55 protein-coding genes (2 of these 55 cut by a window edge) are annotated in these 55,125 nt (G+C 75.1%); 20 read left to right on the top strand and 35 right to left on the bottom strand.

Annotated elements, in window-relative coordinates; genetic code table 11:
* The 6 genes from NHH00_RS10765 to NHH00_RS10740 form a co-directional block, all read right to left on the bottom strand.
* A protein-coding gene (locus NHH00_RS10765; protein ID WP_253051944.1) for a copper resistance CopC/CopD family protein crosses the window boundary here: on the bottom strand, positions 1-1,593 show its 5' portion. 135 nt of this gene lie to the left of the window's left edge; 1,593 of the gene's 1,728 nt are visible here — the first part of the coding sequence; it begins with the start codon at positions 1,591-1,593; the stop codon falls past the left edge of the window.
* 3 nt (positions 1,594-1,596) lie between these two features.
* Entirely contained in the window at positions 1,597-2,334 is a 738-nt protein-coding gene (locus NHH00_RS10760; protein WP_253051942.1) for a YcnI family copper-binding membrane protein, read from the bottom strand.
* Between the two features lie 153 nt (positions 2,335-2,487).
* Positions 2,488-3,024 (bottom strand): hypothetical protein, encoded by a 537-nt coding sequence (locus NHH00_RS10755; protein ID WP_253051940.1) that lies wholly within the window; start codon positions 3,022-3,024, stop codon positions 2,488-2,490.
* An 88-nt stretch (positions 3,025-3,112) separates the two neighbouring features.
* Positions 3,113-3,811, bottom strand: coding sequence for a copper resistance CopC family protein (locus tag NHH00_RS10750; protein ID WP_253051938.1), 699 nt, complete (start codon positions 3,809-3,811; stop codon positions 3,113-3,115).
* Between the two features lie 88 nt (positions 3,812-3,899).
* Positions 3,900-4,595: a hypothetical protein gene (locus NHH00_RS10745; RefSeq protein WP_253051936.1), complete on the bottom strand. Its 696-nt coding sequence runs from the start codon at positions 4,593-4,595 to the stop codon at positions 3,900-3,902.
* Positions 4,596-4,605: 10 nt separating this feature from the next.
* Positions 4,606-5,301 carry a Pr6Pr family membrane protein gene (locus tag NHH00_RS10740; protein WP_253051934.1) on the bottom strand — a complete coding sequence of 232 codons (696 nt, stop codon included), beginning with the start codon at positions 5,299-5,301 and terminating at the stop codon, positions 4,606-4,608.
* Between the two features lie 104 nt (positions 5,302-5,405).
* Between NHH00_RS10740 and NHH00_RS10735 the strand changes: the two genes are divergently transcribed.
* The 4 genes from NHH00_RS10735 to NHH00_RS10720 all read left to right on the top strand — a co-directional run bounded on the left by NHH00_RS10735 (position 5,406) and on the right by NHH00_RS10720 (position 8,882).
* Complete coding sequence (locus NHH00_RS10735; RefSeq protein ID WP_253051932.1) at positions 5,406-6,692, top strand: amidohydrolase; 1,287 nt, start codon at positions 5,406-5,408, stop codon at positions 6,690-6,692.
* A gap of 133 nt (positions 6,693-6,825) precedes the next feature.
* A complete protein-coding gene (locus NHH00_RS10730) occupies positions 6,826-7,248 on the top strand; it encodes a hypothetical protein (protein WP_253051930.1) in 423 nt (140 codons plus the stop codon).
* 126 nt (positions 7,249-7,374) lie between these two features.
* A complete protein-coding gene (locus tag NHH00_RS10725; protein ID WP_253051928.1) occupies positions 7,375-7,992 on the top strand; it encodes a TetR/AcrR family transcriptional regulator in 618 nt (205 codons plus the stop codon).
* Between the two features lie 125 nt (positions 7,993-8,117).
* Positions 8,118-8,882 carry a glucose 1-dehydrogenase gene (locus NHH00_RS10720; protein WP_253051926.1) on the top strand — a complete coding sequence of 255 codons (765 nt, stop codon included), beginning with the start codon at positions 8,118-8,120 and terminating at the stop codon, positions 8,880-8,882.
* Positions 8,883-8,915: 33 nt separating this feature from the next.
* Here NHH00_RS10720 and NHH00_RS10715 read toward each other — a convergent pair whose 3' ends face one another.
* Positions 8,916-9,290 (bottom strand): TraR/DksA family transcriptional regulator, encoded by a 375-nt coding sequence (locus NHH00_RS10715; RefSeq protein WP_253051924.1) that lies wholly within the window; start codon positions 9,288-9,290, stop codon positions 8,916-8,918.
* Positions 9,291-9,478: 188 nt separating this feature from the next.
* Between NHH00_RS10715 and NHH00_RS10710 the strand changes: the two genes are divergently transcribed.
* From NHH00_RS10710 to NHH00_RS10700, 3 genes are all read left to right on the top strand, one after another.
* A complete protein-coding gene (locus NHH00_RS10710) occupies positions 9,479-10,408 on the top strand; it encodes a quinone oxidoreductase family protein (protein ID WP_253051922.1) in 930 nt (309 codons plus the stop codon).
* Positions 10,409-10,543: 135 nt separating this feature from the next.
* Complete coding sequence (locus NHH00_RS10705; protein ID WP_253051920.1) at positions 10,544-11,005, top strand: hypothetical protein; 462 nt, start codon at positions 10,544-10,546, stop codon at positions 11,003-11,005.
* Positions 11,006-11,139: 134 nt separating this feature from the next.
* Positions 11,140-11,622 (top strand): SRPBCC family protein, encoded by a 483-nt coding sequence (locus NHH00_RS10700; RefSeq protein WP_253051918.1) that lies wholly within the window; start codon positions 11,140-11,142, stop codon positions 11,620-11,622.
* Positions 11,623-11,635: 13 nt separating this feature from the next.
* On the opposite strand, the gene NHH00_RS10695 is transcribed toward NHH00_RS10700, so the two are convergent.
* Complete coding sequence (locus NHH00_RS10695) at positions 11,636-12,238, bottom strand: VanZ family protein (RefSeq protein WP_253051916.1); 603 nt, start codon at positions 12,236-12,238, stop codon at positions 11,636-11,638.
* 182 nt (positions 12,239-12,420) lie between these two features.
* Here NHH00_RS10695 and NHH00_RS10690 point away from each other — a divergent pair, with 182 nt between their 5' ends.
* The 3 genes from NHH00_RS10690 to NHH00_RS10680 all read left to right on the top strand — a co-directional run bounded on the left by NHH00_RS10690 (position 12,421) and on the right by NHH00_RS10680 (position 14,900).
* Entirely contained in the window at positions 12,421-13,770 is a 1,350-nt protein-coding gene (locus NHH00_RS10690; RefSeq protein ID WP_253051914.1) for a sensor histidine kinase, read from the top strand.
* Positions 13,767-14,432, top strand: coding sequence for a response regulator (locus tag NHH00_RS10685; RefSeq protein ID WP_253051912.1), 666 nt, complete (start codon positions 13,767-13,769; stop codon positions 14,430-14,432). Before NHH00_RS10690 ends, NHH00_RS10685 begins: the two co-directional genes overlap by 4 nt.
* Positions 14,433-14,591: 159 nt before the next feature.
* The gene (locus NHH00_RS10680) at positions 14,592-14,900 is read left to right on the top strand and encodes an SHOCT domain-containing protein (RefSeq protein ID WP_253051910.1); all 309 of its coding nucleotides are present in this window, start codon (positions 14,592-14,594) and stop codon (positions 14,898-14,900) included.
* Between the two features lie 74 nt (positions 14,901-14,974).
* On the opposite strand, the gene NHH00_RS10675 is transcribed toward NHH00_RS10680, so the two are convergent.
* The 11 genes from NHH00_RS10675 to NHH00_RS10630 form a co-directional block, all read right to left on the bottom strand.
* A complete protein-coding gene (locus NHH00_RS10675; protein ID WP_253052490.1) occupies positions 14,975-16,462 on the bottom strand; it encodes a dicarboxylate/amino acid:cation symporter in 1,488 nt (495 codons plus the stop codon).
* Between the two features lie 278 nt (positions 16,463-16,740).
* A complete protein-coding gene (locus NHH00_RS21225) occupies positions 16,741-16,893 on the bottom strand; it encodes a putative leader peptide (protein WP_353707135.1) in 153 nt (50 codons plus the stop codon).
* A 122-nt stretch (positions 16,894-17,015) separates the two neighbouring features.
* The gene (locus tag NHH00_RS10670; RefSeq protein WP_253051908.1) at positions 17,016-19,007 is read right to left on the bottom strand and encodes a penicillin-binding transpeptidase domain-containing protein; all 1,992 of its coding nucleotides are present in this window, start codon (positions 19,005-19,007) and stop codon (positions 17,016-17,018) included.
* A 141-nt stretch (positions 19,008-19,148) separates the two neighbouring features.
* On the bottom strand, positions 19,149-19,826 hold the full coding sequence (locus NHH00_RS10665; protein ID WP_253051906.1) for a hypothetical protein: 678 nt from the start codon (positions 19,824-19,826) through the stop codon (positions 19,149-19,151).
* Complete coding sequence (locus NHH00_RS10660) at positions 19,823-21,322, bottom strand: WXG100 family type VII secretion target (RefSeq protein WP_253051904.1); 1,500 nt, start codon at positions 21,320-21,322, stop codon at positions 19,823-19,825. The genes NHH00_RS10665 and NHH00_RS10660 overlap by 4 nt, the downstream gene beginning before the upstream one ends.
* Before the next feature lie 172 nt (positions 21,323-21,494).
* On the bottom strand, positions 21,495-21,785 hold the full coding sequence (locus tag NHH00_RS10655; RefSeq protein WP_253051902.1) for a DUF1905 domain-containing protein: 291 nt from the start codon (positions 21,783-21,785) through the stop codon (positions 21,495-21,497).
* A gap of 121 nt (positions 21,786-21,906) precedes the next feature.
* Complete coding sequence (locus NHH00_RS10650; protein WP_253051900.1) at positions 21,907-23,133, bottom strand: MalY/PatB family protein; 1,227 nt, start codon at positions 23,131-23,133, stop codon at positions 21,907-21,909.
* Between the two features lie 94 nt (positions 23,134-23,227).
* Positions 23,228-24,061 carry a hypothetical protein gene (locus tag NHH00_RS10645; protein WP_253051898.1) on the bottom strand — a complete coding sequence of 278 codons (834 nt, stop codon included), beginning with the start codon at positions 24,059-24,061 and terminating at the stop codon, positions 23,228-23,230.
* Positions 24,058-25,899 (bottom strand): bifunctional lysylphosphatidylglycerol flippase/synthetase MprF, encoded by a 1,842-nt coding sequence (locus NHH00_RS21045; protein ID WP_253051896.1) that lies wholly within the window; start codon positions 25,897-25,899, stop codon positions 24,058-24,060. The genes NHH00_RS10645 and NHH00_RS21045 overlap by 4 nt, the downstream gene beginning before the upstream one ends.
* 128 nt (positions 25,900-26,027) lie before the next feature.
* Entirely contained in the window at positions 26,028-26,762 is a 735-nt protein-coding gene (locus NHH00_RS10635; protein ID WP_253051894.1) for a DedA family protein, read from the bottom strand.
* Positions 26,763-26,867: 105 nt separating this feature from the next.
* Positions 26,868-28,031, bottom strand: a complete 1,164-nt coding sequence (locus NHH00_RS10630) for a serine hydrolase domain-containing protein (protein ID WP_253051892.1) — start codon at positions 28,029-28,031, stop codon at positions 26,868-26,870.
* Between the two features lie 99 nt (positions 28,032-28,130).
* On the opposite strand from NHH00_RS10630, the gene NHH00_RS10625 reads away from it, so the two are divergent.
* Positions 28,131-29,150, top strand: coding sequence for an LLM class flavin-dependent oxidoreductase (locus NHH00_RS10625; protein WP_253051890.1), 1,020 nt, complete (start codon positions 28,131-28,133; stop codon positions 29,148-29,150).
* Here the strand turns inward: NHH00_RS10625 and NHH00_RS10620 are convergent.
* The 4 genes from NHH00_RS10620 to NHH00_RS10605 form a co-directional block, all read right to left on the bottom strand.
* Positions 29,144-30,790, bottom strand: a complete 1,647-nt coding sequence (locus NHH00_RS10620) for a polyamine aminopropyltransferase (RefSeq protein WP_253051888.1) — start codon at positions 30,788-30,790, stop codon at positions 29,144-29,146. The genes NHH00_RS10625 and NHH00_RS10620 overlap by 7 nt on opposite strands.
* A gap of 2 nt (positions 30,791-30,792) precedes the next feature.
* Positions 30,793-31,026, bottom strand: a complete 234-nt coding sequence (locus NHH00_RS10615) for a DUF350 domain-containing protein (RefSeq protein WP_047231757.1) — start codon at positions 31,024-31,026, stop codon at positions 30,793-30,795.
* 109 nt (positions 31,027-31,135) lie between these two features.
* Positions 31,136-31,891: a DUF4178 domain-containing protein gene (locus tag NHH00_RS10610; RefSeq protein WP_253051886.1), complete on the bottom strand. Its 756-nt coding sequence runs from the start codon at positions 31,889-31,891 to the stop codon at positions 31,136-31,138.
* Positions 31,888-32,229 carry an S-adenosylmethionine decarboxylase family protein gene (locus NHH00_RS10605; protein WP_253051884.1) on the bottom strand — a complete coding sequence of 114 codons (342 nt, stop codon included), beginning with the start codon at positions 32,227-32,229 and terminating at the stop codon, positions 31,888-31,890. Before NHH00_RS10605 ends, NHH00_RS10610 begins: the two co-directional genes overlap by 4 nt.
* 186 nt (positions 32,230-32,415) lie before the next feature.
* Between NHH00_RS10605 and NHH00_RS10600 the strand changes: the two genes are divergently transcribed.
* Together NHH00_RS10600 and NHH00_RS10595 are read left to right on the top strand one after the other, a co-directional pair.
* On the top strand, positions 32,416-32,835 hold the full coding sequence (locus NHH00_RS10600) for a VOC family protein (RefSeq protein WP_253051882.1): 420 nt from the start codon (positions 32,416-32,418) through the stop codon (positions 32,833-32,835).
* 114 nt (positions 32,836-32,949) lie between these two features.
* Positions 32,950-33,219 carry a GlsB/YeaQ/YmgE family stress response membrane protein gene (locus NHH00_RS10595; protein WP_253051880.1) on the top strand — a complete coding sequence of 90 codons (270 nt, stop codon included), beginning with the start codon at positions 32,950-32,952 and terminating at the stop codon, positions 33,217-33,219.
* 137 nt (positions 33,220-33,356) lie between these two features.
* On the opposite strand, the gene NHH00_RS10590 is transcribed toward NHH00_RS10595, so the two are convergent.
* The 4 genes from NHH00_RS10590 to NHH00_RS10575 all read right to left on the bottom strand — a co-directional run bounded on the left by NHH00_RS10590 (position 33,357) and on the right by NHH00_RS10575 (position 39,694).
* A complete protein-coding gene (locus tag NHH00_RS10590) occupies positions 33,357-36,905 on the bottom strand; it encodes a LamG-like jellyroll fold domain-containing protein (RefSeq protein WP_253051878.1) in 3,549 nt (1,182 codons plus the stop codon).
* 330 nt (positions 36,906-37,235) lie between these two features.
* Positions 37,236-37,625, bottom strand: a complete 390-nt coding sequence (locus NHH00_RS10585) for a UBP-type zinc finger domain-containing protein (RefSeq protein ID WP_253051876.1) — start codon at positions 37,623-37,625, stop codon at positions 37,236-37,238.
* 7 nt (positions 37,626-37,632) lie between these two features.
* Positions 37,633-38,325 (bottom strand): hypothetical protein, encoded by a 693-nt coding sequence (locus NHH00_RS10580; protein ID WP_253051874.1) that lies wholly within the window; start codon positions 38,323-38,325, stop codon positions 37,633-37,635.
* 106 nt (positions 38,326-38,431) lie between these two features.
* Positions 38,432-39,694 carry a GNAT family N-acetyltransferase gene (locus tag NHH00_RS10575; RefSeq protein ID WP_253051872.1) on the bottom strand — a complete coding sequence of 421 codons (1,263 nt, stop codon included), beginning with the start codon at positions 39,692-39,694 and terminating at the stop codon, positions 38,432-38,434.
* Between the two features lie 132 nt (positions 39,695-39,826).
* Here NHH00_RS10575 and NHH00_RS10570 point away from each other — a divergent pair, with 132 nt between their 5' ends.
* A complete protein-coding gene (locus NHH00_RS10570) occupies positions 39,827-40,021 on the top strand; it encodes a hypothetical protein (RefSeq protein WP_253051870.1) in 195 nt (64 codons plus the stop codon).
* A gap of 17 nt (positions 40,022-40,038) precedes the next feature.
* Here the strand turns inward: NHH00_RS10570 and NHH00_RS10565 are convergent, their stop codons facing one another.
* A complete protein-coding gene (locus tag NHH00_RS10565) occupies positions 40,039-40,521 on the bottom strand; it encodes a hypothetical protein (protein WP_253051868.1) in 483 nt (160 codons plus the stop codon).
* Positions 40,518-42,986 (bottom strand): molybdopterin oxidoreductase family protein, encoded by a 2,469-nt coding sequence (locus NHH00_RS10560; protein ID WP_253051866.1) that lies wholly within the window; start codon positions 42,984-42,986, stop codon positions 40,518-40,520. The genes NHH00_RS10565 and NHH00_RS10560 overlap by 4 nt, the downstream gene beginning before the upstream one ends.
* 267 nt (positions 42,987-43,253) lie before the next feature.
* Between NHH00_RS10560 and NHH00_RS10555 the strand changes: the two genes are divergently transcribed.
* From NHH00_RS10555 to NHH00_RS10540, 3 genes are all read left to right on the top strand, one after another.
* Positions 43,254-43,397: a hypothetical protein gene (locus NHH00_RS10555; protein ID WP_253051864.1), complete on the top strand. Its 144-nt coding sequence runs from the start codon at positions 43,254-43,256 to the stop codon at positions 43,395-43,397.
* Positions 43,398-43,516: 119 nt separating this feature from the next.
* On the top strand, positions 43,517-46,453 hold the full coding sequence (locus NHH00_RS20655; protein ID WP_308202291.1) for a helix-turn-helix transcriptional regulator: 2,937 nt from the start codon (positions 43,517-43,519) through the stop codon (positions 46,451-46,453).
* An 82-nt stretch (positions 46,454-46,535) separates the two neighbouring features.
* Positions 46,536-47,297, top strand: coding sequence for a 2,3-bisphosphoglycerate-dependent phosphoglycerate mutase (locus NHH00_RS10540; RefSeq protein ID WP_253051862.1), 762 nt, complete (start codon positions 46,536-46,538; stop codon positions 47,295-47,297).
* Positions 47,298-47,345: 48 nt separating this feature from the next.
* Here NHH00_RS10540 and NHH00_RS10535 read toward each other — a convergent pair whose 3' ends face one another.
* Entirely contained in the window at positions 47,346-48,539 is a 1,194-nt protein-coding gene (locus tag NHH00_RS10535) for a hypothetical protein (protein WP_253051860.1), read from the bottom strand.
* Positions 48,536-49,279 (bottom strand): SigE family RNA polymerase sigma factor, encoded by a 744-nt coding sequence (locus NHH00_RS10530; protein ID WP_253051858.1) that lies wholly within the window; start codon positions 49,277-49,279, stop codon positions 48,536-48,538. Before NHH00_RS10530 ends, NHH00_RS10535 begins: the two co-directional genes overlap by 4 nt.
* A gap of 166 nt (positions 49,280-49,445) precedes the next feature.
* On the opposite strand from NHH00_RS10530, the gene NHH00_RS10525 reads away from it, so the two are divergent.
* Positions 49,446-51,593, top strand: a complete 2,148-nt coding sequence (locus NHH00_RS10525; RefSeq protein WP_253051856.1) for a SpoIIE family protein phosphatase — start codon at positions 49,446-49,448, stop codon at positions 51,591-51,593.
* Positions 51,594-51,804: 211 nt separating this feature from the next.
* A complete protein-coding gene (locus NHH00_RS10520; protein ID WP_253051854.1) occupies positions 51,805-52,881 on the top strand; it encodes a sigma-70 family RNA polymerase sigma factor in 1,077 nt (358 codons plus the stop codon).
* 20 nt (positions 52,882-52,901) lie between these two features.
* Here the strand turns inward: NHH00_RS10520 and NHH00_RS10515 are convergent, their stop codons facing one another.
* The 4 genes from NHH00_RS10515 to NHH00_RS10500 all read right to left on the bottom strand — a co-directional run bounded on the left by NHH00_RS10515 (position 52,902) and on the right by NHH00_RS10500 (position 54,725).
* The gene (locus tag NHH00_RS10515) at positions 52,902-53,384 is read right to left on the bottom strand and encodes a DUF1269 domain-containing protein (protein WP_253051852.1); all 483 of its coding nucleotides are present in this window, start codon (positions 53,382-53,384) and stop codon (positions 52,902-52,904) included.
* Positions 53,385-53,398: 14 nt separating this feature from the next.
* A complete protein-coding gene (locus NHH00_RS10510) occupies positions 53,399-53,749 on the bottom strand; it encodes an SHOCT domain-containing protein (RefSeq protein WP_115941646.1) in 351 nt (116 codons plus the stop codon).
* A gap of 57 nt (positions 53,750-53,806) precedes the next feature.
* Complete coding sequence (locus NHH00_RS10505) at positions 53,807-54,238, bottom strand: DUF6325 family protein (protein WP_253051850.1); 432 nt, start codon at positions 54,236-54,238, stop codon at positions 53,807-53,809.
* Positions 54,239-54,317: 79 nt separating this feature from the next.
* On the bottom strand, positions 54,318-54,725 hold the full coding sequence (locus NHH00_RS10500) for a DUF7144 family membrane protein (protein ID WP_253051848.1): 408 nt from the start codon (positions 54,723-54,725) through the stop codon (positions 54,318-54,320).
* 149 nt (positions 54,726-54,874) lie between these two features.
* Between NHH00_RS10500 and NHH00_RS10495 the strand changes: the two genes are divergently transcribed.
* Positions 54,875-55,125, top strand: the start of a protein-coding gene (locus tag NHH00_RS10495) for an AI-2E family transporter (RefSeq protein WP_253051844.1). Its footprint extends 1,015 nt past the window's final position; only the first 251 of its 1,266 coding nucleotides appear in the window; it begins with the start codon at positions 54,875-54,877; its stop codon lies off the right edge, out of view.

Raw genomic sequence — 55,125 nt, 5'->3', positions numbered from 1 at the left:
GAGGGGCCGGGTGAACGGGCCGAGCGCGGGGTCGGCGAGCGTCGTCGACAGCTCGGGCACGGCGACGGGCTCCAGGGGCTGCCCGTCGGCGTCGAGCAGCTCGATCTCGAGCGCGTTGACGCCGACCCGGCCGGGAGTGATCCGCGCGCGCAGCGTCCCGTCGCCGAGCTCCTCGACCACCTCGACGGCCGGGGTCGCGGCCTCCTCGGCGGACGGGTCGGCGGTGACGACCGGGCTGCGCGAGACGAGCACGCCCGTCACGACGAGCACGAGCACGAGCAGCAGGGCCTCGGCCGCGACCGTCCGGCCGAGCCGACGGCGCGTGGCCGCCCCGGCCGTCCCACCGACCTGCCGGGCACCTCGCCCGCCCGGACCGTCGTCGCCCGCGACCGCCGGGACGAGCCGGTACCGGTTCCAGGCCGCGATGCCGACGAGGCACAGCGCCACGCCGACCTTGACGAGCAGGGTCTGGCCGTACGTCGTCGACACGAGCGCGTCGAGGGTGCCAAGGATGCGCCACCCGAGGACGGTGCCGGTGACGGCGAGCGCGAGGACGACCCACGCACCGAGCGTCGAGAACCGCGCGACCGTCACGCCCGCACGACGCGTGTCGACGTGCGCGGACGGCGCGAGGACGAGCGCGAGGCCGACGACCCCGCCGAGCCACACGGCCCCGGCCACGACGTGGAGCGCGTCCGCCGTGACGACCAGCCAGGGCGGACCGAACGTGCGGGTGTGCCCCACGAGCACGAGCGACCCCAGAGCGAGAGCCGCCCCGCCGAGCACGACCCCGGCGGGCCACGCCGCCCGGGTCTCCCTGGCCGCGCGGGGTGCGAGCAGGGTCGTGACGACGAGCCCCGCGAGACCGAGCGCGCCCGCGAGCGTGGAGTCGGTCGTGACGCCCGCCGCCCAGGTCGCCGGGTCGACGAGCGCCCCCAGCCCGCCGCCGGCCTGCCAGGCCGGGGTGAGCGGGACCGCGAGCACGATCCCGACGGCCGCGACGGCCAGGGCTCCGCGCCGCACGCGCTGCAGGCGTCGACGCAGGACCGGCGCGGCCCCGGGCGACACGTGCAGCACGAGGAGCTCGAACCCCACGAGTCCCGCGACGAGGAACGTCCCCGCGTAGACCGCGGTCTGGTCGAGCGCGCGGACGGCGACGAGCGCCGCCGTCGGCTCGGCGACCCGGGCCTCGACGGACGTCGCGGTCGGCGCCCCCACGGAGAACGTGAAGGCCCCGGCGACGGGGTGCGTGTCGAGGGACACGACGCGCCAGCTCACGACGTACGTGCCGTCGTCGAGCGTCGTGGCCGGGGTGACGACGAGCGCGTCGTCGACCGCGGCGACGTCCACGTCGACGGGCGAGCCGTCGGCGGCGAGGACCGTCGTCCCGCCGGTCACGACCTGGACGGGCTCGTTGAAGGTGATGGTCAGCGCGTCGGGCGGCGCGTCGAGGACGGTGCCGTCCCGCGGGTCCGTGCCCACGAGGACGGCGTGGGCCGCGGCCGGGCCGCTCGCGAGGATCGCGAGCAGGACCGCGGCCGCGGCACCGACGACGACGGCCACCACCCGGCGCAGCACCGAGGGGCGGCCCACGGGTCAGGCCCTCGGGCGCGAGCGCACGAACCCGAGCGCCCCGAGCACCAGACCCGCCGCGGCGAGGACGAGGGCCGTCCACGTGAGCGCCGGGGCCGGCCCGTCGGACGCGCCCGCCGATGCGGCGTCGCCCGACGCGTCCGCGTCGGCGCTGTCACCCGCCGACCCGTCGGCGACGGTCTCGGCCGGGGCGTCGTGGCCCTCGTCCTCGGCCGCCGTCAGCTCGACCAGCGGCGCGGGCGCCTCGAGGTCGTGCCCGTCCTCGCCCTCGGCCGCGACCTGCACCCAGGCGGTCTCGCCCTCGGCGCACTCCTGGACGGTCGGGAAGACGAGCGTGTCCCCCGCGGCGTCGGGGAGCTGGAGCGAGAGCACGAGGGCGTCGCGGTAGCCGTCGGGCAGCGGGGTCTTCGCGGTGTAGACGACCTCGGCGACGCGCTCGGTGTACTGGCCGCCGTGCCCGTCGTCGACCGGCTCGTCGAGGGCCGCCATGACCTTCTCGACGTCCCAGCCGGGGTTGACGGTGGGCGTCACGGTGACGATCTGCTCGGGGACCTGGATGGAGACCTTCGTGGTCGGCGAGTCGCCGCAGCCGTGCGGGACGCCGAACGTGAGCAGCGCGTACGCGCCCGCGTCGGTCGTGTCCGGCGTGACGGTGACGTGGGCTGCCGCGGCGCCCGCGCCGACGACGACGATCCCGGTGGTGAGGGCGGCGGCGCCGACGGCGCGCAGGGTCTTTCGCATGATGGTGCCTTTCGGGGAGAGGAAGACGGGGGCTCCGGCGCGCGACGGCACGTCACGGGCACGCCCCGGCGCGGCCGGGCGGAACCGGCCGGGTGGGCGTGCAGGACGCGCGGGCGCGCGGAAGCAGGACGCCGCGGAGGCGTCCGGGAGAGGTCAGGCGACGGCGGGCGGACCGCGCCCGGGCGCGGCACCGCGCGCGAGCAGGTCGCGGACCGTCGGCAGCGCGCCGACGGCGGGAGGCGCCGCGCGGACCACGACGGCCCGCGGTCGGCCGGGGACCCGGCGCCCGGCGAGCCACGTCCACAGGCGCCACAGCACGGCGTCGCCGTAGCGCAGGACGAGCGCGACGGCGAGCGTCGCGACGGCGTGGGCGCCGAGCATCGTCAGGGGGGAGGCGGCGTGCGCGTGCGCGGACGCGTCGGCCGGGGACAGCGCGGCGCAGCGGTCGAAGACGACGTGCAGCACGAGCTGGCCCGCGCCGAGCAGGCCGAGCAGCCGCGGCAGCCCGACCTGGCGGCGCGTGAGGGGCCGCACGGCGACGGCGGTCAGGACGGCGAGCACGCCGAGGGGGACGGCTCCGGGGTCGGTCCCCCCGGCGAGGCCGTGCGCGACGACGGACAGGCCGACGACCGCGGCGGCGAGCAGCAGCGCCCGCACGCCGCGGAGCACCCCTGCTCCGGGCGACGTCACGGACGCACCCTAGCGGGTGACGGCGTGACCGCGGCAGGGTCGGCCGCCGTCCTCCCCGGGCCGGGGAGGACGGCGTGCGCCGGCACGGTCAGTCCTCGGGGTCGTGCGGCGCGTCGTCGCCCGTCGCGGCACCGCGGCGGCGCAGGACGATCACGACGACGACCACGGCGGCGACCACGAGCGCGCCGAGCCCCACGAGCACGGGGACGATCGACGAGCCGCCGTCCTCCGCGTCCGTCGCTGCGTCCGTCGCCTGGGTCGTCGCGGGCTCCGGCGTCGTCTCGTCGGCCGCGTCCGTGGTGGCCTCCTCGGAGGCGGGCTCCTCCGGCGTGGCCTCGTCCGCCGTGGGCTCCTCGGCGACCGGCGCCTCGGGCTGGGCCGCGACGGCGAACGCGAACGTTCCCTCGATGGGGTGGCCGTCGGACGAGACGACGCGCCACGCGACGGTGTACGTGTCGCCGCCGAGCGCGACCGCCGGGTCGAGCGCGAGCGTGGCGGTGCTGCCCTCGATCGTCGGCGCGCCCTGCGTCACGACCGTGCCGGCGGAGTCCGAGATCACGACCTGCGGCTCGACGGGGAGCGGCTCGGTGTTGAAGGTCAGCGTGATCGCGGTCGGGGGCGTCGCGAGCTGGGCGCCGTCGGCCGGGTCCGAGCTGAGGATGCGGTCGTGCGCGGATGCCGGGGCGGCCGTGAGGGTCGCGAGCCCGGCGGTGAGGCCCAGGGCCAGCGCGGCGGCGGCGAGGAGGGCGAGGAGGGCCGACACGGGTCGGCGCAGGGAGAGGATCATGAGGGTTCTTCCGTCCGAGGCGCGGCGGTCGCCGCACGGTGGTGCCCCGGGCCCGGTCGTCACCGGGTCGGCTTCGTCGGGTGCCGCGTCAGGACGCGGCGAGGGGGCGCAGCAGTGCTCCCGACGGGCCGTCCGCCGTCGGGGGCCCGCGCGTCGGCGCACGGCGCGCACGCCACAGGGACGCGACGCGCACGGTGCGCGCCCCCGGCACGCCAGGACGCGCACGCGGCACGACGGGGACGAGCGCAGGGAGGGCGGCGCGCGGCGTCACCCACGCGAGGAACCGCTCGAGGGCGCGCTCGCCGCGCGCGAGGACGAGCGCCAGCACGATGGTCGCCACCGCGTGGGCGACGACCATCCACAGGCCCGCCGTGCCCGACGTCGTGAGGTGCTCCGGGTGCACGAGGCCCGCCCCGCCAGCAGCCGGGACCGGCGTGCCGACGGGCGCCGCGCAGACGACGTCGCCCACCGAGGCGACGTGGCCGCCGTGCCCGGACGTGACCCCGACCGGGACGCACGACCCGACAGGAGCGAGCACGACGAGCGCCTGGTGCAGCGCGACCTGGGCGCCGCCCAGGAGCACGACGAGGCGGGTGGGCGTGAACCGCAACCGCGCGGCCGCCGTCGTGCCGGCGAGCGTGAAGGCGGCGAGCGCCGCGAGGACGAGCGGGTCCGGGAGGTTGCCTCCGGCGACGCGGTGCGCGAGCGCCGTCAGCGCGAGCACGAGGGTCGCCACGAGCGCGGCGCGGGCGACGCGCAGCGGACCGACGACCGAGGAGGACACGACGGCCACCCTAGCGCGACGCGGGCGCGTCGTCCGGGCTGCCCTCGGCCCCCGCCTCCTCCGGGGACGCCGGGGCGGGCGAGCGGTCCGCGTACCGGCCGATCGCCGGACCCGTGGGCAGGAGCCGGTCGATCCCGACGATGACGAGGCCGAGCACGAAGAAGCCCGCCCCGTAGAGCACGACGTTGACGAGCAGCCCGGTCCATCCGAGCGCGTCGAGGTCGACGAAGCCGTACGGGTACTCGCTGCCGGGGCTGACGAACCCGCGGATCGTCGTGAACGCGAAGTACGCGAGCGGGTACAGGAGCCAGCGCGCGGCGTCGAGGCCGCGCAGGCGCCGGTGGGCGTCGAGCAGGAGGAAGTCGACGAACACGGCGAGCGGCAGGAGCTCGTGCTCGATCTGGCCGTCGGTCAGCCCGAGGAACACGGCCGGGGCCTCGGGGTCCTCGGGGGCGAGCACGAGGTTCGCGACCAGCCCGGTGATCGCGGCGAAGAGCGTGACGCCCCCCTTGAGCCACCCCGGCGGCTGCCGGCGGCGCAGGAGCGACGCGACGCCCGCCCACGTGAACACGACGGCGATGAGGAAGCCGGTCTGGTTCGTGAAGTAGACGAGGCCCTCGATGTCGCCGTCGCGCCAGATGGCGCGCGTCCCGACGAGGGCGAGGACGACGAGGAACAGCCGGAACAGCCCGACGACGACGTGCATGCGAGCTCCTTCGCGCGCGGTACGGTGGTGCGTTCAGGAGCCTAGTGCGCCCCGCCCGCCCCCGCGCACACCCTCCGACGCTTGCCCGGGGCGATGATGGGACCATGACGACCTCATCCACCCCCGCCCCCGGCTCCTCCCGCCCCGTCCCGCGCACCGCGCGCCGCAGCGTCGCCGTCGTGCACGGCTACGTCGTGCCCGTCGCCTCGGACCCGATCGAGGGCGGCACCGTGCTCATCGAGGACGGCGTCATCACCGCGGTCGGCGCGGACGTCGTCGTGCCCGACGGCGTCCCGACCCTCGACGCGCGGGGCCGCTGGGTGCTGCCCGGCTTCGTCGAGGCGCACGCCCACATGGGCGTCATGGAGGAGGCCGAGGGCTGGGCCGGCAACGACACCAACGAGATGACCGACCCGAACGGCGCCGCCCTGCGCGCGATCGACGCGATCAACGTCGAGGACGAGGGCTTCCGCGACGCGCTGGTCGGCGGCGTGACGAGCGCCGTCGTGAAGCCGGGCTCGGGCAACCCGATCGGCGGCCAGACGGTCGCGATCAAGACGTGGGGCGGCCGCACCGTCGACGAGCAGGTGATCCGCGAGGCGGTCTCCGTGAAGTCGGCGCTGGGCGAGAACCCCAAGCGCGTGTACGGCGACCAGAAGAAGACGCCGTCGACGCGGCTCGGCGTCGCGAAGGTCATCCGCGCGGCGTTTGTCGACGCGCAGAACTACGCCGCGAAGCGCGACGCGGCCGCGGCGAAGGGCGAGCCGTTCGACCGCGACCTCGCGAAGGAGACCCTCGCGCGCGTCCTCGCGGGCGAGCTGTACTGGGACCAGCACACGCACCGCGCCGACGACATCGCGACGGCCCTGCGCCTCGCGGACGAGTTCGGCTACAAGCTCGTGGTGAACCACGGGACCGACGGCGCCGCCGTCGCCGACGTGCTCGCCGAGCGCGACGTGCCGGTGATCTTCGGCCCGCTGTTCACCTCGCGCTCCAAGATCGAGCTGCGCAACCGCGACATCGCGAACCTCGGCGCGCTGGCCCGCGCGGGCGTGCGCGTCGCGATCACGACCGACCACCCCGTCGTGCCGATCAACTTCCTCGTGCACCAGGCGTCGCTCGCGGTCAAGGAGGGCCTCGACCGCGACACCGCGCTGCGCGCCCTCACCGTCAACCCGGCGGCGTTCCTGGGCCTCGACGACCGGGTCGGCGCCCTCGCTCCGGGCCTCGACGGCGACGTCGTCGTGTGGTCGGGCGACCCGCTGGACGTGACGTCGCGCGCCGAGCACGTGCTCATCACGGGCACCGAGGCGTACACGTGGGACCCGACGGCGGCCGACGGCCGCGGCGCGGGCCGCGTCGTCGAGCGCGACGAGCGCTTCCGCGCCTGACCCGAGATCGACCCCCGCGGCCCGAGATCGACCTCCCGAAGGCCGATCTCGGCCGTACGGGTCGATCTCGCGCCGGACGGTCCGGCACGGGCTTCCCGTGGCGCGACCGGGCACGACGGCGGACCATCGAGACATGCGCACCCGACCCGGTCCCCCGTCCCGTCGGCCCGCCCGGGCACCCCTCGCCGGCCTCGTCGTGCTCGCCGGGCTCCTCGCCGCGTGCTCCGGCCCCGGCCCTGGCGAGAAGGACGTGGAGTACGACTCGCTCGACGCGCTCCACGAGGCCGCGACGACCGCGGGGCTGACGTGCCTGTCGTTCACGCCCGAGGACTCCGGTTCGCCCGACGTCGAGCTCGGCGAGTGCGACGACACCACGCTCCTGGCCGTCTTCGCGGACGACGTCGACGAGGGCGAGTTCCTCGGCCTCCTGCCGGTCGAGCCGCCCGTGGAGGGTCAGGCGGCGCTCGCCGGGCCGAACTGGGTGGTCCTCGGCGACACCGGCGACCTCCTGGAGACCCAGGCGGGGATCGGCGGCGACTTCCTCTCCGACCTCTGACCGGCGCCCTGTCGCGTCGCTCGGGTCACGTCTCGACCGGACGGGCCTAAGCGACACCTGTTGCCTAAGTCGTTGCCTCGGCGTATCGTCGATGACGACGGACGACGCGATCGGAGGTGGTGGACCGTGGACAAGCGCAGCGCGCGGACCGCCGCCCTCCTGCGGGACGCGATCCTCGAGCTCGCCGCGGAGCGGGACGTCGCCGACCTCACCGTCTCGGCCGTCGCCGCCCGCGCGGGCATCAACCGCGTGACGTTCTACGACCACGCCCCGAGCCCCGCGGACCTCCTCGTCCGCGCGCTGGCCGCCGAGCTCGACACGATCCGCGACCGGTTCTTCGAGGACGTCCGGGTGGCCGAGACGGCGGACGACGTCCCCGCCCGGTCGCGCGACGTCGTCGACCACTGGAGCCACGCGCTCGTCGAGCACGTCGAGGCGCACCTGCCCGTCTACGAGCGGGCGCTCGAGGGCGGGCTCAGCGCCCCGCTGTTCCGGCTGCTCGCGGGCCACGTCACCGAGACGCTCGTGGAGCACCTCGGCGCCCACCCCGGGCTCCTGCCCACGGGCGCCGGCACCGACGCGGAGGTCGCGACTACGGCTCGTGCCTTCGCCACGTACGTCGGCTTCGGCACGGTCGGCGCCCTCGAGGTCTGGCTCGCCACTCCTCCACCCCGCGACCCGGGGTTCTTCCCCCGGGTCGCCCGAGACGCCCTGCCCGCCTGGTGGACCACGCCGTCGACCTGACGAGCCGTCCCCTCCGCCGGTCGACCGTGCCGCCGGCGGGCAGGTGCACACCACACCGCGCGACGACGCCGGACCCGCTCACGAGGCGGGCCGACGCCGTCGCGCCCTCAGAAAGGAGCCCCACCATGGGCAGCACTCCCGGAAGGGTCCAGGACAAGGTCGCGATCATCACCGGCGGCACCGGCGGCATGGGCGTCACGCACGCCCGCGCCCTCGTCGCCGAGGGCGCGAAGGTCGTGATCGCCGACCTCGACGACGAGAAGGGCGAGGCGCTCGCCGCCGAGCTCGGCCCGGACGCGCGCTACGTCCACCTCGACGTCACGAGCGAGGACGACTGGGCCGCGGCCGTCGCCGCGACGATCTCGGCGTTCGCTCGCGTGGACGTGCTCGTCAACAACGCGGGCATCGCGAACGGCGGCCCGATCACCGAGTTCGACACCGCGGCGTGGCGCACGATCATCGACGTCAACCTCACGGGCACGTTCCTCGGGATCCGTGCGGTCTCGCCCGTCATGGCGAAGGCCGGCGCGGGGTCGATCATCAACGTCTCGTCCGTCGAGGGCATGCGCGGCAGCGCCGGGCTGCACGGCTACGTCGCGTCGAAGTTCGGCGTCCGCGGGCTCACCAAGTCGGTCGCGCTCGACCTCGGCCCGTACGGCGTCCGCGTCAACTCGGTGCACCCCGGGTTCATCTCGACGCCCATGACGGCCTCGCTCAACCCCGACGACCTGCTCATCCCCCTCGGCAGGCCGGCCGCGCCCGAGGAGGTCTCCCGGCTGATCCTCTTCCTCGCGAGCGACGAGTCGTCCTACTCCACGGGGTCGGAGTTCGTCGTGGACGGCGGCCTCATCGCGGGCGTGCCCTCGAAGAAGGGCCACGGCCAGCTCTGACCGGTCACGCGGGCCGGTTCAGGCGGTCAGGGTTCAGCGGACCGCGCACGCGACGCAGGTCCTCGCCGTCGGGCGCGCCTCCAGTCGCCCGGCGGCGATCTGCTGCCCGCAGGCCTCGCACACGCCGTAGGAGCCCGCGTCGAGCCGGGCCAGGGCGGCGTCGGCCTCCTCCACCCGCGCCGCCGCGTCGCGCGCGAGCGCGTCCACCTGGGCGCGCTCGAACGCGATGGTCGCGCCGTCCGGGTCGTGCTCGTCGTCCGCGTTCGAGTCGCGCGACGCCTCGACGATCCCTGCGACCTCGGCGCGCAGCGCGCGGAGCCGTGCCGCGGCGTCGGCCCGCACGGCGAGCAGGCGCACGCGCGCGGCGTCGCCCCGGGCGGGCGCTCGGCGGTCTCGTGGTGTCGTCATCTCGTCCCCTCAACGTCGCGGAGGGGGTGAAACCGTCCCGGACGGGGAGTCCTGCCCGTGGTGGGCGCATGACAGCGGCGGTCGACGGGTGGAAGAGTGGAACCGCCCGGCTCCCCCCGGGCCCGCCGCGCGGTCTCGCCCCCGCGGCGCGCGACCGACGTCCGACGGCGAGACCACAGGGGGTCTGCATGAGCACGGTCGTCGTCTTCGAGTCCTTCGGCGGGCCGGAGACGTTGCGGGTCGACGACGAGCACGTCGGCGAGCCCGGGCCCGGCCAGGTACGCGTCGCGAACCGCGTCGTCGGGGTCAACCCCGCGGACCTCAAGCGGCTCGCCGGCGCGTTCGGGGGCCGCGTGCCCGGCGTGCTCGGGTTCGAGGCCGCCGGCGTGGTCGACGCCGTGGGGCCCGACGTGCCCGACCTCGCTCCCGGCGACGAGGTCGTCTGGCACGGGACCGGCGCGCAGCGCGAGCTCTCGCTCGTCCGCGCCGACCACGTGCGCCGCACGCCCGCGTCCGTCCCCGTCGAGCAGGCGGCCGTGCTGCCCGTCGCGGCCGCGACCGCATTCTCCGCGCTCGTCCAGGCCGACGTCGGCGAGGGCGACGTGGTCCTGGTGCACGGCGCGAGCGGGGGCGTCGGATCGGCGGCGGTGCAGATCGCGACCGCGCTCGGCGCGCGCGTCGTCGGGACGGCGTCGCCCGCGAACCACGACTACCTGCGCGGTCTCGGCGCGGCCCCGGTCGCGTACGGGCCCGGTCTCGTCGACGCGGTGCGGGCGCTGCCGGACGGCTTGGACGCGGTGAGCGTCGTCGTCGACCTCGTCGGCACCGCGGACGCGCTCGCCGCGACCGTCGCGCTGCTGGGCGAGGACCTGGCGCCCGCCACCCCGGACGACCCGCCGAGCGCGGTGACGATCGTCGGGTCCGACGCGTCGCGCGCCGCGGGCGTCGTGGACAAGGTCGACGCGAAGGGCGCGCTCGACGAGGTACTCGCGCTCGCGGAGGACGGGCGGCTCCGGGCGGAGGTCTCGGCACGATTCCCGCTCACGGACGCGGCGGAGGCGCTGCGGCTCGTCGCCGACGGGCACGTCCGCGGCAAGGTCGTCCTCGACGTCCCGTGACCGGGACCTCGGTCCCGGACGGTTGTGACGCTGGGCACAAGGTTGCCCCGGGAACCGCAGGATTCCGCCGTTCCTGAGCGTGCGGCCCGCGAATCTTCTTGCGCCCCGCGTGCGCGAGAGTGTGAAATCGTTAGCATGCGTAAGTTTCTTGCCGCTACCGCGGCGCTCTCCTGTGCCCTCCTGCTGGCGTCCTGCGCCTCGCCGACCGACCCGGCGAGCGACGACACCGCGACCCCCGAGACCACGACCACGACCGAGGCGGCCTCCGAGGTCACGCCGGCCGTCGTGTCCGTGACCACGACGTGCAACATGTTCTACGGCGGCGAGTACTCCGCCGAGCGCCTCGTCACCGAGACGACGCCGCTGCTCGAGACGCCCGAGGACGAGGCCGCCGCCGCCGCGATCTACACCACGCGCGAGCGCCTCATCGCGGTCCAGAACTTCGCAGACCCCGACCTCCAGGAGAACCTCAACGGGATCAAGGCCCCGTTCGAGGCCGCCGTGCAGGAGGCCACGATCGACACGTCGTCGCTCCAGGAGTCTCTCGACGCCTTCCGCGCGCAGTGCACGGAGGCCGGGTACGCGTTCGCGTCCTGACCCTCGCACACCCCCGCGCCGCGGTCCGGGCGGCCCGTCCCTCGCCGGGGCGGGCCGTCCGCGCGTCCGGACCCGGACGCGGCGCGACCTCCGAGCGCGGGGCGTGACGGCGGCGCCCGTGGGAGCATCCGACCATGCCCGTGGTCGAGTCCTCCCTCGTGGTCCCCGTCGACCCCGCGACGGCGTTCGCCGTCTCCCAGACGACCGGTGACGTCCGCCTCCGCTGGGACCCGTTCGTCCGGCGACAGCACTTCCTCGACGGCGCCACGGCGCCCGCGAAGGGCGTGCGCACCTTCACCCGGCACCGCAGCGGACTGTCCATGGTGAGCGAGTACGTCTCCTACAACCCGCCGACGAACGTCGGGATGCGCATGGTCCGCGGGTCCTGGTTCTTCGAGAACCTCGCGGGCGGGTGGCGGTTCGCGCCCGACCCGTCCGGCGGCACGCGCGCCACCTGGCGCTACTCCTTCCGGTGCCGCCCCCGCTGGCTCGCCCCGCTCGCCGAACGCGTCGGCTCGTGGGTGCTCGGGCGCGACATCGACCGGCGCATCGCCGGGTTCGCGCGCGGCTGCGCCGACCCCGTCGTGCTCGCCGCGGTGCGCGAGCCGACCGGCTAGACGGACGGCGGCGCTACAGCCGGAACCGGACGCCCGTCACCCCGAGCCAGGTGAAGAACCCCGCCGCCAGCGCGACCAGCACGACGACGAGGGCGACGAGGACGCGGCGCCGGGCGTGGTCGCCGAACACGCGCAGGCCGAGCCAGGCGAGGCCCATGCCCACGAGCCCGCCGGCCGTGTTGGTGAGGACGTCGGTGACGTCGCTGGCCCCGATGCCGGCGACGTACTGGACGACCTCGAAGACGACGGACACCCCGACGACGAGGAGGAGCATCCTGGCGAAGCGCCGCTGCCGGGCCGCCAGGAGGACGAGCACGCCGAGCGGGACGAACACGAGGACGTTGACGGCCAGCTCTCGGGAGCCGAGGCCGCCGGTGGCCGTGCCGCCCATCGGGACCAGGTTGACCGACCGGCGGCCGACGAGGTCGCCGAGGTCGCCGAGGTCGCCGGTGTGGATCTTGAGCAGCACGACCCACACGAGCACCAGGACGTAGAGCCCGAGGACGACGCGCTCCGCGGTCCGGGCCGGGCGAGCCGGTGCTGGCCCGCCGCCGTCGGCCGCGCGGTCCTCGTCCTCGACGAGCCCGGGGTCCGCGTGCGGATCGTGCGCTGCCATGGGTCGCAGGCTACCGGCGCTCAGAGCGCGAAGCAGGATCGCCCTCACCGGCGGGGCTTCGGGTGTGACACCTCGGACAGGATCGCCGGGGGTGCAGGTTCGCCCGCACGGCACCCCGGGACGACGGCGCCCGGCACCCCGGTCGGACGCGGTCCGGCCGAGCGCGGCGTAGCGTGCGACGCATGGGCCCGCTCGACCGTCGCCGCCCCCGGGCGTTCCTCGCCGTGGTGCTCGCGGTGCTCTCGGTCGCCGGGTCGGTGGGTGCGACGCACGGGCAGCCGGGCGCGCGCCCGCTCGACCTCGCCGCCGTCGCCCTCCTCCTCGTCTCCCCGCTCGCACTCGTGCTCCTCGTGCCGCGTCCGGTCGCCGCGGTCGCGGTGTCGGTCGCGGCCGCCGGGGTCTTCCTCGTCGCCGGGTACGCGTGGGGTCCGGTCCTCGCGGGGCCCGTCGGCGTGCTGGTCGGGGTGCTCCTCAGCGGCCCCGCGGAGCGCGCGCGGCGCGTGGCGTGGGGCGGGGCCGTGCTGCTCGCAGGGGCCGTCGTCGCGGCGGCGGCCCTCCGCCCCGACGCCCCGCCGCGGGCGACGCTCCTCGGCGGGGCGGCGTGGACCGTCGTCGTGCTGCTCGTCGCGGGCGCGATCCGCGACCGGTCGGCCCGGATCGCCGCCGCACGGCAGGCCGAGCAGGTCGCGCGGGTCGAGCGGGAGCGCACGGCCGTCGCGGACGAGCGGCTGCGCATCGCGCGCGAGGTCCACGACGTGCTCGCGCACTCGCTCTCCGCGATCACCGTGCAGGCGGGCGTCGGGCTGCACCTGCTGGACCGCGACCCCGACCAGGCCCGCAGCGCGCTGACGGCGATCCGCACCACCAGCACGGAGGCCCTCGACGAGGTCCGTGCGGTGCTCGGCGTCGTCCGGGGGGAGCCGCTCGCGGAGGCGGCCGCGGCGCACGACCTGGCCGCAGCCGACGCCCCGCTCGCCCCGACGTGGGACCTCGCCGCGCTCCCCCGGCTCGTGCAGCGGGCGGAGGGAGGCGGGATCGCGGTCGCCCTCGCCGTGGATCCCGCTACCGCCGGGCTGCCCGACCGGCTCGCCGGGGTCGTCTACCGCGTGGTGCAGGAGGCCCTGACCAACGTGCGGCGGCACGCGCACGGCGCGACGCACGTCGACGTCCGCGTCGTCGTCGATGCGAGCGACGGGTCCGCGTCCGACCGGAGCGGCACCCGGGCGGACGGGGACAGCACCTCGCGCCGCGTGACGGTGACCGTCACCGACGACGGCGCGGGCGCACCCTCCGACGCCGAGCCGGGCTACGGCCTGCGGGGCATGCGCGAGCGCGTGGAGAGCGTCGGCGGGTCGCTCGCGGCGGGGTCGGTGCCCGGTCCGACACCGGGGCTGGGGTCGGAGCGGGAGGAAGGTACCGCTGGACGCGGCTTCCGGGTGCGGGCAGTCTTTCCCTGGCCGGGCACCACGCCCCGGTCGGGCAGCACCGGGCGGTCCGACGAGGGACCCCCGCGGCACGAGGAGGCACCATGATCGACGTCGTGCTGGCCGACGACCAGGCGCTCGTGCGCGGTGGCTTCCGTGCGCTCATCGACTCCGAGGACGACATGCGCGTCGTCGCCGAGGCCGCGACCGGGGACGACGCCGTCCGGCTCGCGCTGGAGCACCTGCCCGACGTCGTGCTCATGGACATCCGGATGCCCGGACTCGACGGGCTCGAGGCGACCCGGCGGATCGTCGCCGACCGTGCGGCGTCGCACGTGCACGTCGTGGTGGTCACCACGTTCGAGCTCGACGAGTACGTGACGGACGCGATCCGCGGCGGCGCGAGCGGGTTCCTCGTCAAGGACACCGAGCCCGTCGACCTCGTCCGCGCGGTGCGGGTCGCGGCGCGGGGCGACGCCCTGCTCTCGCCCACGGTGACCCGACGCCTGCTCTCCCGCGTCGCGGACGCGACGCGGACCGTCGGGCCGGTCCCCGGTGTCGAGGAGCTCACGCCGCGCGAGCGCGAGGTGCTCGTCGAGGTCGCGGGCGGGCTCTCGAACGACGAGATCGCGGGCACGCTCTACCTGTCGGAGTCGACCGTGAAGACGCACGTGTCGCGCGTCATGGCCAAGGTGGGTGCGCGCGACCGCGCGCAGCTCGTCGTCGCGGCCTACGAGTCCGGGCTCGTCCGGCCCGGCTGGGTGGGCTGACCGCCGGGCGCGAGGGGCCGCCCGGACCGGCACCGCGGGACGAGCGAGGTCGGCACGCACGGGGGACGACGCGGCGTCGGGCACCGGGAAGCCTGGAGGTGCGGCCGGATCACGGCCGCCCCCGCCGCCCGGCGGGGCGCACCGACACCGGAGGTCGTCATGCTCACCGCACTCACCGGGGCCGTGGTCCCCACGGAGGCCGTCGCGTCCGTGGCGCACGCCGGCTGGGGACCCGGACCGTGGTGGTTCGTCTTCCCGCTGCTGTGGTTCCTGCTGTTCGCGTCCGTGATCTTCCTGGTCGCCCGCCGCGCACGCCGCGGCTGGGGCCCGGGCGGCCCGAACGGCTGGCGCGCCACCGGCCCGGACCCCGTCGCGATCCTCGGCGAGCGCTACGCGCGCGGCGAGATCGACGAGCAGGAGTACCGCTCGCGCCTCGCGGTCCTGCGCGAGGGTCGCCCCCAGCCCTGACGCCGAGAACGACATGGGTGCCGTTATCCCGTGGATAACGGCACCCATGTCGTGTTCGACGGCGCGTGGGCGCGTCAGGCGGAGGCGCCTGCCGGCTCCTTGGTGGCCGACGGCGTGGCCTCCTCGGTCTCGGTCGTCGCCGAGGTCTCGGTGGCGGTCGTCTCGGTGGCGGTCGTCTCGGACGCGTCGTCCTCGTCCACGAAGAGGTCCTCCGCGCTGGCGGACTCGTACTTCTCGAGGTCGAGGATGCCCTCGCGCTTGGCGACGATCGTCGGGACGAGCGCCTGGCCCGCGACGTTGACCGCGGTGCGGCCCATGTCGAGGATCGGGTCGATCGCCAGCAGCAGGCCGACGCCCGCGAGCGGCAGGCCGACGGTCGAGAGCGTGAGGGTCAGCATGACGATCGCGCCGGTGAGGCCCGCGGTCGCGGCGGAGCCGACGACGGAGACGAACGCGATGAGCAGGTAGTCGGTGATCGACAGGTCGATGCCGAAGATCTGCGCGACGAAGATCGCCGAGATGGCCGGGTAGATCGAGGCGCAACCGTCCATCTTGGTGGTCGCGGCCAGCGGCACCGCGAACGACGCGTACTCGCTCGGCACGCCGAGGTTGCGCTCGGTGACGCGCTGCGTCACGGGCAGCGTGCCGATCGAGGAGCGCGAGACGAACGCGAGCTGGATCGCGGGCCATGCGCCCCGGAAGTAGCTCGAGATCTTCAGGCCGTTGGTGCGCAGCAGGATCGGGTAGACGACGAACAGCACGACCGCGAGGCCGACGTAGATCGCGACGGCGAACCACGCGAGCGATGCGAGCGACGTCCAGCCGTAGGCCGCGATGGCGTAGCCGATGAGGCCGGCGGTGCCGATCGGCGCAAGGCGGATGATCCACCACAGCACCTTCTGCACGATCGCGAGCGCGGAGCGGTTGAACGCGAGGAACGGGTCCGCCTTCTTGCCCGACTTGAGCGCGGCGATGCCGATCACCAGCGCGACGACGAGGATCTGCAGGACGTTGAAGTTCACCGAGGTCTCAGCGGCACCCGTGAGCGCGCCGTCGTCCCCCGTCGTCAGGCGGGTCGACGCCCCGATGCCCAGGACGTTGCCCGGGATGAGGCCGGTGAGGAAGTCGAGCCACGTGCCGGTGCGCCCCGCCTCGTAGGCGTCGTCGACGGACACCGAGGCGTTCTGGCCCGGGTTGAACAGCAGGCCCAGGCCGATGCCGACGGCCACGGAGATCGCCGCGGTGATGGCGAACCACAGGAGCGTCTGGCCGGCGAGGCGCGCCGCGTTGGTGACGGTGCGCAGGTTCGCGATCGACGCGACGATCGCGGTGAAGATGAGCGGCGGGACGACGGCCTTGAGCAGCGTGACGAACGAGGAGCCGACGGTGTCGAGCGTCGTGGTCAGGCCGTTGGGAACCTCGCCGGCCGCGTCCTGCGGGCCCATGGCGAGGGCGAGGGCACCGAGGCCGACGCCGACCGCGAGGCCCAGCAGGATCTGGACGCTGAACGAGGGGAACCGGCGCTTCTTCGTCGCGGGTGCGGCGGCCGGGGCCTGGCTCACCTGCTGCGAGCCGGCCTTCCAGGAGGCCGGTGAGGGGGTCGAGGACACAGGGGACCTTTCGGGTGTCGCGGGCGCACGAGCGCCCGCTCTCGGGAGAGGGGCTCGGGACGTCGTCGCGGGGCGCCGGCAGCAGCGCGGCCCGGGCAGGGCATCAGGCCGGAGGGCGTGAGGTCCTGACGGTGCGGGGCGCGCCACGCACGTCAGCGGCTCGGGTCGCGAGGCGACCCGGGGTCCTGACGGGTGTGCGGAGGCGGAGAGGCGTCAGCGGCGACGGGGGGTCAGCGACACAGCGCGCTGGCGACTCGACGGAGGTCGACGTCGCGGCGCTGGGTGAGCTGCCAGGCAGGCACGCTGACGAACACGAAGGTTCTCCCGGAACGGTGGGTTCTCGCTGGAAAGCGGGCAGACGGACGCCCGCGGCAACCGATCATACCCGCTGGTGCACAACGACCCGACCGGGGACCCTATTCCCCACCTCCGCGAGATAGCGATCCCCCCCGCCGAGAGAGCGACGCCCGGCACCGTTCCGGGCCGGGCGTCGCTACTCGCGAGGTCAGGCGTTGGGCGCGTCGAGGAACGCGTGCATCAGCGGGCCCGCGGTGACGGCGCCGCCGTCGCCCGTCTCGACGAACACGGCGACCGCGAGGTCCCCCTGGGTCGCGATCATCCAGGCGTGGGACTGGCTGCCGTCGCCGTACTGCGCGGTGCCGGTCTTGGCGCCGGGCTCCCCCGGCAGGTCCTGGAGGATCGACGCCGACCCCTCGGTGACGACCGCGCGCATGAGGTCCCGCAGCGTCGCCGCCTCCTCCTCGGTGAGGGTGCTCGCGGGCTGCTCGTCGGCGACGGTCTGCACGTCCGGGTGGACCAGGACGGGCGCCACCGTGTGCCCGGCGGCGACGCTCGCCGCGACGGTCGCCATCGCCAGCGGGGAGGCCTGGACCTTGCCCTGCCCGATCATCGACGCGGCGTGCTCGGTGCCCTGCGAGTCGGTCGGGACGTCGCCGAAGAACGCGGGCGCGCCCAGGTCGGACTCGACGCCCAGCCCGAGCGACGCGGCGGCGTCGTGCAGCGCCTGCTGCGTCACCGTGTCCCGCTGCCCGATCATCGCGGTGTTGCACGAGTTGGCGAAGGCGGTGCGCAGCGGCACGTCGCCGAGCGCCGCCGTCGGGTAGCCCGGGACGTTCTGGAACTCGCGGCCGTCCACGGAGATCGTGGGCGGGCACGCGACGGTCGTGTCGGGCGTGAGCCCCGCGCGCAGCATCGCGAGCGTCGTCGCGACCTTGAAGGTCGAGCCGGGCGCGTACTGGCCGGTCGTCGCGGTCGAGAGGCCCTCGCCCGCCGTCGAGCTCGCCGCGGCCAGCACGGCTCCGGTGGAGGGCTGGATCGCGACGATCGCGCTCGGCCCTTGCCCCGCCAGCACCGCCTCGGCGGCGACCTGCATGTCCGGCCGGAGGGTCGTGCTGAGGGGGACGCCGTCCACCGGGTCCACCGAGAAGACCTCGGTCACCTCGCCGTCGGCGTCGCCCTCGCCCGGCACGACCTCGATCGACAGGCCCTGGACGCCCCGGAGCTGCTCGTCGTACTGGCGCTGGAGGCCGGAGAGACCGACCTGGTCGCCGGCGGCGATCGCCCCCTCGGACTCCTCGACGATCTCCGCCGTCGCGTCCCCCACGCGCCCGAGGATGGGGCGCGCGAACTCGCGCGTCGGCGCGAGCGGGAGCTCGTCGTCGAGCACGCGGACGCCGTCGACCCCGCGCGCCGCGTCGACGTCGACCCCCGCCGTGTCCTCGGTACGGACCGTGATCGCCTCGACGAACGCCTTCTCCCCCGCCCCGGCGACGCGCTGCGCGTACTCCTCGGGGTCGAGCCCGACGATCGCGGCGAGCTCGCGCGCGGCGCGGTCCCACGCTCCCGAGGCGACGAGGGTCTTGTCGACGCCGATCCGGTAGACCGGCCGGTCCTGGACGATCGGGACGTCGTCCGCGCCGAGGATGCCCGCACGCACGGCGGGCACGCGCTTCACCGCGAGCCGGTCGCCCTGGCCGAGCTCGGGGACGAGCACGTCCGGCTCCCACACGACGTCCCACGCCCCGGGTCCGTCCTCGCCGTCGGCCGCCTCCGCGAACGTCAGCTCCGCCGTCGTCGTGTACTCCCAAGCCTGCTCCCCGGCGACCTCCCAGCGGTAGGCGAGCGTCGCCGTCGCACGGTCGCCCGCGTCGTCGCCCTCCTCCACGACGTCCACCGTCGAGACCTCGACCGTGCGCTCGTACGGCGCGAGCGGCTCGAGCACCGCCTCGAGGTGGGCCTGGACGTCCTTCGCGGCGCCGTTGCGGAACTCCAGACCGCTCACGTCGCCCGCCTGGATCGCCTGCGCGAGCGCGTCCGCCGCGTCCTGCGCCTCCGGCCGGTCGGGCGTGCACGCGGCGAGCGGGAGGGCCAGGACGGGCGCGAGCACCGCGGCGCTCGCCCAGCGCACGGCCCGGTGCCGGACGCGCGGCCGGCCCTGCGTGGTCGTCCGGCCGTGGTCGTGCGCGACGCTGCTCACTCGCTGCTCCCCTGCTCCGTGCCGTTCAGGACGGGAGGGACGCTACCTCACGCCCCGGACGTCCCGGGCGCTCGGGACGAACCGGCCCGGTTCGTCCCCCGGTTCTTCACGCCGGGCACGCGGAGGAGGCCGGCCGAGCCGTCAGTCCGGGGTGACCGGGCTGATCGCGTACCAGAGCCGGATGCTCTCGTCGCCGCCCGGCCCGGGCTCGTGGCTGATCTGCACGGACGTGACGACGTCGCCGTTCGAGCCGTTGATGCCCGTGCGCTCGCGCGTCCCGCCCGTGCGCGACGCGTCGAGCGACGCCGGGAGCTCGTCGAGCCAGCGGTCCACCTGCGACCGGGGGAAGCCGAGGACCTCGGCGTCGGCGACGAGCTGGTCGTGGACCGCCTGGCCGCCGGACAGCGTGCGGAACACGTTGATCGTGCTCACGTACCCCCGTCGGGGCTGGATCGTCAGCTCCTCGGCCGTCGTGGACCACGTCCCGTCCGGGAGGGTCAGCTCGACCTGCGCCGCGCCGTCGGGCACCCGCACGACGGCCTGCGACTCGCCCAGCCCCACGGACTCCGCGGTGATCGGCCTGCTCACGTCCCAGCGCATGGGCTCGCCCCTCTCGATGTCCTCGATCGTCGTCGTCCCGGCCTCGTCGCCCGACGCCGTCCCTCCGGTCGCCGCGCTCGTCCCGCCCGGGCTCGTGGTCGCGTCGTCCGGACCGCCGAACGTCACGGTGCACGCCGTCAGGACGAGCGAGCCGGCGAGCACGACGACCGCGGCCCGAGTCGCCGTCCGCCGCCGCCCGGCCAGGCCGAGCCGGCTCACTGGTCCACGTCCACGTCCCACTCGGTCAGTCTGTCAAGGATGCGGCCGATGCGTGCGGGGTTCGTGAGCCGGTAGTCGTCGATCCGGTCGGAGACGTCGGTGCCGATGATCTGCGCCGCCTGGTCCGGGTGCTGGGTGACGAGCTGCTGGTAGGCGGGCAGCGTGTCGTTCGCGATGTACTCCCAGCGCGTCGCCTGGTCGGCGATGTTGCCGCCCGGGAGCGGGGTCTCGACCGTCACGGTCCCCTGCACGGGGTTGTCGAAGGAGATGCCCGTGAACGGGATGCCGAGGTTCTCCGGGCCGGGCGTCTCGACGCTCACCGTGAAGGGGTCGTACTGCGCGTACGTGCCCGCGCCCGGGATCGACGGCTCGCCGACGAGCGTCATGAGGTACGTGAACGCCTCGCCCGTGACGGGGTGGCCGCGCATGGTCTGCCAGTCGTCGGCGATGATCTGGTTCTGCTCGCGCCACAGCAGCGCGGTGTTGCCGTCCGCGAGCGCCTGCGCGTCACCCGCCCGTCCGGCCTCGATGTCCGCCCACGCCTGGTACGCGGCGTCGTCGATGACGCCGGCCTCGAGCAGCCGCTCCATCTCCTCCATGCCGCCGCTGATGTACGCCTCGTGCATGACGGCCTGGTCGACGAAGATCTCGCGTTGCATCGACAGGAACTGGTTCTCGTAGAACCCGAGCTCGGCGTCGGTCATGGTCGCGATCGCCTCGAGGGCCGCGCGGTCCACGCCGGGCGGGAGGGCCCGCGCACCGGTCGCGACGTCCTGCGCGAGCTGCCGCATCATGTCGAGGTCGAAGAACCCGGCGGCGAACGACGGCCCGATCATCGCCGCCATGCCGGCCCACTGCATCCACGGCTGGTCGAGGTAGAGCTCGCCGTAGTACGTGTAGACGCCCTCGATGATCTCGCGGTTCGCGGACGCCCCGGCCGACGGGTCCCAGTCGGCGAAGTCGAAGCCCGCCTCGGCCGCGGCGACGCGCGTCCAGTGCGCGACGACGAGGTCCGAGAAGCCGGGCGAGTCCGGGTCGACGCCGAGCCGCACGAGCTGCGCGTAGAGCGCGGCGACCTGGGCGTCGGTCGCGTTCGCGAGCCAGTCCGCGCGCTCGCTCGCGTCCATCGCGGCGTACTCGGCGGGGGTGGGCGTGGGGACGCTCTGCCGGGGGCCGCCGGGTCCCGACGTGGGGCCGCCGCCGGGGCCGCCCAGGGTGCCGCCGCCGTCGCTGCTCGCGGACTCCTGCTGGTCGGCGTCGGCGGCGAGCTGGTCGGCCGCGGTGTCGAGGAGGGTCGCGGCGGCGGCGAGCGAGGGTCCGAGGCTCGCGGCCCAGTCGCCGCGGAACTCCGCGGCGTCGGGGCCCTCCCAGCGGGTCGCGGCGTCGACGACGGACGTCACCTGCGCCCGGTGGGCGCGCAGCGCGTCCGCACCCCCGCGCAGGGTCGACGCGAGCGCGCGCAGCGCCCGGACGTCGGCGCCCCACAAGCCGCTCATGCCGTCTCCTCCCCGCACCTGCGCGTGTCCCCTCACGCGCACGTGTCGACAGCCTCGTCTCGACGGTCGCACGCCGACGCTACGCGGCGCGCACGTCCGCCGCGATGGGGAGCGCTGCCCATCCCGCCCGACGCGACGGGCGTCGTCGCGCGGGACGGGTCGCGGGCGGGCCTCAGCTCAGACGTCGTTCGAGGCGCACGGTGACGGTGTCGCCCACGTCCTTGCCGAGGCGCTTGCGCACGGCCGCGTTGAGCGACAGCATCAGACCGCCCGCGCCGGTCGGCATCAGCCCGACGTTCCGCAGGGGGACGTCGTCGACGGTCGCGTCGACCCGCACCGACCGCAGGGACCCGAAGATCTCGCGCGCCTCCGGCACCTCGACGCAGGGCCAGGTGTCGCCCTTGACGTCGACGCCGACGGGCGCGGTGAACGTGCGGTCGAGGGGGACGGGATCGAACGGCATGGTGCCTCCGGGGGTCGGGGTGCTGGTCGGGCTGTCGGCCGAGGTGATGACCGTGCGCGCGCCGCGATGTCGTCGGTCGCCGGGGCGCCGGGGCGGCCGGGGCGGCCGGGGCGGCCGGGGGTCAGGATCGCCTGAGGGAGGCGCCCATGCGCTCCACGGCCTCGGTGAGCACGTCGACGCCGGTCGCGAGGTTGAGGCGCACGTGGCCCTCGCCCCCGGGGCCGAACCGGCGCCCGTCCTCCAGCGCGACGCGCGCCCGGTCGAGGAACCAGCCGCGCGGGTCCCGCGCCGGTGCCGGGGCGCCGTCGGAGGAGGGGACGCCGTCGATCCCCCGACAGTCGAGCCACGCGAGGTAGGTCGCCTCGCCCGGCCGATACCGGACCCCGGGCAGGTGCTCCGCGAGCAGGTCGGCGAGGAGCCACGCGTTGCGCTCGACGCCCGCGAGCACGGCGTCGAGCCACGCCTCCCCGTGGTCGAGCGCGGCCACGTGCGCGAGCACCGACACGTGCTGCACGCCGTGGCTCGCCTCCTCGGGGATCCGGCGCAGGTCGTCGGCGGCGTCCGGTCCGGCGACGGCCGCCGCCGCCTTGATCCCCGGCAGGTTCCAGGCCTTGGACGCGGAGACGATCGCGACGGCCCGCTCGGAGCCCGGGACGGCGAGGAGCGGGGTGTGGGTCGTCGCCGTGCGGCCGTCGAGGCCCGGGCGGGTGAGCGGCGCGTGGATCTCGTCCGCGACGACGCGCACCCCGTACCGGGCGGCGAGCGCGAGCCCCGCCTCCAGCTCCGCGGGGGTGTGGATCGTCCCGGTGGGATTCTGCGGGTTGCACACGAGCCAGACGGCGCGACGCCCGCTCCCGGGGCCGCGCCCGTTCGCGGCGACGCCCGTCGCGTCGGCGAACGCGCGCTCGAGCGCGCCGAGGTCGAGCCGCCCGTCGGTGCCCAGCGGCGCGTCGACCACCCGCCGCCCCTCGTTCGCGGTGAACCCGTAGAACGGCGGATAGACGGGCGGGTTCACGACGACCGCGTCGCCCGGTGCCGTGAGCACGCGCAGCACCTCGACGATCGCGAGCATCACGTCGGGCAGGGTGCGCGACGTCGACGCGTCGAACGACCAGCCCCACCGGCGCTCCGCGAACCGCGCGTACGCCTCGCCGTAGGCGGTGCCGACGTCGTACCCGGTGTCGCCCGCGCGCAGGGCCGAGGTGACGGCGTCGACCACGGCCTCGCACGGCGCGACGTCCATCTCCGCGACGAACAGCGGCAGCACGTCGGGGTCGAACGCGCGCCACTTCACCGACGTCCGACGGCGCAGCTCGTCGAGCGTGAGGACGTCCAGGGGTGTGCGCATCGTTCTCCTCCCTCGGTGCCGAACCCGGGACGTCTCCTCAGGAAGCCGTGCGCGTGGGGAGCGACCCCGGGTTCGGCGGGTCGACCCGGCCACCCTAGGGTGTTTCCGGGGCCGCGGGCGTCGGGACCGGTTCCTCCGCGGCGGCGTTCGCCGGGCTCGTCGCGAGGACGACGCAGCCGCCCACCGCGGCGAGCGTCGCGAGCCCCGCGGGCACGGCCCAGCCCGACCGCACGACGTCGCCCAGCACCGCGAGCCCCACGATCCCGGGCACGAGCACCTCGAGGACGGACACCGTCGCGGCGACGGTGCCGACGGCGCCGCGCTCGAGCGCGCGCAGGTACGCGAGCGCGCCCGCGACGCCGCCGAGGACGATCGCGATCGCCAGCGGCTGGAACACCGTGTCGAGCAGGTCGCCGGACGCGTGGGCCCCGCGCGCGGCCACCGCCGCCACCGAGTACCCGAGGCCGCCGAGCACGGCGAGGAGCACGGGGTGCCCGCGCCGGTACGCGGCGGCCGTGCCCACCGCGACGGCGGCCCCGGCGACGTTCACCCACGTCACGAAGCCCGCCGGCGGGTGCGTCGCGGGCTGCTCCCCCGCCGCGAGCGCGAGCACGACGAGGCCCAGCACGACGACGCCCATCGCCACGAGGTCCGTGCGGCGCAGCGTCGCGCCGAGCACGAGCCGCGCGAGCAGCACGACGACGACCAGCGACGCCGCGACGACGGCCTGCACGACGAACAGCGGCAGGTGGTCGAGGGCGAGGAGCGAGAGGAGCCACGCGACGCCGTCGACCACGAGCCCGCCGATGACGAGCGGCTGCGCCACGACCGCGAGGCCGTGCGCCCGGCGCGTCGCGACCGCCTGCATGATGGTGCTCACCGCGTACAGGACGCTCGCGGCGACGGCGGCGAGGAGCGACAGGATCACGAGGTCTCGTCCCCGGCCGCGGTGGCGGGTCGGGACGGCGCGACGCCCGGAGCGGGCTCCGTCGGCGCGGTGCCCACCCCGCGCAGGAACCGGCCGATCACGGGGATCTCCGTGACCCCCTCCGCGCCGGCCATGACGAGCGCCTGCGCGGCGGCCTGCTCCGCCGAGTCGAGGACGACGTAGCGGCGCGTCCAGCCGGGGTCGAACTTGTCGTTGAACGTCGCGAGCGTCTCCACCTGCGTGCCCTCGGAGAACCGCTTGACGACGGGCCGCACGAGCTGGTCGAGCCGCGAGTCGCGCTCGCCCTCCATGAGCTCGCGCAGGACGGCGAAGTTGAGGCCCAGACCGCGCTGGCCCCGCGCGACGAGCTCCGCGATCGTCGCGACGATCGTCGCGTCGACGAGGCCGTTCGGCAGGTCGGGGACGTCGAGGCGGCGCCGCATGACGTCGAGCGACCAGCCGTCGATGTCGCTCGCGGGCACCCACTGGCAGAACGCGTCCACGCGCCCCTCGGCGGACCGGGTGACGGAGAGCATGAGCCCGGTGTCGTGCGGGTCGAACAGGCGCGAGAGCGTCATGGAGAACCCCCGCTCGTCCTCGCCGCGCCGCGACTCGTCGCTCATCGCGGCGATCTCGTCGCGCAGCGCGGGGTCGAGGGTCGTGGGGTCGTGGAAGGTCGTCGTGTAGCCGGCGCGTGCGACGCGGTTCACGGCCTGGCGCAGCGACTTGTGGGCCTTGCCCTCGAGCGTGAACGACGGGCAGTCGACGGTCGCCTCGTCGCCGAGGTAGGCCGGGAGCAGGCCCGACGCCTCGTAGACGGGCAGCCACGGCTCCCCCGCCGCGACGACCGCGACCTTCCAGCCGTTGCGCGCGACGTGGTCGAGGAACTCGGCCCAGACGAGCTCGCGCTCGGCCGGCGGGCAGACCGGGTCGGGCGAGACGAGGCACACGCCGTTGCGCACCGAGTGGGCCACGACCCCGTGGCCGACGAAGAACCAGTCCTTGTCGTCGCGCAGGGCGAAGTAGTCGAGCGTGCCGCCCCCGTGCGCCGCCACGACGGCGCGCGCCTTCTCCCGCTCGGCGAGGTGCTCCGCAAGCGTCGCGGGCCTGGGCGACCGCGGCGAGAGCAGCCACCAGAGCACGAGCACCACGAGCACGAGGTTCAGCACCGTCGCGACGGCGGCGATCCCGCGGGCCGCGCTCTCGAGCTCGGCGTCGCCCGCGTCGCGCGCCGCGAGCACCACGGCGACCGCGACCACGACGAGGACGAGCGCGACGCCGATCGCGACGAGGAGCAGCACCGCCCGGCGCACCGCGCGCCGCGTGGGCAGGACGGGGAACGCGCGCCACTGCGTGAGCAGCCACCCGACGGCGAGCAGCACGACGACCGCGGGCAGCGCGTGCCGGTGGTGCACCAGGTGCGCGACCGCCGTCAGGCCCAGCACCGCGCACGTGACGACCCACGAGAGCCGGTGGCCGTTGCGCAGGCCTCGCGCCGTGAGGAGCAGCACGACGGCGGCGAGCAGGATGCTCGACGCGCGGCTGCTCGCCTCGACGCCGGGCAGGAAGTCCTGGAAGACGGTCAGCCGTTCCCAGAGCCGCCGCGCGACGAGGCCCGCGAGCGAGAGCACCGCGAGCACCACGACGACGGTCGCGGCGACCCGGCGCACGCGGACCCGGTGCCGCTGGGCCGCGAGCGGGGAGTGCCGCCCCGTCGCGACGAGAGCCCCGTCGGCCCCGGCGGCGGGCGCGGCCCGGGACGCGCCGGACGACGCGCTCGGTGACGGGCTCGCTGACGGGCTCGGCGACGCGCTCGGTCGGGGGGTCTCGTCGGGCACGCTCCGATCATCCGCCAGGCCCGTCCCGACCGCGCGGGCGGGCGGCCACGGGGCGCGGCCGCGATACGAGCGCGGGGACACCCGGCGTCGGAACGCTCCGAGTCCGGACCGTCAGGCGTCGGGAGCGGTCAGGCCTCGTCCCGGGCGGGCGACGACGACCGCGCGCCGCGCGCGTGGGCGGGGCGCTCGTCGTCGTTCACCCAGCGCCAGACGCGCGTCACGACGAACCACACGACCGCGGCCGCGACGACCACGATCACGATCTTCTGGAGCACGCCGGCGTACTCCTCCACGACGTGCCACTGCTCGCCGAGCGCGTACCCGGCGTAGACGAAGATCGTGTTCCACACGAGGCTGCCCGCCGCGGACAGGCCGAGGAACTTCCACAGCGGCATGCGCTCGACCCCGGCCGGGATCGAGATGAGGCTGCGGAAGATCGGGATGAAGCGACCGAAGAAGACGGTCGCGCCGCCGTGCTTGAGGAAGAACTGCTCGGTGCGGTCGACGTCCGCGACCTTGACGAGCGGCAGGCGCTCCGCGACCCAGCGCGTGCGCTCGCGCCCGACGAGCGCCCCGACGAGGTACAGCGCCAGCGCCCCGACGACCGACCCGGCCGTCGTCCACACGATCGCCTCCACGAGCCCGAAGCTGCCCTGGCTCGCGGTGAAGCCCGCGAGCGGCAGGATGATCTCGCTCGGCAGGGGCGGGAACAGGTTCTCGAGCGCGATCGCGATCGCCGCGCCGACGGGCCCCAGCGTCTCCATGAGGTTCACGGCCCAGCCGGCGACGCCGTCGAGCGCGGGCTCCGCCGTCGACGCGGCGGGCAGGGCGGCCGAGAGGGCGGTCGAGAGTCCGGAGGGCATGGTCCCCGAGCCTAGGCGAGCGTCGGGACCCCGCTGGGCCGATGCGGGCGAGACCGTGTGGAGGTCTCGTGCGAAGCCGCCCGGACGGACCCTGCCCGGCCCGCGTCAGCCGCGCACCAGCGCGTCGATCCTCCGGACCGGGTCCCAGGCGCCCGCCTCGCCGTTGGAGACGACGACGACCGTCACGCCCGGCGCCCCGGCCGGCGGGAGACCGTCCGGGACGGATCCGCCCGCGTCCGGGTAGTGACGGAGCATCGCGCTCGACCCGGTGTTGATCCCCTCCTTGTACGCGGAGCGCACGGACCCGTCGGCGAGCAGCTCGAACTCGAGCCCGAACCCGTAGTGCACGCTCGCCGCACGCTCGCCGCCCTCGGCGTCCTTGTCGTCCGTCTCGTCCGTGTCGCCGTCGTCGTGCTTGACCTGCGGCGTGAGGAACGCGCGCGTGAGGTCGGGGGGCAGGAGCTCGCCGCCGCGGACCGCCGCCCAGAACCGGGCGAGGTCGCGCGCGGTGACGTGCGCGCCGCCGTCGGGCGAGCCGACGGGCGGGTAGGAGTAGATGTTCTGCCGCCACCCGGTGATCCGCCCCTCGCCGCGCGGTCCGTCGAGGACCGGCTCCCAGCCCTCGGCGACGTCGGGCTCGGCCTCGTCCATGCGGAAGAAGCCGGAGCCGTCCATGCCGGCGCGGGCGAACACGTGCTCGCGCACGTACTCGCGGTACGTGCTGCCGGTGACGGCCTCCAGCGCGAGCCCGGCGAGCACGAAGCCGACGTTGCAGTACCGGCACCCCTCCCCCGGCGGGAAGTTCGGCTCCTTGTGGACGAAGCCGGGGAGGAAGTCGGCCGTGCGCGTCACCGAGTAGCTCGGCCGGTCGACCCACAGCGCCTCGTACGACTCGCCCGCCTCCTCGTCGGCGTCGTCCGCGATGCCCGACGTGTGCGTGAGCAGGTGGCGGAGCGTCACCTCGCGCGGGATCGTCGTGCCGGCGAGGTCGACGTGGTCGTGGATGCGGTCGTCGAGCCCGAGCCGCCCCTCCCCGACCTGCTGGAGCACCGCGACGGCGGTGAACAGCTTGGTCACGGACGCGACGTCGAAACGCGTGCTCGTACGGACCGGGACGCCCCAGCGCCGGGAGGCGACGCCGTACGCGCGCTCGAAGAGCACGTCGCCGTCGCGCTCGATCCGCACCACGCCGGAGAACGCGTCGGCGTCGGCCGCCCCGCGCAGGTGGGTGTCGAGGGCGGCCAGGGCGTCGTCGTCGAGCGCGGTCATGCCTCGACGGTAGGCGGGCTGCTCCCGGGGCGGCCAGGTCTTTGCGGTCGCCGGTGGCGGGCGCGGCCCCTGGGAGCGCTGCCAGGGTACGGTCGCGGCATGGCGACCTCGACGACGACTCCTGCGCTCGGCGTGATCCTGCCGCGCGAGCTGCCCGCCGACCAGATCGTGCCGTTCGCGCGCCGCGCCGAGGAGGTGGGCCTCGACGAGGTGTGGGTCGTCGAGGACCTCACGTTCCACGGCGGGATCGCGCAGGCCGCGACCGTCCTGGCGGCGACGCAGCGCCTCACCGTGGGCATCGGGATCCTCCCCGCCGCGACGCGCGCGCCGTCGACCGCCGCGATGGAGGCCGCGACGCTCGCCGCCCTGCACCCGGGCCGCCTGCACCTGGGGATCGGGCACGGCATGCCCGCGTGGATGCGGCAGATCGGCGTCTGGCCCGCGAGCCCGCTCGCGATGCTCGCGGAGACGACGTCGGCCGTGCGCGCGCTCCTGCACGGCGAGCGCGTCACGGTCTCGGGCCGGTACGTGACGGTCGACGACGTCGCGCTGCACGCCCCGCCCGCCTCGCCGCCGCCCGTGCTCGCCGGGGTGCGCGGCCCGCGCTCCCTCGAGGTCTCCGGCCGCGTCGCCGACGGGACGATCCTCGACATGCCCGTGACGCCCGAGTACCTGGCCGTCGCGCGCGCCGCGATCGACGCCGGGCGGGCGAGCGCGGGCGACGCGGCCCCGCCCGAGCACCGCGTCGTCGCGTTCTCGCTCGGCGCGGTGCACGACGACGTCGCGACCGCCCGCGCGATCGTCCGGCCGAGCCTCGCCGTCCTGGGCGAGGCGGACTGGTCGGCGCAGATCGACCCGCTGCCGTTCGCCGACGACTTCCGCGCCCTGCGCGCCGCGAGCGACACCCCCGAGGCCTTCGCCGCCGCGATGCCGGACGCGTGGGTCGACGCGCTCGCCGTCGTCGGTCCGCCGGACGCCTTCCGCGCCCGGCTCGCCGAGCTCGGCGCGGGCGGGGTGTCGAGCGTCGTGCTCGTCGCGACGAGCCCGGACCCGGCCCGCCCGGACGACCCCTTCGCGGCGCTCGACGCGCTGGAGGCAGTGGCGCACGCGGCTCAGTAGCGCCAGGCGCGCATGTCCTCCTGGTACGTGCGCTGCACGGTCGGGGAGAGCAGGGTCGACGACGGCAGGTCGCGCGGCGGGTTGTCGGCGGGCAGGCGCGTGGTCGCGGCGAGCGACGCCGCGTCGTGGAACCGCAGCCCCTCCGGGAGGGGTGTGCGCGCGAAGAGCCCGGGCACGCCGTCGGGCTCCCCGAGGCCCCCGGCCCCGGGTGCCGCCGGCCCGGGAAGGGACAGCGCGAAGCCCCACTCGCCGAACGACGGCACGTTGACCGTGAGCGGCACGACGGCCCGGTCGGGGGCCGCGGCGCGGACGGTCGAGACGACCTGCCAGAACGCGTCCGGCGTGAAGTACGACGACGTCGCCTGGGTCGCGAACGCGCCGCCCGGCCGCAGGTGCGCGGCGACCATGCCGTAGAACTCCTGCGAGTACAGCTTGGCGACCCGCTCGGTGGACGGGTCCACGAGGTCGACGAGCACGACGTCGAACGCCTGCGGGGTGTCCTCGACCCAGCGGAAGGCGTCGGCGTTGACGACCGTCACGCGCGGGTCGTCGAGCGCGTGCTCGTTGAGGTCGGTGAGGAGCCGGTTCTCGCGCGCGAGGTCGGTGACCGCGGGGTCGAGGTCGACGAGGGTGACCTCCTGCACCGAGTCGTACCGCAGCACCTCACGTGCGAGGAGTCCGTCGCCGCCGCCGAGGATCGCGACGGACGCGGGCGCGGCCACGGACGTCATCGCCGCGTGCGCGAGGGTCTCGTGGTACCGGGCCTCGTCGACGGAGGAGAACTGGAGCTGGTTGTCCAGGTAGAGGCGCGTGTCGCCGCGGTACTCGGTGACGACGACCTGCTGGTACGCGCTGCGCTCCTGCGCCACGACGGGGTCCTGGTACATGCCCGCGCTGATGCGCGTCTCGAGCCACGTGGACGCGGCGAACCCGGCGAGGAGGACGGCGAGCGTCACGCCGGCGAGGACGGTCCAGCGCGGCGGGTGGCCCATGCGCGCGAGCATGAAGGCCGCGACCGCGACGTTGAGCACGGCGACGGCGAACGCGGTGCGGACGAGCCCGAGGTACGGCAGCAGGAGGAACGGGAACAGCAGCGACGCCGCGAGCGCCCCGAAGTAGTCGAGCGCGAGCACCTTCGACAGGAGCGAGACGGACCCCTCGCTCCCCCGCTCCTTGAGCACCGCGACGAGCAGCGGGATCTCGACGCCGATCGCCGTGCCGATCGCGAGCGACAGGATCACGAACACGACCCACGCGAGCTCGGTCGACGCGTACGCCCAGAACAGCGCGAGCACCGACGTGCCGCCGAGGAGCGAGAGCACGAGCTCGTTGCGGACGAAGCTCAGGCCCGCGGCGCGCTGCAGCCGGGGCGCGAGGAGCGAGCCGAGGCCCATGCCGAACAGCGTGAGTCCCGTCGCGACGGAGAACGCGACGACGGAGTCGCCGAACAGGTACGACGCCGCCGTCCCGAGGATGAGCTCGTAGACGAGGCCGCCGACGGCGACGAGCAGCGCGGCGGCGAACACCGTCGGTCGGTCCATGCGGCGCGCGCGCCCGGCGCGGCCGGCCGCGGGGGCGACGTCGCCCTCGGCCTCGGGGGCCGCGGGCGCGCCGGGCGGGAGCTGTTCCTGGTCGAGCACGGTCAGGAGCTGATCGTCCCCGCGATGATGAGGCCGATCGCGACGGCGAGGCCCGCGATCATCACGCCGAACGCGACGTTGTGCTCGTCGACGAGCTCGCGGTGCAGGTTGAGCCGGAACACCTTGTTGGCGACCACGAGCGTGACGAGCAGCAGGACGATGCCGAGCGCCGAGTACAGGATGGTCGAGAAGAAGGACCAGAGGAACGCCAGCGGGGCGGCGGCGGTTGCGATCACGGTGTCTCCCGGAGTCAGGTCGTGGGGCGGTCGGGTGCGTCGGGCTGGAACGGCGGTCGGCGGCCGGGCACGGCGTCCCGCCCGCAGGGGCGTCCGACGGTCGGGCGGGTCACTTGCCGAGACCCCCGCCACCGCCGCCGTACACGGTGCGGCGCACACACGTGCCGCCCTGCTCGGTGGTGGTCACCTGGCCGGAGGGCGCGACGGTCTCGACGGTGCGGGGCGTGCACGCCCCGTCGCCGGACGCGGCCCGCGCCGTGCACGACGCGAAGAGCCCGACGAGCACGACGCCGGCGACCGCGAGGGCCACGAACCGTCCCCCGGGGAGCGTGCGCGGCGCGACGCGACGGCCGAAGAGCCGGCGCTGCTCGGCGGCGTCGAGGCGCCGGCCGCGGTACACGGCCGTCACGGGACCGAGCGGGCCGGTCGTGCGCTCGATCGAGACGATCGTCCCGTGGGCCGAGAGGTCGACGTACTCGACCTGCTGCCCCACGACGAACGGCTCGGCGAACTGCCCCTCGACGTGCTCGACACGACCCGTGCCGCGCTCGCGCACGACGAGCGAGTGCTGCCGGCCGTCGAGGCGCAGGGCGAGCGTGCGCCCGGTGTGCAGCGCGGAGAGGTCGACCACGGGCGGCCACGCCTCGGTCGGGTGCAGCAGCGTGACGTCGCGGGTGTCGTGGTCGTACTCGACCCAGACGTCCGAGCCGTCGTGGCCGAGGAGCTGCCACTCCTCCCACGTGAACGTGGTGCCGCCGTGCACGGTCGACAGGACGGCGACGGCGCGCGGCGTGGCGCGCTGGGGCGGCGTGCCGACGAGGTCCTCGCCGACCCGCATCGCGAGCCGCGGTCGGGTCCGGCTCACACGAGGCTCCGCACGGCGACGTCGGCCGCGCCCAGCGCGTCGGCGAGCAGGGCGCGCACGTCGTCGGTGAACGTGGCGGACGCCGGGGCGCGGCAGGTCGTGAGCGTCACGTAGGCGGTGCCGTGCTCGGGCCACGTGTGCACGGCGAGGTGGGACTCGGCGAGGAGGATCACGACGCTCGAGCCCTGCGGCTCGAAGCGGTGGGACGCCTCCCCGAGCGGCGTCATCCCCGCGTGGCGGACGATCGCGTCGAGGCACCGGCGGACCGTCGGGTCGTCGTCGAGCAGCGCCGGGTCCGCGCCCGTCACGTCGAAGACGTGGACGAGGTTGCGCTGCACGCCCGCTCCCCCCTGTTGCGCTCCTCGGTCCGTGGGCCGCACGCGGGTGAGCGGCCCGCGGTCCGGTGGCCGCGCCGTCGGGCCGCGCACACCCTAGCCGACCGGCGGAGCGGCGGTCCGCTCAGTCCGGGGGTCGCCACCGGTCCCTACAGGAGTCAGGTCCGCACCCACGACGTGGAGGTCATCATGGCCGCTCAGCTCAGCCCCTACCTGAACTTCGACGGCGACGCCCGCGAGGCCGTCGAGTTCTACGGCACCGTCTTCGGCGTCACGCCGGACATCAGCACCTACGACTCGATCGGGCCCGTCGACGATCCCGCGCAGGCCACGAAGGTCATGCACTCCCAGCTCCCCATCGAGGGCGTCGGGACGCTCATGGCGTCCGACGTGCCGCCGGGGACGACGCTCACGGACCACGCGTCGGTCGCGCTGTTCGGCGAGCCGGCCGACCGCGACCGCCTGCGCGCCTGGTTCGCCGCGCTGTCCGACGGCGCGCGCGAGGTCATGGCGATGGAGACCGCGCCGTGGGGAGACGAGTTCGGCATGCTCACCGACCGGTTCGGCGTCGGGTGGCTGGTGAACGTCTCCGGGCCCACCACGGCCTGACGCGGCGGGCCGGACGGCGTCGGCCCCTCCGTCCGCGTGCGAGTCCACACGGTCGCTGCGATGCTGGCGCGGCTGGGGGCAGAACCTCGCACAGCAGACGAAAGGGAGAAATCCATGGGTTGGCTCGCGTACATCGTCCTCGGCCTCGTCGCCGGTCTCGTCGCGCGTGCGGTGCTGCCGGGAAAGCAGACGGGCTCGCTGATCGTCACGATCCTGCTGGGCATCCTCGGGGCGCTGCTCGGTGGGTGGCTCGGTTCCGTCCTGTTCGGCACGTCGCTCGGTGACCTGGGCGACTTCCGGACCTGGCTCCTGGCGATCCTCGGCTCGCTGATCACGCTCGGGATCTACGGCGCGGTGACCCGGGGGAACCGTCGCAACGCCTGACGGACCCCGACCTACGACGTCTCGCACCGGGACGGTCACCACCTGACCGGCGGCTCCCCGCACGACACGACGCCAGGCCCGCCCCGCCCGGAGAACCGGACGGGACGGGCCTGGCGTCTGCTGTCGGCGCCTGCCGGTCAGCCGCAGGTGGTCGCGTCGTACGGCGCGACGACCTCCGCGGTGACCTGCTCGCCGTCGACCGTGGCCGAGGCCGTGACGGTCGCCTCGCCCGCCTCGACGGACGTGCCACGCACCGCGAACGACTGGTACGCGTTCGCACCCGGGGCCACGGCGCTGAACGCCTTGGTCCCGAACGGCGTGTCGAGCGTGACGTCCACGGGGACGTCCTCGCCGTTCGTCGCGCGCACGGCCACGTAGGCCTTGCCCGCGAGGCATCGCGTCTGCGCGGTGACCGTCACGTCGAGCTCCGGCTCCTCGCCGTCGTCACCGGCGTAGACCTGGGCGACCTCGGCGTCGGACAGCGCCCGGTCGAAGACGCGCACGTCGTCGATCGTGCCCGGCCAGTAGTCGACGGGGTTGCCGCTCCACTGCCCGCGACCGATCGTGAGCGGCCCGGACGGCGTGGTGCCGCCGCACACGTCGGACTGGCCGACGAGCTCGCCGTTGACGTAGAGCTTGAGCTTCTGGTCGGCCGCGTCGCGGACGCCCACGACGTGGTACCAGTCGCCGATCACCGGCTCGACGACGTACTCGGCCCGCGGCTCGCCCTCGTAGGAGAAGGCCCACCGGCCGCCCCCGCCGTACTGGAGGTAGAACGCGCTCGCGCCCACGGTGGAGTCCTGGCCCACGATGGTCGACCAGTTGCTCGGCTTCTTGTCGAGCTGGACCCATGCCGAGACCGTGTAGGAGCCGGTCGTGTCGACGACGGGCCCTTCGGTCGTGAAGTGGTCGTCGACGCCGTCGAGGTGGATGGCGGACCCGGTTCCGTCGCGCCCGGCCACCCACTCGCCCGTGCCCGACGCCGCGTGGTCGCCCACGCCGTCGGCCGCCGTCGTGCCCTGGCCCTCGTCGAACGACCAGCGGCCCGTGCCGGTCAGGCCCGGGGTGCCCGGGTCGACGGGCGCGGAGCCCTGCTTCGCCGCCGCGACGACCCGCTCGTTGACGTCCTTGACGCGCGCCGCGTCCATCTTGAGCACGCGACGGTCGTACGTGTAGAAGCCGTTGAGCTCGTTCTCGACGTCGGAGATCTCCGTGTACACCGAGCCGGACAGGTAGCACTGCGCCGGCCGCACGAGCTTCTCCGTGTTCTGCACGTACGCGTCCGTCAGCGCCTCGCTGTTCGCGACGCCGCCGTACGGGTTGGCGGACACGCCCGGCCACATGTGGCCCGGGACGCTCATCGAGAAGCCGCCGTGCTCGCCGTCGATCGCGGCGCGCGTGGCGTCCGGCTTCGGCAGCGCCGGGCCGGTGTACATGTGCCAGTCGATGATGTCGCCCGTCTTGGAGTCGCCCTTGGACGCGCAGCAGTTGTAGCCCGAGTGCGTGTTGAGGATGCGGCTCGGGTCGTACTCGTCGATCGTGTTGCCGATCCGCGCCGTGTCGGCGAGGTTCCACTCGCCCCAGCCCTCGTTGAACGTCACCCAGCCCACGATCGACGGCACCGAGCGGTGCTGGTCGATGATGTCCTTCATCTCCTGCTCCCAGAAGACGCGGGACGCCGGGTTCGTGTCGCCGTTGTTGAACCAGCCGCTCGGGATGTCCTGCCAGATCATCAGGCCGAGCGTGTCGGCGTGGTAGTAGAACCGCGCGGGCTCGACCTTGATGTGCTTGCGCAGCGTGTTGAAGCCCAGGTCCTTGTGGGCCTGGATGTCGAACACGTACGCCTCGTCGGACGCGGGCGTGTAGATGCCGTCCGGCCAGTAGCCCTGGTCGAGCGTCGACATGAGGAACGTCTTCTCGCCGTTGAGCAGGATGCGCTGGACGCCGTCCACCTCGGAGACCTCGATCGAGCGCATGCCCGCGTAGGAGGCCACCGTGTCGGTGGAGCCTCCGTCGGTGAGCGTGACGTCGACGTCGTAGAGGTACGGGTCCTCGGGCGACCACAGGTGCGCGTCCGGGATCTCGACCGTGAGCAGCTCGTTCGCGGCGCCGGTGACGGTGCCGACCTCGGTGCCCTCGGCGTCCCGCACGACGGCGGTCACCTCGGCGTCGTCCGACGCGGAGGCCGACTGCGCGGTCACCGCGAGCACGCCCGCCTCGACGTCGGGGGTCGTGACGACGGCGTCGATCGCCGCCGCGGGGACCGGCTCCATCCACACCGTCTGCCAGATGCCCGACGTCGGGGTGTAGAAGATGCCGCCCGGGTTGAGCGTCTGCTTGCCGACGGCCTGGTTGCTGCCGTCCGTCGTGTCGACGGCGCGCACCACGAGCTCCTGCTCGGCGCCCTCGACGAGCGCGTCGGTGACGTCCACGGAGAACGCCTCGTAGCCGCCGCGGTGGGTGCCGACCTGCTGGCCGTTGACGTACACGGTGGCGACGTAGTCGACGGCGCCGAAGTTGATGCGCAGCCGGTTGTCGCTCCCCACGGCCCAGTCCTGCGGCACCTCGAAGGTGCGGCGGTAGAACATGTCGTCCTCGCGGCGCTCGATGCCCGACAGCGCGGACTCGACCGCGTACGGGACGACGATCTCCTCGTCGAGGTCGCGACCGCTCGGCACGGCGTCGTCGGACTCCGCCGCCTCGAACTGCCAGACGCCGTTGAGGTTCTGCCACGCGTCGCGCGTGAGCTGCGGGCGCGGATACTCCGGCAGGGGGTTGGTGGGGTCGAAGTCGTCGGCCCACGGGGTCTGGATCCGGAACTCGGACCCGTTGGCGACCGGCAGGTTGAGCGAGCCGACCTTCTCGCCGCCGACGGTGAGGTCGCCCTCGCCGTCGTAGACCAGGCGGGCGGTCGACGCGCGGTCGACGGGCTCGGCGAGCGTGATGCCGAGGACGTCGCCCTGCGCCGCGACCTGCGCGACGGGCCACGCGAGCTGGTCCACCTGGACCTTGAGGTGGTCGACGAGGCTCTCGTCGACGCCGCCCGCGGCGCCCTGGAACGTCACGTTGAGGCTCGTGCCGTCGCTCTCGAGCGCGGCCTGCGCGGGGAAGACGACGAAGTCGTCGGGGTACGTGAACGCGTCGGTCGGCACGATCTCACGTTCCTGCGAGGGGCTCTGCCACCGCAACCGGAGGTGCGCACCGCCGGTGTTCTGGAACATCTCCATGCGGAACGAGTACTCCTGGCCCGCCTGGAGCTGGACCGGGGCGGAGGTCTGCTCGACGTCCCAGTCGTCGACCCAGTGGTCGATGACGAGCCGGTCGTCGATCCACAGCCGGAAGCCGTTGTCGCCGATCGCGGAGAACGTGTACGCCTCGCTGTAGTCGGGCGTGATCTTGCCCGTCCAGCGCGCGGACGTGCGCTCGCCGCGGCCCGTGAGCTCGGCGAACGTCGGGACCAGGTTGGGGAACTCGATCCGCTGGTCGGGGATCGTGGCCTTGAGGTCGGTGAGCGGCCAGCCGGGGCCGCCGGACAGGAAGTACTCGCCCTTGAGGCCGTTGTCGAGGGCGAGGTCCTGGGCCGCGACGTCCTGCGCGCCCGCCTCGTCCGTGGTCGTGGCCGCCGGCGTCGCGGTCGCACCGACCGCCGTCGCCACGGCCAGGGGGACCGTCAGCGCCGCGGCCAACGCCGCCGCGACGATCCTCGCGGGTCTGCCCCGTGGGGGCGCTACCGCTGTCATGGACTGCATCCGTGCTTCCTCCTCGTCGAGTGAATCCAGGGACTGCTTCGACGCGGCGGCGTACCGGGCTCCCGTGTCCGGCGGTCGCCTTCCTTGGCGCACCGCACGACGTCTCCCCAGAATCAAACAACTTCCACCAGAAAAAGACAACACCTCACAGCACAGGACATGACGCGGCAGCCCCAGGGACCCTCGGAAGACGCCGAACCCGGGGTCGCTCCTCACCTGACGGCTCAGGTGAGGAGCGACCCCGGGTTCGGCGACGGGTGCGGGTGGTCAGCGGTGGATGAGGGACGTCCAGTCGGAGGGCACGCGGTCGGCCGGGGCGGGCGAGCCCTGCTCCGGCGGGCGCGAGAGCGGCGCGGCGAGGTGCGGGCCCTCGAGGACCTGCTCGGTCTCGTAGTCCCAGTACCAGTCCTCCCCCGGCTCGAAGGAGCGCATGAGGCGGTGACCGGTCTGCTGGAAGTGCGCCGTCGCGTGCTGGGCCGGCGACGTGTCGCAGCACCCCACGTGCCCGCACGTCGCGCAGCGGCGCAGGTGGACCCACCACCCGCCGGCCGCGTCGCACTCGGCGCAGCCGGTCCCGCTGGGCGGGACGGCGGGGTCGACGGCGGCCCAGAGCTGCGCGCCCAGGCTCTCGTCGAGCCCGTCCCCCGTGACGCTCACCGGCGGCTCACCGGGTCCCGACGGCGGAGGGCCGCACGACGGGTGCCCACGACTCGGGGTCGAGCGCCGGTGCGGGCTCGGCGTCGTCCCAGGCCCGGCAGTCGTCGATCGTCGCGGCGAGCAGCGCGCGCAGGCGCTCGTCCGGGTCCGGCACGCACGCCTCGGCGATGCCCTGCACCGCCGCGGAGATGATGCTCGGCGCGGCGTCGCGCACGAACCGGTTCGGCCGCAGCCGCGCGCCCTCGCAGAACCGCTGCGCCCAGCGCGCCGTGCGCGGGCAGCTCGCGAGCGCGTCCGCGGACTCGGCGCTGAGCGTGCCCGCGGGGCGGTCGTCGAGGACGTCGAGCATCTTCTCCGCCCCGATGATCGCGACGGCGAGCGTCTGCTGCCGGTCCGCCGGGGCGATCGGCAGCGCCGTCACCGCTGCCCGCAGCGCGATGCGCACGTCCCAGTGCGGGTCGTCGCTCGTCAGCCCGATGACGGACGGGATGAGCGGCGCGAGCTTGGGGCGCTCCGGGTCGACCGTGAGGTCGTTCACGGCGCGCGCGAGCATCGCGAGCAGCGGGTGCGTGCACCGTGGATGGTCGCTCCACCGCTCCCCCGCGAGGTAGGACGCGAGCTCCATGAAGCACGCGCCCTTCTTCGGGTTGCGGTGCTTGCCACGGCCCAGCATCGGCAGCATGTCGTAGGTGTCGGTCACGAGGTCACCCCCACAGCGGGTCCGGTCCTTCGTCCAGTCTGCGCCGGGGCCGGGTCGTTGGCAACGGGAGGAGTGACCCCGGTCACGCCGGGTCGACGGCGAGGGCTCAGAAGATCTCCGCGGCGTGCGCCGTGGGCGACCAGGACCAGGCCGCCGACGCGGCGGCGACCGCGCCGGGCGTGTGCTCGACGACGCGTCCCGCCAGCGCGAGGACGTGCAGCGGGGTGGCGCCCAGGTGGGCCGCGCCGAGGTCGCCGACGTCCAGCGACAGGTCGGCGCGCGCGTCGGTCCGGCGCACCGTGGCCGTGCCGCCCGCCGCGCCGACGACGACGTGCCACCGCCCGGCGTTCGCGGGAGCCACGTCGTCGGCCACGTCGAGGACGAGGTCGACGGGGGCGGAGAAGGCCCGCGCGGCGAGCGCCCGCTCGACGTCGACGACGCGGACCCACAGCGCCTCGTCGAGGCGCGCGTGCATCCGTCGGTGGTCGGCGAGCAGGTGGGCCAGCGGGTCCGGCACGGGCCGCGACTCGCACGTCAGCGTGCTCATGAGGTCGAGGTCGAGCAGGTAGCGCCAGAGCCGGGCGTGGGTGGCCGGGTCCGTGGCGCTCACCTCCTGGACGGCGACCACGCCCGCCGGCACCAGCCCGGGCTTCCCCTCACGGACCCGGTACGCCGCGTACCCGCTCGGGCCCTCGGGACCGAGGGCGACGACGATCTCGGCCGGCGGACGGCCGTCGCCGCCGCCGAGGAGGAACTGCCAGCGGTCCGCGTCGCGCGCGAGGGTCCCGGGCCGCGAGCCCAGGAGGTCGTCGTGGATCGCGGTCAGGTGCGGCAGGGCGTCGTCCAGGGACATCAGGTGCAGACGGGCCGACGACCGTGCTGCGAGGCGCCGCGCGCGCGGCGTGTACGCGGCACGTGCGAGGTCGACCTCGATCGGCTGGCGCCACGACGCGATCCCGTAGCCGTAGCGCCCGTAGACGCCGGCCTCCGTCGCCCAGAGCGCGGCCACGGCCTCGCCCCCGGCCGCGAGGTCGGCGAGCTGACGGCGCATCATCGCCGTCATGACGCCGCGCCGGCGGTGGGTGGGCGCGACGGTCACCATCCACACCCCGGCGACGGGCAGCAGGTCCCCGCCGGGCATCGTCATCCGCAGCGAGTAGGCGCTCGCCGTCCCGACGACGTCGCGACCCGGGCCGTCGACGGCGACGAGCGTGCGGTCGGCCTCGATGGAGCGGCCGGCGAAGACGTCGTCGGCGGAGTCCTGCCGATATCCCCACCCGAACGCCCGCCACACCACGTCCAGGGCCGGCTCGCGGTCCTCCTGCTCCAGCGGTCGGACGTCGAACAGGGAGGTCACGAGGATCGTCATGCCCTGGTGATAGCCCCCGTCGGCCGGCGCCGTCCACCCGTTTTCAGGCCCGGTGCCACGGCCACCGACTGCGAGCCCCGCGGACCCGCCCTAGCGTCGAGGACGAGACCGACGACCCAGGGACGGGCAGACATGAGCGAGAACGACGAGGGCACAGCACGTCACGGCGCGGAGGAGCGCTCGACCGAGGCACCTCCTGAGGACGGGCACGCACCCGGCCGGGCGCGCACCGACCGCGCCGGTGCGGCCGCCACGGAGGCGATCCCGGGCGAGGTGCCCGCCGACGACCCGGAGCGCGACGCCGACGACCGCTTCGACGCCGGCTGAGCGCGCGCCGTCGACGGTCAGCTCACGAGGACCTGCGTGGAGGACTCCTTGAGCTTGGCCTCGGCCCAGCGCGCCTGGCGCCGGGTCTCGGGGAAGCACCGCTGGACGACGTCGAGCAGGTCGGAGTGCCGGACGGCTTGCGCCGCCTGGCCGAGCATGTCCCAGTCGACGGTGACGCCGGAGGCCTTCGTGTAGATCGTCCGCAGGTCGCGCAGCAGGAGCAGGCCCGGCGCCGAGGACCGGCCCAGGAGCTCGCTCGCGCGGTCGCGGACCGCGCGGGCGAGCCCCGTGTCGCGCCCGGCCTCCGGGTCGAGCTCCTCGCCGTACGGGCCGGCCACCTCCGCGATCTCGCGCACGTGGCGCGACGACCACTCCGCGAGGTCCTGCGCCACGTGGTGCAGCTCGTGGTCCGCGCGGTGCCGTTCCCTGGCCTGGAGCAGCTCGTGGGCGAGGTCGGCCTCGGAGCGGTGGAGCTCGCGCAGGACGAGGCCGATCTTCATGGTGCGCCCCTGTCTCCGGTCGCGGGGACCGTCTCGTCAGCGGTCGCGCCGCGCGCCCCGCGCGTCGGCGGCACGCCGGGGGCGAGGGGCGCCGAGGCGGTCGTCGTGGGGGCGGGCGAGGCCGTACCGCCGCCGTCGGCGACCTTGCGCAGCGCGGCCGTCGCCGTCTTGAAGATCGGCTGCTTGGACACCGGGTCCCAGTCCGTGGGGGTCAGCTCGTTCGCGGCGCGCCCGTGCTCCTCCGGCTCGTGGCCGCCGGGGGTGTCCCAGTAGCCGTAGTGGAACGGGACGAAGACGACGCCCGGCCGGATCCCGCTGACGCGCACCCGCGCCCGGACGCTCCCGCTCCGGGTGCGCACCTCCGCGACGTCGCCCTCGACCAGCCCGTGCACGACGGCGTCGTGCTCGGAGACCTCGACCCACACCTCCGGCGCGGCCTCCTGGAGCTGCGGCGCGCGCCCCGTCTTGGTGCGCGTGTGGAAGTGGTAGAGCGTGCGGCCCGTGACGAGCTGGAGCGGGTGCTCCTCGGTCGGCAGGTCGTGCGGCGGGACGTACTCGGCCGCCCGCAGGAGCGCGCGCCCCTCGGGGTTGGCCGCCGCGTAGTCGGTGCGGTCGAACGGCGCCCCGGTGACGAGGTCGCGCCCGTAGCTCTCGCACACGTCGGGGTGGGCGAAGAACCGCCCGTCCGCGTACAGGCGCTCGGTCCCGTCCGGGTGCTCGGCGTCGCACGGCCACTGGATGCCGCCCGCACCCCGCAGCAGGTCGTACGTGAGCCCGGAGTAGTCGCACGGGCGGCCCCGGCTGCACTCCTTCCACGCCTCGAACGCGGACTCGGCGTCGTGCCACGTGACGAGCGGGCCGCCGTCCTCGTCCCGGAGGTCCATGCGCTCCGCGAAGTCGAGGAACACGTCGAGGTCCGCCCGCGCCTCGCCGGGCGGCTCGACCGCCTTCTCGGACAGGTGCACCGTGCGGTCCGCGTTGGTGAACGTGCCCGTCTTCTCGGCCCACGTCGCCGCGGGCAGCACGACGTCGGCGAGCTGCGCCGTCTCGGTGAGGAAGAGGTCCTGCACCACGAGGAAGAGCCGGTCCTGGGCGAGGACCGACCGGATCCGCGCGAGCTCCGGCAGCGACACCGCGGGGTTGGTCGCCTGCACCCACAGCAGGCGGAGCGAGCCCTCCTCGGCGTACCGGAACATCTGCATCGCGTGGGTCGGCGGCGAGTAGTGCGGGATCCGCATCGGGTCGACGTTCCAGAGGCGCGCGAGCTCCTCCACGTGAGCCGGGTTCGACCAGTTGCGGAACCCCGCGAGGTCCCCGTCGGCGCCGCACTCGCGCGTGTTCTCCGCCGTCGGCTGGCCGTTCATCTGCAGGACGCCGCAGCCCGGCCGGCCGAGCATGCCGCGCAGCAGGTGCAGGTTGTTGACCTGCACGGCCGCCGCCGTCGCCTGGTGGGACTGGTAGAAGCCCTGGAGCACCGTCGACAGCAGCCGCTCCGCCGTGCCGAGGACCCGCGCGGCCTCGCGCAGGTCGTCCGCGGGGACGTCGCAGATCCGGGCCACCGCGTCGACGGGGTAGTCGGCGAGCCCGCGGGTCAGCTCCTCGAGCCCGACGGTGTGCCGGTCGACGTAGTCGTGGTCGACCCAGCCGCGCTCGAGGATCTCGTGCAGGATCCCGTTCATGAGCGCCACGTTCGTCCCCGGCCGGGGCGCGAGGTGCACGGTCGCGGCACGCGCCACCGGCGTGGGGCGCGGGTCGACGCACACGACGGCGGGCGGGTTCGGCCCCGCGAGCCGGTCCAGCACCCGGGTCCACAGCACGGACTGCGTCTCCGCCATGTTGTGGCCGAAGAGCGCGACGACGTCCGCGTGGTCGACGTCGGTGTACGAGCCGGGCTGCCCGTCGCACCCGAACGACTCCTTGAGCGCCGCGGCGGCCGTCGCCGTGCACAGCCGGGTGTTGCCGTCGACGTGGTTGGTCCCGATCCCGGCGTGGGCGACCACGCCGAGCGTGTAGTACTCCTCGAGGAAGAGCTGGCCGCTGGTGTAGAAGCCCAGGGCGCTCGCGCCCTGCTCGTCGAGCAGGTCCCGGGCCCTGTCGACCACCCGGCGCATCGCGTCGTCCCACGAGGTCGGGACGAGCCGCCCGTCCTCACGGACGAGCGGTCGGGTGAGCCGGTCCGGCGAGGCGTTCGCCTGCCAGCCGTACAGGTCCTTGGGACCGAGCCGCCCGTGGTTCACGCGGTCCTCGGCCCGGCCCCGCACCCCGACGATCCGGCCGTCCGCGACCGCGACGTCGAGCCCGTCCCCGTTCGAGTGCAGGATCGACGCCGACGGGACCCACCGCTCGACGTCGTCCTCGGTGACGCCCTCGGCGAGGTGCGAGTCGACCCGGACGGGCCACTCCTCGCCCGGCCCGTACGGCGTCCGCGTCCCCCACGGCTCCGCGATCCGGTCGATCCGTGCCACCGCGCCACCTCCTTCTCCGCCGGCCGCTCGTCCCATGCTCGCGCGCCGCCGTGGGCACGCATCTCCTGGTGGCGCCCGCGCGGGGCGGCCCGTGCGGGCCGGGCGCCTTAGGCGCGACGACCCACCTCAGGCGCCTCAGGGTCGGGGGCGGCGACCGCCTAAGGCACCCTCCCCTGAACGGTGCGCGGTCGTCCGATGCGACGACCCGGTGCTCAGGACGAACGTGAGCGTCGGACAGGCAGGGTGCCTGCAGAGACGGGGACGACCATGAGCGCACAGTTCGATCCGACCTTCGAGGCGGATCTCGCGTACCGCACGCAGCGGCTCCGCGAGGAGTTCCGGCACGACGAGCCCTCGCTGCTGCACTGGTGGCGCGGGCGCCGTCAGCGTCACGACCACGCGGCGCGGTGACCGCGCCGCCCGACGCCGTCGACGAGCACTCTCTCGTCGGCGGCGTCGTCGTGTCCGGCGCGGGCTCCGGCGAGGTAAGCGGTGGTCACGTGTCGGTGCACGCTGCGAGGATGGGAGCCGTGCCACGCCCCTCCTCGCGCGCGCCCTTCGTGGCCCGCGCCGCCGAGCTCGACGCGCTCTCCGCGGCGGTCGAGCGCGCGCGCCGGGGCGAACCCGGCGTGGTGCTCGTGGGCGCCGACGCCGGGGTCGGCAAGACGCGCCTCCTCACGCGTGCGGCGGAGCTCGCCGCCGGGAGCGGCGCGACCGTCGTCTGGAGCCACTGCGTGGACCTCGGCGAGGTCGGTCTTCCGTACCTGCCCTTCTCCGAAGCCCTGACGACGCTGCGTGCGCAGCACCCCGCGGTCGACGAGACCGTCGCGGCGCGGCCCGCGCTCGCGCGCCTGCTCGACGCCGGGACGCCCGCGGACGACGAGCAGAGCCAGGGCGAGCGCCTCCAGCTCTTCGAGAGCGTCGCGGCCGCGCTCGCCGCGTCGGGGACCGCCGAGGCGCCGCTCGTGCTCGTCGTCGAGGACCTGCACTGGGCGGACCCGTCGAGCCGCGACGTCCTGCGCTTCGTCGTCGCGCGCCTGCGCGCCGAGCACGTCCTCGTCGTCGCGAGCTACCGCGCGGACGACCTGCACCGTCGCCACCCCCTGCGCCCCGTCCTCGCGGAGCTCCTGCGCCACCCGCGCGTCGAGCACGTGCAGCTCTCCCCCTTCACCGAGGGCGAGCTGCGCGAGTTCACCACCGCGCTCGCGGGCGCGCCTCTGCTGCCCGACGCGTTCGAGTCCGTCCGGACGCGCTCCGAGGGCAACGCCTACTTCGCCGAGGAGCTCGTCGAGTCGGGCCTCGACGACGAGCTGCCCTGGTCCCTCGCGGACGTCCTGCGCGCCCGCCTCGAGGTGCTCGACCCCGCCGTGCAGCACCTCGTGCGCGTCGCGTCGGTGTCCGGGCGCCAGGTGAGCGAGCCGCTCCTGCGCGCCGCCCTCGCGCGCGACGCCGCGGACGGCGAGGCGGCGACCGGGCGCTCGTTCGACGCCGCGCTGCGCGAGGCCATCGCCCACCACGTCCTCGCGGTCGAGGGGGACGGCGCACGCGACACGGTCGTGTTCCGTCATGCGCTGCTCGCCGAGGCCGTCGCGTCCGACCTGCTGCCGGGCGAGCGCGTCGGCGTGCACCGCGCCTACCTCGCCGCGCTCGACGACGACCCGGGGCTCGGGTCGCCCGCGCTGCGCGCGCACCACGCGCTCGCCGCGCACGACCTCCCGGCCGCGCTCACGGCGTCGCGCGCCGCCGCCCGCAAGGCTGCGCGCGTGCTCGCGCCCGCGGAGGAGCTGCGGCACCTCGAGCAGGTGCTCGCGCTCTGGCAGGCGGTGCCCGACGCCGCGGACCTCCTCGGCGAGGACCGCGTCACCGTCGCGCTCGCCGCGGCCGGGGCGGCGAGCCGTGCCGGCGAGCCGGACCGCGCGGTCGCGCTCGCGCGCAAGGTCGTCGAGGGCACCGCGGGCGACCCGATGCGCCAGGCGTCGCTGCGGCACGTCCTGTCGCGGTACCTGCTCGGCACGGAGGAGGTCGAGGAGACCCTCGCCCACACCGAGGCCGCGCTCGCCGTGCTCCCGGAGGAGCCGCCGTCGCTCGACCGCGCGTGGACGCTCGCGATGCGGGCGCGCGCCGCGATGAACGCCGACCTCGACGAGCTCGCCGCGGAGGTCGCGGCGCAGGCCCTCGACGTCGCGCACCGGCTCGACGCGCCCGACGTCGAGGCGGACGTGCTCACCACGATGGCGATCCTCGAGGTCGCGGACGACGACCGCGCCGCGGTGCTGCTCGCCCAGGCCCGGGAGCGCGCCGTCGAGGCGGGCGACATCCTCACCGAGCTGCGCTGCTGGTACAACATCGCGGCGAACCGCTACTACGCGGGCCGCATCGACGAGGCGCTGCAGGTGACGGCCGACGGCCTCGACCGGGCGCGCGCGACCGGGCTCGGCTGGAGCGCGTACGGCGTCGAGCTGCGCCTGTTCCGCGACCTCGTGCGCTACGTGCTCGGCGACCTCACGCCCACCGAGACCACGGGCGAGACGATGCCCGAGGGGTCCGCCCCGCAGCTCTCGTGCGTCCAGCTCTACGCGGCGGTGGCGCGCGGCGACGACGACGCGCTCGCCCGCGGCACGGCCCTGCGGCGGGACTGGTTCCGGGACGGGCAGATCGCGCTCATCTCCGGCGGCTGCTCGATCGACGCGCTCACGTGGGCGGGGCGGGACGAAGAGGCGGTCGCGCTGGCCGTCGAGCTCGTGGACCACCTGGGCCGCACGTGGAGCGACTACTTCCTGGGCCGCATCTGGATCTCGGCGCTCGCGCTCGCCGCGCTCGCCGACGCCGCGGACGCGGCGCGTCTCCAGGGCGCGGCCGGGGCCGGGCAGGTCGCGGCGCTCGTCGCGCGGGGCGACGAGCTGCTGGAGGCGGCGCGCACGACGGCGGAGCGCGGCCGACCGCGCGGCGGTCGCCTCGGGCCCGAGGGGCGCGCCTGGCTCGCGCGCGCCGCGGCGGAGCACTCGCGCCTCACGGGCGAGGACGACCCGGCGCTGTGGGAGGAGACGACGCGCCTCTTCGACTACGGCTACCGGTACGAGGTCGCACGCTCGCGCTTCCGGTGGGCCCAGGCGCTGCTCGGCGCGGGCGACCGCAACGCGGCCGAGATCGAGGCGGCGCAGGCTCTCGAGGAGGCCGAGTCGATGGGCGCGGCCCCCCTCGCCGAGGCGGTGCGCGCGCTCGGGCGCCGCGGCCGGCTCGACCTGCCCGGCGTCCGGCGGTCCACCACGGCGGTCCTCACCGAGCGCGAGGAGGAGGTCCTCCTGCTCGTCGCGCAGGGCCTGACCAACCGGCAGATCGGCGAGCGCCTGTTCATCTCGGCGAAGACGGTGAGCGTCCACGTGTCCAACGTCCTGGCCAAGCTCGGCGCGTCCGGTCGCGCCGAGGCCGTCTCGCTCGCGCACCAGCGCGGGCTGCTCGAGGTCTGACGCGATGGGCTCGTCGTCCGACCCGTCGCCGGGGGCGTCACCCGGACCGCCGGACGGTGGGTCGGTCGGCACCCTCGTCCTCGTGCGCCACGGGCAGAGCACGTTCAACGCGGGCGACCGCTTCACCGGCCTCCTCGACGTGCCGCTCTCGGGCGTCGGGGTCGCCGAGGCCGGGCGCGCGGCCCGCCTGCTCGCCGACGCCGTCGCGCGGGAGCCCGCCCTGGCGCCGCGCCGCGTCGTCACGTCCCCGCTCGTGCGCGCCGCGACGACGGCCGCGATCGTCGCCGACGCGCTGCCCGGCCCGCCGCCGCTCGCGGTCGAGTGGCGCCTCGTCGAGCGCCACTACGGCGCGTTCACGGACAAGCCGCGCGACGTCGTCCGGCGCGACTACGGCGAGGCCGCGTACTGGCGCTACCGCCGCTCCTACCTGCACCGACCACCGCCGCTCGCGGCGGACGACCCCGCACGTCCGCTCGTCGACGACACCCTGCTGCGCCTGCCCGACGCCGCGCGCGCCGCCCTGCGCCCCGACGCCGAGTCGCTCGCGGACGTCGTCGAACGGCTGCGTCCCTTCTGGGCGGAGACGCGCGCGGCGCTCGCCCGGGGCGAGGCGGTCCTCGTCGTCGGGCACGGCAACTCGCTGCGCGCCCTGTCGGTGCTCGTGGACGACCTCACGCCCGAGGAGGTCCAGGACCTCGACGTGCCCACCGGCCACCCGCTCGTCCACCGCTTCGCTCCCGGCCGCGACGGCACGCACGTCCCGGAGGTCCGGGGCGGCACCTACCTCGACGCGCACGGTGCCGAGCACGCGCTCGGCGACCTCAGGTCCCGCGGCGGCACCTGAACGGACCCCGTCCGTCACGACGCCTCGGCGTGCCCGTGCGCGCCGGCGTCACGACTCGGGCGTGGCGGAGCCGAGGGCCTGGGCCGTGCGCGCCGACGAGATGAGCGCCACGTCCAGCAGGCACTGCCGCCAGGCGTCCCCGTCCAGGCCCCCGGGGTCGAGGTACCAGCGGTCCGGCAGCACGCCGGTCTCGACTCCGCGGACGTCGAGGCACGTCCTGAGCTCCGCGTCGGACGTGTCGCCGGGCACGGGGGCGGCGGGGAGCAGACGGTCGACGAGCAGCCGGGGGATCGCGGGCGACGTCTCGATCGGCACGACCTCCCGGGTCGTCGGGTCGTACGAGGCTCGGCAGCTCGGGTCCCGGTCGGGACCGGTCAGCGGCGAGCCGCACGTCATCGCCCCGAGGCTCCGGTTGTTCTCGGACCGCGTCGCGGTGAGGATCCCCCGGACGTCCGTCGCCGGACCTGCCTCCGGGCCGAGCGCCGCGACGTTGAGGAAGAGACCTTCCGCCCAGGCGTCGGGGAGACGGTACGTCGGGCCGGTCGCGGCCGGTCCCTCACCGGCCAGGAGCATCCAGGTCTCCATGCGCTCGCGCTCCCACGAGGGGTCCGACCCGGGCGGCGTGGCGGAGGTCGCGACGCTCAGCACCAGACCCTCGGCGCCGCCCTCGCGCTGGAGCAGGACCAGGTTCTGGAAGCCGTCGTGCACGACCGCTCCCGCCGTGCCTCCGCGCCGCAGGACCGCGAGGTCGCCGTCGTCCCCGGCGAGGACGCGCAGCCCCGGAAGCTGCTCGCTCCCCGCGGGCTCGGGACGGTACTCGACGAAGAACCGCTCGCCGTCGCGCCAGGCGCCGAGGCCGAGGTCGAGCACGTACGTGCCGTCGTCGCGCCGGTACGTCGCGGGCTCCTTCACCGCGACGACGCCCGGCGCGACGTCGACGAGCGTGGGCTCCGCCGTGACGACCTCGTACCCCGGCGACCCGGAGACGACCTCGCGCGCGAGGTCACGGAACCCGTCCGGGCCGCCCGCCGTCACGACGCCCGTCCCGACGAGCCCCAGCGCGACGACGCCCGCGACGCCGGCGAGCGACCGGCGCCGCTGCACGCCGCGACGGCTCGACCGGAGAACCAGGTCGAGGTCGAGCTCGGAGGGCGGGACGGCGTCGTCGGCCGTGCGGCGCAGCCGGGCGAGGAAGTCGTCCTCGGGCGGGGTGGGCACCGGGCGTCCGGTCACGGGGCTCATCGGGGTGTCCTTCCGGAGGTCGGGGTGGTCGGGGAGGTCAGGGTGGTGGTCGTCGGGGCGGGAGCGGTGCCGTCGGGTGCGCCGAGGAGCGCCCGCAGGCGGGCGAGGCCCCGGGAGGCCGTGGACTTCACGGTGCCGACGGGCATGCCGAGCTCGGCGGCGACCTCGCTCTCGCTGAGGTCGAGCAGGTGCCGCATGACGACGACGCGGCGCTGCTTGACCGGGAGCGTCAGGAGCGCGCGCACGACGGCGTCGCGATCGTCGACGGAGCCCGTCGGCTCCCCGGCACCGGGGCGGCCGGGCCGGCCGACGCCCTCCGCCCGCGTGAGCTCGTCCGGCCCGGCGAGCACCTCGCGCCGCGTGCGGCGCCACGTGTCGACGCGCAGGTTGGCCAGCACGCGGCGGGCGTAGGCGAGCGGGTCGCGCTCGCGGGCCCGCGACCACGCGCGGTACGTGCGCTCCAGCGCGTGCTGCGTGAGCTCCTCCGCCCGGTGCCGGTCCCCGCAGAGCAGGTACGCCATGCGGTGCAGAGGGTCGCGGGCGTCCCGCATGAACGCCGAGAACTCCTCGTCGCGCGTGCGCCGGGCGACGAGGTCGACCTCGACCGCCGGCGCGCCGTCCAGCTCGCCGTCCCGATGATCGTCCCGATCGTCGTCCCGATCGTCGTCACCTGCGACGTCGAGCAGCAGCTGGAGCCTGCCGGTCCCCCCGACCGGTCCGGCCGCACCCGTCGCGGTCACGTCCTCACCCCTCGCGGGCCGCGCCCGCCGTCGTGTCGTGGTCTCACGAGCGGTACACGCAGCGTCCCCGCCCGAGGTTCCCTTCTTCCCGATTTCACCCCGTCCGCGTGCCCGGCTGGCACCGCTTGCACTGTTTGACCGGCCTCGTCCTGGTGATACTGGCACCATGACCGACGCCCAGGCGATCCACGAGCTCGCGCAGGCGGGGCTCGCCGAGCCGGTGGCGGACGAGTCGTTCGACCGGTTCGCGCGTCTCGTGCGGCGGCAGCTCGGGGTGCCGTCGGCGCTGGTCACGCTCGTCCTCGACGACGAGGCGGTGCTGCCCGGCGCGCTCGGCCTGCCCGAGCCGTACCAGTCGGAGCGCCGCACACCCCTGAGCCACACGTTCTGCCAGTTCGTCACGAGCGACGCACGACCGCTCGTGGTCGAGGACGCCCGGGTCGTCCCGCACCTCGCCTCGCTCCGCGCGGTCGACGACATCGGCGTCGTGTCCTACGCCGGCTTCCCGATCTTCGACCCGCACGGGCGCGCCGTCGGGTCGCTGTGCGCGTTCGACGGACGCCCGAGGCCGTGGTCCGACGAGGACCTCGCGACCCTCGCCGACCTCGCGTCCGCGTGCACGTCCGAGCTGCGGCTGCGGCTCGCCCGGGCGCGGGCGAAGCGCATGCAGCGGGTCGCGCTCGCGGCCAACCGGCGGTCCCGCCTCCTGCTGGAGCTCTCCGAGTCGTTCGCCGCCGCGACGTCCGTGCGCGACGTCGCCGAGCGGCTCTCCGCGGTCGGCGCCGCGATCGGCGCCCGCTACGCGGGCCTCGCGATGCTCGACGCGAGCGGAACGCGCCTCGAGTACACGACGCTCGACCACCTGGAGCCGGGCGTCCCCGTGTCGTTCCGTCGGATGCGGATCGACGACGAGCGCGGCGCCGCGATCGCCGCCCGCACGCGCGAGCCGCTGTTCTTCCGCGACCACGCCCACTACACGGCGCGGCTGCCCGAGGCGGCGGCCCTCATCACGTCCGACGACGTCGAGGCGCGCTCCTTCCTCCCGGTCCTCGCCGGGGAGCGGCTGCTCGGCGTCGTCGCGCTGGCGTGGGACGCGGTCCGGGGGTTCGACGAGGACGCGGTGAAGACGGAGACGACGGTCGCGTCGTACGTCGCGCACGCGCTCGACCGCGTCCGGCTCCTGGAGGAGCGGCACCGCGTCGCGACGACGCTCCAGGCGGCGATGCTCACCGAGCTCCCGTCGGTCCGCAGCGCGGAGCTCGCCGCCACCTACGCGTCCGCGACCCGCACCGACCAGGTCGGCGGCGACTGGTACGACGCGGTGGTGCTCGACGACGACGCGTGCGTCCTCATGATCGGCGACGTCACCGGCCACGACATGCGCGCGGCCGCGCAGATGGGCCAGCTGCGCTCCATGCTGCGCACGTTCGCGTGGTGCCAGGACGAGCCCCCCGCGGTCCTGCTGCGGCTCCTGGACCGGGCCAACCGCGGCCTCGCGCTGCACTCGAGCGGCACGGCCGCCGTCGTCCGGCTCGACCGCACCCCGCACGGGTTCGACCTCACGTGGTCGAACGCCGGGCACCCGTCCCCGCTCGTGCTGCGCGCCGACGGCACCGTCGAGACGCTCGACGCGCCCCCGGACCTCATGCTGGGCGTCGTCCCCGGCACCACGCGGCACGACCACCGCGCGCACCTCGCGCACGGCGACACGCTGCTCCTGTACACCGACGGTCTCGTCGAGCGGCGCGGCGCGTCCTACGCCGAGCGCCTCGGCGCCGTGCGGGCCGTCCTCGCCGAGCTCACGGCCACCGCGACGTCCGCCCTGCCCGACGCGCTCGTGCGCCGGCTCGTGTCCGACCAGCGCGACGACGTCGCCGTCCTCGCGCTGCGGGTGCGGCACGCCGTCGCCCGACCGCCCGGACCGGGACGGCCGTCCGTCCTGACGCGGCAGGTCGAGCACGCGTCGTCGGCGATCGGACCGGCCCGGCGCTGGGTGGACGACGTCCTCGAGAGCTGTGACGTCTCCCCGTCGGTTCGCCGCATCGCGATGCTCCTCACGAGCGAGATCCTGACGAACGCGGTCCAGCACGGCGCGGCCCCGGTCGAGGCGGAGCTCGAGGTCGGGCACCGTGTCCTGCGCGTCGCGGTCCGGGACGGCTCGCCGGCGCTCCCTCGGCTCCGGTCCCCGCGCCCGGACGAGACGGGCGGCCGGGGCGTGCAGTTCCTCGAGCGCTGCGCATCGCGCTGGGGGGTCGACGCCATCGACGGCGTCCCGGGCAAGGCCGTGTGGTTCGAGCTCGACCTGGACGACTGAGCCCGGTCGTCGAGCCCGGGGTTCCTCCCCACCCCGACGCGAGCCCGGGGAGCGACCCCGGGGTCGGCACGGGCTGTGCCGTGTCGGAGGGCAGAGGTAGCGTGTGTGAGGTGGGCCACTCCCCTGGTCCCGCGCGGGCGGTCGCGGCAGCGCGCACCCACCGTAGGCACCCCCGCGAACGTCGAGACCTCGAGTCCTGAGAGGCAGCACCATGACCGACCTCGCCACCCCCACGAGCGTCCGCCCGGAAGCCACCGCGACCGGCCCCGCTCCCCTGCCCGAGCGCGACGACCTCGACGCGGTCCTCGCGGGCCACCGCCGGGAGATCACGGGCTACTGCTACCGCATGCTCGGCTCCTCGTTCGAGGCGGAGGACGCCGTGCAGGAGACGTTCCTGCGCGCGTGGCGCTCCTACGACCGGTTCGAGGGCCGCTCGTCGCTGCGCTCCTGGCTCTACCGCATCGCGACGAACGTGTGCTTCGACGCGCTGGGTGCGCGCAAGCGGCGTGAGCGCCCCATGGGCCTCGGCGGCCCGCAGGCGCCGGAGGCCGAGAACCTGGGCCAGGTGCTCCCCGAGGAGACGTGGGTCGAGCCGGTGCCCGACGATCGCGTGCTGCCGCACGACGGCGACCCGGCGCAGGTCGCGGTGGGCCGTGAGACCATCCGGCTCGCGTTCGTGGCCGCGCTGCAGTTCCTGCCGCCCAAGCAGCGCGCCGTGCTCCTGCTGCGCGAGGTGCTGCGGTGGCAGGCGAGCGAGGTCGCGGAGCTGCTCGACACGTCGGTCGCGTCGGTGAACAGCGCGCTGCAGCGGGCGCGGGCGACGCTGGCGGCACGGGCCCACTGGGACAGCTCGGGCCTCGGCGAGGACGCCGAGCCCGCGCCCGCGCCGGTCGCGTCGAACGCCGGGCTCGGCGACGAGGAGCGGCTGCTGCTGGAGCGCTACCTCGACGCGTTCGAGCGCTACGACATGGACGCGCTCGTCGCGATCCTCCACGAGGACGCGACGCTGTCCATGCCGCCGTACCCGCTGTGGATGAAGGGCACGGCGGACATCGTGACCTGGATGACCGGGCCCGGCCACGAGTGCGAGGGGTCCCGCATGGTGCCGGTCGCGGTGAACGGCACGTTCGGGTTCGGCCAGTACCGTCGGGCCGCGGACGGCGGGCACGAGCCGTGGGCGCTGCAGGTGATCGAGACCGAGGACGGGCGGGTGACGGCCATCAACGCGTTCCTCGACACGGCCTCGTGGTTTCCGCTGTTCGGCCTCCCCGCGCGCCTCGACGACTGAGCACGCGCGGGGCCGGTCCGTCAGTCGAACGTCTCGAGGAGGGTGCTCCGCTCGGCGTCCGTGAGGTTCGTGGCGACGAGCTTGCCGTGGACCCCGTGGAACCGCTCGCCCACGCGGTCGAGGTCGCCGTCCTCGGTGACGACGAACAGCGCGGACGACCCGGGCGTGACGCCCTCCCGGATGCGGTCGAGCTGGTCCTTGTCGATCCCCACGGCGGCCATCGCCTTGGTCGACGCGCCGATCGCGGCGCCGGCCGCCGCGCCCAGCACGGGCGCGAAGAAGAGCGAGCCGAGCAGCAGGCCCCAGAACGCGCCCCAGCCGGTGCCGCGCCACTCGTCCTGGTGACCGTGACGCGTCGTCGGCTTGGCTGCGCCCTCCGGCCACGAGACGACCGCGGTGTCGATGATGCGGATCGCGTGCTCGGAGGCCGAGTCGTGCAGGATCCGGGACGCGGTGTCCGCGCCCTCGGGAGAGTCGAACTTCCAGACGGTGAACGTGGCCATGGCGATTCTCCTCGTCAGCCGAGCAGCTTGGCCTTGGCCGCGGCGAACTCGGCGTCGCTCAGCACGCCGGAGGCGTGGAGCTGACCGAGCCGCTCGAGCTGGCCGAGCAGGTCGTCCTGCGCCGGGGCCGCGGCGGGCGCGGCCGGCGCGGGCTGGGCGTACTGGGCCGCGGCCTGCTGGGCCGCGGCCTCGATGCGTGCCTGCTCCTGCGCGGCCTCGGCCTGCTGGGCCTCCCACGACTGCTGGGCACGGTTCGCCTGGTGGCGCTGGACGGCGCCCGCGGTCGCGGAGGCGGTCCCGGCGATGACGGCGGTGCGAGCGGCGGTCCCGATGAGCCCGGGGCGGCCGAAGCGACGGATGGGCATGTGGTTCTCCTGGTTCTGTGGGCGGAGGCGCCACGGAGCGGGCGCCGGGCGGGCGGCTCAGTCCTCGACGAGCGCGAGGTCGGCGACCTCGTTGACGACCTCGGCCGGGATGCGCTCGCTGAGCAGCACGACGCCGTCGGCCGCGCCGGTCGCGGCGATCACGCCGCGGGCCCACGTGTGCTCGACGACGAGGACGAGGGCCGACGTGCCCGGCGCGAGCCCGGCGGCGACCGCGTCGAGGTCGTCCTCGCCGGCGAGGCCGGCGCCCGTGAGCTCGACGTCGGTGATCTCCAGCTCGTCGCCGAGGTCGGTCACCTCGAGGACCTCGACGTCGCCGGCCTCGGAGCGCCGGACGACCGCGAGGTCGAGGAGCGTGACGGTGCCCTCCGCGAGCACCTCGAGGACGGAGGCCTGCACCCCCGCGGGGATGCGGTCCGACGGGAAGGCGATCGCGACGATCTCGACGGGGCCGAAGGTGGACGTTGCCATGGACGGGACTCCTGAGTCTGTCGGTGGGCGAGGACGACGGTGCGGACGCGGGAGGCCCGGAGGCCCCGGGCGGGGCGGCTCAGCGCGCGGCGCGCTCGGCCTCGTCGCCGTGGACGACGAGCGCCCACAGGACGAAGACGTCGAGCACGATCGTGATCAGCGACCACCACGGCGTCACCTGCAGCGTCGTGAACTGGGCGATCGCGTTGAGCACCACCAGGACGATGGCGACCATGCGCGCCCAGCCCCTGCCCGAGAGCAGGGCGAAGCCGGTGAGGATGAGCAGCACCCCGATGACGAGGTGGATCCAGCCCCACGTGGACACGTCGAGGACGACGATCCCGACGTCGGTCACGCCGACGAGGCTGTTCGGGGAGAACACGGCGACCAGACCGCTGATCGCGTTGAAGAAACCGATCGTCACGAGGACGATCCCGGCGAACCAGACCCAACCGACCCAGGCCGTCACCTGCGACGAGCGTGCCATGCGAGTCCTCCTGAGGTGCCGACCGTGGTCGGAGCGAGACGAGCGGACGAGCGTGCGCGTCGATCGTGGCACCGGTCGGGAGGTTCGGCATCCGGAAGCGACGGCGCGCCCGCCGGGCCCGCCCCCACCGCCGCCACTAGGTTCGGGACATGACGACGCCGACGCCCGCCGAGGACCCGTGGTCGGGCGTGCCCGACGCCGGCACGCGCCCCGTCCAGCACGACTCCCGGCGCCCGCCGCGGTGGGTCCCGCGCGCGCTCGCGATGGCCGTCGTCGCCGTCTTCGTCGGGATCTTCGCGTGGTACGCGCTGGGCCAGCTCAAGGCGCTGGGCGTCAACATCCTCATCGCGTTCTTCGTCGCGCTCGCCCTGGAGCCGATCGTGGTGTGGCTGGTCCGCCA

Source organism: Cellulosimicrobium cellulans (assembly GCF_024124905.1).
In the GTDB taxonomy this organism is placed as follows: domain Bacteria; phylum Actinomycetota; class Actinomycetes; order Actinomycetales; family Cellulomonadaceae; genus Cellulosimicrobium; species Cellulosimicrobium cellulans_G.
This window is presented reverse-complemented; position numbering and strand designations above follow the sequence as displayed.

What these genes read in the sequence shown, in the direction of transcription:
- NHH00_RS10690 (WP_253051914.1), top strand. Translation starts at nt 12,421, where the DNA reads ATGGGCCCGCTCGACCGTCGCCGCCCCCGGGCGTTCCTCGCCGTGGTG.
- NHH00_RS10595 (WP_253051880.1), top strand. Translation starts at nt 32,950, where the DNA reads ATGGGTTGGCTCGCGTACATCGTCCTCGGCCTCGTCGCCGGTCTCGTC.
- NHH00_RS10720 (WP_253051926.1), top strand. Translation starts at nt 8,118, where the DNA reads ATGGGCAGCACTCCCGGAAGGGTCCAGGACAAGGTCGCGATCATCACC.
- NHH00_RS10660 (WP_253051904.1), bottom strand. Translation starts at nt 21,322, where the DNA reads ATGAGCGGCTTGTGGGGCGCCGACGTCCGGGCGCTGCGCGCGCTCGCG.
- NHH00_RS10700 (WP_253051918.1), top strand. Translation starts at nt 11,140, where the DNA reads ATGCCCGTGGTCGAGTCCTCCCTCGTGGTCCCCGTCGACCCCGCGACG.
- NHH00_RS10715 (WP_253051924.1), bottom strand. Translation starts at nt 9,290, where the DNA reads ATGACGACACCACGAGACCGCCGAGCGCCCGCCCGGGGCGACGCCGCG.
- NHH00_RS10575 (WP_253051872.1), bottom strand. Translation starts at nt 39,694, where the DNA reads ATGACGATCCTCGTGACCTCCCTGTTCGACGTCCGACCGCTGGAGCAG.
- NHH00_RS10740 (WP_253051934.1), bottom strand. Translation starts at nt 5,301, where the DNA reads ATGCACGTCGTCGTCGGGCTGTTCCGGCTGTTCCTCGTCGTCCTCGCC.
- NHH00_RS21225 (WP_353707135.1), bottom strand. Translation starts at nt 16,893, where the DNA reads ATGATCGGTTGCCGCGGGCGTCCGTCTGCCCGCTTTCCAGCGAGAACC.
- NHH00_RS10630 (WP_253051892.1), bottom strand. Translation starts at nt 28,031, where the DNA reads ATGACCGCGCTCGACGACGACGCCCTGGCCGCCCTCGACACCCACCTG.
- NHH00_RS10515 (WP_253051852.1), bottom strand. Translation starts at nt 53,384, where the DNA reads ATGGCCACGTTCACCGTCTGGAAGTTCGACTCTCCCGAGGGCGCGGAC.
- NHH00_RS10565 (WP_253051868.1), bottom strand. Translation starts at nt 40,521, where the DNA reads ATGAAGATCGGCCTCGTCCTGCGCGAGCTCCACCGCTCCGAGGCCGAC.
- NHH00_RS10705 (WP_253051920.1), top strand. Translation starts at nt 10,544, where the DNA reads ATGCGTAAGTTTCTTGCCGCTACCGCGGCGCTCTCCTGTGCCCTCCTG.
- NHH00_RS10655 (WP_253051902.1), bottom strand. Translation starts at nt 21,785, where the DNA reads ATGCCGTTCGATCCCGTCCCCCTCGACCGCACGTTCACCGCGCCCGTC.
- NHH00_RS10750 (WP_253051938.1), bottom strand. Translation starts at nt 3,811, where the DNA reads ATGATCCTCTCCCTGCGCCGACCCGTGTCGGCCCTCCTCGCCCTCCTC.
- NHH00_RS10685 (WP_253051912.1), top strand. Translation starts at nt 13,767, where the DNA reads ATGATCGACGTCGTGCTGGCCGACGACCAGGCGCTCGTGCGCGGTGGC.
- NHH00_RS10635 (WP_253051894.1), bottom strand. Translation starts at nt 26,762, where the DNA reads ATGCCCTCCGGACTCTCGACCGCCCTCTCGGCCGCCCTGCCCGCCGCG.
- NHH00_RS10570 (WP_253051870.1), top strand. Translation starts at nt 39,827, where the DNA reads ATGAGCGAGAACGACGAGGGCACAGCACGTCACGGCGCGGAGGAGCGC.
- NHH00_RS10535 (WP_253051860.1), bottom strand. Translation starts at nt 48,539, where the DNA reads ATGAGCCCCGTGACCGGACGCCCGGTGCCCACCCCGCCCGAGGACGAC.
- NHH00_RS10760 (WP_253051942.1), bottom strand. Translation starts at nt 2,334, where the DNA reads ATGCGAAAGACCCTGCGCGCCGTCGGCGCCGCCGCCCTCACCACCGGG.
- NHH00_RS10625 (WP_253051890.1), top strand. Translation starts at nt 28,131, where the DNA reads ATGGCGACCTCGACGACGACTCCTGCGCTCGGCGTGATCCTGCCGCGC.
- NHH00_RS10710 (WP_253051922.1), top strand. Translation starts at nt 9,479, where the DNA reads ATGAGCACGGTCGTCGTCTTCGAGTCCTTCGGCGGGCCGGAGACGTTG.
- NHH00_RS10695 (WP_253051916.1), bottom strand. Translation starts at nt 12,238, where the DNA reads ATGGCAGCGCACGATCCGCACGCGGACCCCGGGCTCGTCGAGGACGAG.
- NHH00_RS10555 (WP_253051864.1), top strand. Translation starts at nt 43,254, where the DNA reads ATGAGCGCACAGTTCGATCCGACCTTCGAGGCGGATCTCGCGTACCGC.
- NHH00_RS10730 (WP_253051930.1), top strand. Translation starts at nt 6,826, where the DNA reads ATGCGCACCCGACCCGGTCCCCCGTCCCGTCGGCCCGCCCGGGCACCC.
- NHH00_RS10600 (WP_253051882.1), top strand. Translation starts at nt 32,416, where the DNA reads ATGGCCGCTCAGCTCAGCCCCTACCTGAACTTCGACGGCGACGCCCGC.
- NHH00_RS10500 (WP_253051848.1), bottom strand. Translation starts at nt 54,725, where the DNA reads ATGGCACGCTCGTCGCAGGTGACGGCCTGGGTCGGTTGGGTCTGGTTC.
- NHH00_RS10505 (WP_253051850.1), bottom strand. Translation starts at nt 54,238, where the DNA reads ATGGCAACGTCCACCTTCGGCCCCGTCGAGATCGTCGCGATCGCCTTC.
- NHH00_RS10650 (WP_253051900.1), bottom strand. Translation starts at nt 23,133, where the DNA reads ATGCGCACACCCCTGGACGTCCTCACGCTCGACGAGCTGCGCCGTCGG.
- NHH00_RS10520 (WP_253051854.1), top strand. Translation starts at nt 51,805, where the DNA reads ATGACCGACCTCGCCACCCCCACGAGCGTCCGCCCGGAAGCCACCGCG.
- NHH00_RS10525 (WP_253051856.1), top strand. Translation starts at nt 49,446, where the DNA reads ATGACCGACGCCCAGGCGATCCACGAGCTCGCGCAGGCGGGGCTCGCC.
- NHH00_RS10510 (WP_115941646.1), bottom strand. Translation starts at nt 53,749, where the DNA reads ATGCCCATCCGTCGCTTCGGCCGCCCCGGGCTCATCGGGACCGCCGCT.
- NHH00_RS10680 (WP_253051910.1), top strand. Translation starts at nt 14,592, where the DNA reads ATGCTCACCGCACTCACCGGGGCCGTGGTCCCCACGGAGGCCGTCGCG.
- NHH00_RS10735 (WP_253051932.1), top strand. Translation starts at nt 5,406, where the DNA reads ATGACGACCTCATCCACCCCCGCCCCCGGCTCCTCCCGCCCCGTCCCG.